This is a genomic window from Streptomyces iranensis (genome assembly GCF_017874715.1).
Lineage (GTDB): Bacteria > Actinomycetota > Actinomycetes > Streptomycetales > Streptomycetaceae > Streptomyces > Streptomyces iranensis.
In genome coordinates this window covers 115344-171417 of the sequence record NZ_JAGGLR010000023.1, presented here as the reverse complement: position 1 = coordinate 171417, position 56074 = coordinate 115344, and the positions used below count along the sequence as shown (strand labels likewise).

Here is a 56074-nt window from a genome sequence, read left to right as displayed (position 1 = left end):
TGCCGATGCGCCTGCTGGCCTCGCCGAGGATTGCCAGACGCTCTCGCGCCCGTCGGCTGTCGGTGGCGTCCACGCTCACGACGCACACGCCCAGCGCGCGACCCTGCGCGTCGTCGAGGCGGAAGTAGGACGCGGTCAATATGCGGTTGCTTCGCCCATTCGCCGGCAGGAAGGCCTGGTAGTCCACGTTGATCGCCGGGTCGCCGCTCTCCAGCACCTGGTGCATCAGTGCCTCCAGCGTTTCGGCCTCCGTCCCGGGCGCCGCCTCCGTCAGCCTGCGGCCCAGCCGCTTGGGGACGGGGATGCCGTCCTTGGAGCCCTGGGTGTCGTTCACCCGGATGCAGCGCAGGTGCGTGTCCCGTATGACGACACCGATGGGCAGGCGGCTCGGCAGCGGCAGCGTGGCGAGGAGCGGCTCTGCCACTGTGGCCTCGGCCGGCCACGCGGGAAGCAATGCCTTGTCGGTCGCACAGACCACCCACCACTCCAGGCCGTCCTGCCCGGACAGCGGTGACACGCACAGGCGCACGTCGATGATGTGGCCGTCGCGGTGGCGCACCTGCGCGAGGTCGGACCAGCGGCCACGGAGAGTGCGCTTTTGTGTGGCTTGCGAAGCCTTTGCCCGGTCGTCAGCGGCTACCAACAGGGCACCGGCGGACCGCCCCACCACCTCCACAGCCGAGTAGCCCACGAGCCGCTGAGCGCCTTGCGACCATCCGACCACCGTCCCCCGCGCGTCGAGGAGAGCTATTGCTGGGCAGACTGTTTCGATGGCCGTCCGAACCTCGGAGACTGCTGTCTTTGCGGAACTGCCCATTGCTCTTCCCTTCTGTGTTTCCCCCGGCGATGCGGTCCCCCCCAACTGCTCGGCTGTCTGGTGGATGGATAGGTCCAGGGCAGGAGTGATCGAGCTGCCAGGCACGGCAGGCCACAGCTCATTCACACCCGCCTTCCCCCCGATGGTGGCTGCGCCCATGAGCCACAGGGAGACCACTCACGGTGCGGTGTCCAGGCCGATCAAGCTCTGAGGCCTCGGGGGGCGAGCTTCGCCCAGTCCGGACAGCGCGTGTACTCGGGGAGACGCCGCGGGTTTCCGTGTGCTTCGTTTGTGCTCATGTCTGCAACGCTACGTACCCAGCGGCACCGGCGTATGGTCCATTTCTATGACAAATCCCCAGACCAATTCTGCCGACCAAGCAAGCTCGTGATCTACGGAGCTGGGACACTGACCCGCTCCCGAATATGGCGCTCCGAGCATGCGACGTGGCGCTCCATTGGCAGGGCCGGCCACACCCTGGTCGGGGCGGATCCGATACCGGGCTGATGAAGGTCGTCGCCGACGGAGTGCGCGCGTCGAGAGGGCGGCCGACGAAATGACGTTCGCCAGGCATCTCGCTGAAACGGGCACGGTTGCTCGCCGTGTCCGACGCAGTAGTGGTGATGCCCGGCGGCGTGGGCATGCTGGACGAAGTGACCGAGGTCCTGGAGCTGAGGAAGCACGGCCTGTACGACGAGCCCGTGGCATTCGAGCGGATGCTCAGGGCGGCACAAGCGAAGGCTGATGCGGCCGGAGACATTCGAGCTCGGAACCCCTTCTAGGGCAGCACCCTGCACAGTGCGTCCAGTGCGCCTGCCCACGCGCTGTCCGAGGGCGCCGCGTAGTTGACCACCAGGGCGTCCCGTTCGGGCAACCGCCATCCGCAGTCCGCCACTTCGTAGCGGAACTGCGCCAACCCCCTGATCGCCAGGCCTAGCCGGGCCGCGTCCTGGACCACCGAGCTCTCGGTTCCACGGGGGAGATCGAGGACCGTCTGCAGTCCTGCGGCCATCCCGGTCACACGAATGCCGGGAGCCCTCTGGCGCAGGACCTCGACCAGCTGATCGCGGCGACGCCGGTAACGCAGCCGCATCGAGCGCACATGACGGTCGTACGCACCCGAGGCGATGAATTCCGCCAGCGTCAGCTGCTCCAGGGCGCTCGTCATGTAGTCGCCGTGCCCTTTGGCCGCCACGATCTCCGGGATGAGTTCCTCCGGCAGCACCATCCATCCGAGCCGTACCCCGGGCGCCAGGGACTTGCTCACGGAACCGAAGTACACCACCCGTTCCGGATCGAGGCCCTGCAGGGCCCCCACCGGCTGACGGTCGTAGCGGAACTCCCCGTCATAGTCGTCCTCCAGGATCAGGCCGTCCGTGGCACGTGCCCACTCGACGGCCGCCGTGCGCCGGTCCGGGCGGAGCGCTACCCCCGTGGGGTACTGGTGCGCCGGGGTCATCAGCACCGCCCCCACCTCGCGCAGTTGCGTGAGGTCCTCGATGCGTGCGCCATGGTCATCGACGTAAAGGGGTGGGGTGTGCAGACCGGCGTTCGCCAGCAGGTCGCGATACAGGTCGAGTCCGTAGGCCTCGACGGCCACCCCTCGCACCCGCCGCACCCTGAGCGCCTGCGCCATCAGCGCCAGGCCGTGGTGGAAACCGGAACAGATGACGATCTGCTCCGGCTCGGCATACACCCCGCGGGCTCGGGCGAGGTAGTCGGCGAGTGCGGTGCGCAGCTCCACCCGGCCGCGGGCGTCGCCGTAGCCGAAGGCCTCGTGCGGCGCGGCGGTCAAAGCCCGGCGAGCCGCGGTGAGCCACTGCGTGCGCGGAAAGGTCGCGAGGTCCGGCGCACCGGTCAGCAGGCCATACCGGGAACGGGGCTCGTCCGGCCTCGTGCGAGGAGCGCCGGGCGCGGGCCTGTGCGGCTCGACCCGGGTGGCCACCCGGGTCCCGGAGCCCTGCTGGGCGGTGAGCCAGCCCTCAGCGACCAGTTCGGCGTAGGCCTCGACCACGGTGTGACGTGAGACGCCGAGATCCGCGCCGAGCGAGCGGGAGGCCGGCAGCCGACTGCCGGGCGCCAGACGCCCTGTCCGTACGGCCTCCCTCAAGGCGTCAGTGAGCCCTGCGCGCAGCCCGGGTCCGCGCAGCTCCAGATGCAGGTCGGTACCGAACGCGGGGGGCGGACCGGCCGCGGAATTGGTCCGGGAACCTGTCATGTAAATGAACCATACTCCCATACCATCGACTGGCTGGTGGTCCCATTGGGCCACGCTGCGAGCCACCGCAGTCTCGTCGCGGTGGCGACCGCACCGCGAGCGTGTTCGCCGTAAGCACGGACTGGGTATGTCGTCCCGGCACGTTGGTGGCGGGCGACGCGCCGTGAGGGGTGCTTGAACGGGGCCAACGTAACGCCCCTCTGCCCCCACTGGCAGGCTGCGTCCTCGACGCACAACTCGACCTGCTCGGTGAGGCCCTCACCTGCGGCAATCTTGCGGCCGGAGGACGTCAGACCGATGTTCCAGACGGCTCACATCCGCAGCCTCCGGGCACCGCTTGGGTGTGTCTATATACCAGAGCACGTCGTGGGGGCCAGGGCGGCACCGGGCCCGAAAACGACGAGCTTTTCGCCGCTGATGGGCATGACGAAGGTCAGGCGCGGCGGCCGTAGGTGCGCGGATCCACGGGCTGCTCGGACTGGGGAAGCCCGCCGACCACGAGACGGTAGGAGTCGATCACGAGCTCCTTCACCAGCTTCTCGTCGATGGTGCCCCCGCCTTCCACCGTGATCCAGTGCCTCTTGTTCATGTGATAGCCGGGGGTAACGTCTGCGCACTGCTCACGCAGGGCTGCGGCGTCGTCTGGATCGGCTTTCAGGATCACGACGGGGCGCCCCGGCATGTCGGTCATGAGCATGAAGACCTTGCTGCGCGCCTTGTAGAGGCGCCAGTCGGGGCCGAAACGATGCTCCAGATCGGTGCCGGGCAGCCCCACAGCGCAGTTGCCCGCGATCTTCTGCAGCTCCTGTCCGTCCAAGGTGATCAACTCCTCTATCGATCGCTTCATCTCGTACACCGTGAGGACGACCCGCCCGCCGGTCGGACTGTGGCCGTGACTGCCTAAGGGTGTATGCGGATGACCGTCTTCCCGTTGCGTCGCGTGGTGGGGTTAAGGGCACCAACGGCATCATCGAGGCTCGCGACGTCATCGATGTTTGTCCGCAGCCGTCCGTCCCGCACCCGCTGCACGATCTCCCCCAGTTCGGCACGATCGGCCTCGACGACGAAGTCGACCGCCAGGCCGTCAGCGGGCCGCGCCTCGACCGGGCCGACGACGGACACCAGCGTTCCTCCGGCCTTGATCAGGGCAGCGGAGCGCTTCTGAACGTCGCCGCCGATGACATCGAAGACCAGATCGACGGCGCCGACGTCTTTGAGCGCGTCGTTCTCGAGGTCGACGAACTCATGCGCGCCGAAGTCGAGTGCCTTCTCACGGTCGGCGGCGCGTCCGGTGCCGATGACGTAGGCGCCGGCCTCACGTGCGAGCTGGGTCACCATCGTCCCGACTGCCCCGGCCGCGCCATGGGCGAGGACGGTCTGGCCGGTCTGAAGGCGGCCGTGCTGGAACAGTCCTTGCCACGCGGTCAGACCTGAGATTGGCAGGGACGCGCCTACGGTGAAGTCGACGTCGCCGGGCAGCGGCGCGAGGTTGCGTGCTTCGATCGCCACGTACTCCGCCAGGGTGCCGTCGCGGTGCCAGTCGGCGAGGCCGAATACCCGCTGCCCGACCGACAGCCCCGTCGTGCCGTAGCCGAGGGCGGTGACCACTCCGGCCAGCTCGTGGCCGAGGATCGACGGTGTCTTGTCACGGCCGGCGCGATCGGTCCAGGTCGATGGCCACTCGGTTTCAGTCGGGACGAAGCCCGCCGCATGAATCTGAACGATGACGTCGTTGATCGCCGCGGGCGGCTCAGGCCGCTCGGTCAGCGTCATCCCGGCCGCTCCCGCGGCCTGGTCGGATACCACAATGGCTTTCATTGGGATTGCCCTCTTCCTCATATGTGTTGTGGGTTCTGGTTTCCGGGTGGGTGTTTAGACGAAGGTGAACAGCTGGTCGGCGTCGAAGCGCGAGATCGGGCTGGTGTACTGCTTCTTGGGGTCGGGGTAGCCGAGGGCCAGCAGCAGCGTCGTGCTGTGTCCTGTCTCGCGGATCTTGAACGCCTTGTCGACGCTGGTCGGGTCGAACCCCTCCAGCGGCGTGGCCTCGACGCCGAGCTCAGCGGCGGCCATCATGGTCAGGCCCACCGCCAGATAGGTCTGCTTCTCCATCCAGTGGTTCAGGTCCTTATAGCCATAGTTGCGCAGATTGAGGAAGTCTCGGGTCATTGATTCCCACAGCTCCTGCTTTGACGGGTCAGGGAACCGGCCGTCGGCCCTCTCCTTCATGAACACCGCCTCGAGGTGGCTGTCAGGCACATCTGCCCGGGTGGTGAGGATGATGGTGTGCGACGCGTTCAGGATCTTCTCGCCGTTGTCCTGGAATCGTTCGCCCAGGTTGGCCGCCAACCGCGCCTTGCCTTCGTCTGTGGCAAGGACGTAGAAGTGGTTGGGCTGTACGTTCACCGACGAGGGCGTCGAGCGCAGGAACCTCAGCAGTTGCTGAAGTGTTTCCTCCGGAATGGTCTTGCTGGGGTCGAAATACCTGGTGAGGTGCTTGTTCATGAGCTTGTCGAGTGTCATGTCAATCTGCCTTCTTCCTGTGATCGGTAGGTTCGGAGCGACGGTTCGCCAGGAGTGGGCCGGCTCCTGCCGCGGGCCAGCAGTTCGCTCACGCGCCCGAAGCTGATTCCTGTCGTTGCGGAGGCGAGGTCACCCGCGACGAGAGCCTTGGCGGCCTGTTCGACTGCCCCCATCGCGTGGGTGTAGAGCGCCGGACCCACGCTGATGCGCTTGACCCCGGCCTTCTGTAGTTCAGCGACGGTCAGCACCTTGTCCGCCGGCGAGATGAGGACGTTGACCGGCGTCGGCGCGACGGCGGTGACGATCGCGGTCAGGGCATCGAGGTCGGGTGGGTAAGGGGCGTAGAGCACATCCGCGCCGACCTCGGCGAAGGCCGTCAGACGCCGGACGGTGTCGTCGAGATCGGGCCGCCCCTGGATGAAGTTGTCGGTGCGGCCGGTGACGACGATGCGTCCCCTGGACGCGTTGACGGCACTACGCATGCGGTTGACCGCGTCGTCGAAGTCGCGGATCGGTTGACCGGGATTGCCCGAGGTGTCTTCGATCCCGATACCGGCCAGTCCAGCCGCCACGGCGGCTTCCACGGTCGCGGCGACGTCTTCAGGCGTGTCGCCGTAGCCGTCCTCGAAGTCTCCGTTAACGGGCAGCCCGGTGAGCTGACCGAACAGCCGCGCATGCTCGAGGTGCTCGCCATGGGTGACTTCGTGACGCCCGTCGGACCGGCCGAGCGTGGCAGCGAGCGCCGCTGACGATGTCGCGATCGCCTCGAAGCCGGCATCGGCCAGCATCAGCGCCGAGAGGCCGTCCCATGCGTTCGGCATGACGAGGCCACCGTCGCGGGTGTGCAGTGCCATGAACCTCTCATAGATTTCGGAGCCCGGCATACCCAACCTTTCCCGAGTGATCGCCTGCGACAGTGACGGATCGAGCGGCTGGGTACGCCGCCTCGACGTGGACGCCGACGCTCATCCCGGCGTACCGACCGGGCTGACGGCGGGGATGTCGATGTCCGTCTGGTTGACGTTGTTGATGAAGTTGGTCAGCAGGACCTGCGCCGCCACCGTGACGATCGCCAGGATCTGCGGGTCGGCGTACCCAGCACCTCGCACAGCCGCCAGGTCGGCGTCGCTCACCTGACCGCGGCTCTCCACCACCCGCTGAGCGAAACGAGCGACCGCGGCGCGCTTGGGATCGGTCGAGCTCCCGGTCCGGGCCAAGTCGATGTCATCGCTCGACATGCCACCGAGTTCGGACGATACGTACGTGTGCATCGACAGGCAGTAATCGCAACCGTTGGCCTGCGACACGGCGAGCGCGATGGTGTGCCGCGTCTTCGCGTCCAGAACCCGGCTCAAGGTGCCCTGCAGAGTCATGACGACGTCGAGGACGGCCGGGTTCGACGCGAGGGTCGCGAACATGTTCGGGACGAAGCCGAACTGCGCGCCGACCTTGTCGAGGATGACCTCCGCCCCGTCGGGGACGTCGTCAGGAGAGGGAACGTTCAGTCGTGACATGGCGAATCAGCCTCCGGTGAGTGGTCGTCGTCAGCCCGGGTTTGGGCTTGAGATGTTTTTGGGCTTGTCAGCCCACTTTCTGAGTGAACACCTCTCGCGACTGGGCTGTCAAGCCCAATCCAGGTATCGTCTGAAGCATGAAACCCACCACAGGAGCTCGGGAGCCCCACAAGCTCACCGACAAGGGACAGGCAACGCGGGCCCGCATCCTGGAGCACGCCGCGGAGCTCATCTACACCAAGGGGGTCCACGCGACGAACAACGAACAGCTCCGCCGCGCCGCAGGCGTCAGCGGATCGCAGCTCAACCACTACTTCCCGACCAAGGAGAGTCTCGTCCTGGCCGTGATCGCCTGGCAGGCCGAGCGCGTCCTCACGCTCCACCGTGGCGAGCGATTCGCCTGCTTCGACAACCTCGACGCGTTTCGGGCGTGGGCGGATTTCTACGTCGGCTACGAGCGTGCCTACCAGGAAGGCTGCAGCCTCGGCTCCCTGGCGAGCGAGATCATCAAGACGGACCTTGACGTTCACGACGAGCTCGCGAGTGCGTTCGACCAGTGGAGGGCCATCTTCCGCGATGGAATCGAGCGCATGCAGCAACTCAGCCGCATCAGCGCTGAGGCAGATCCCACGCAGCTGGCCAATCTGCTCCTCGCTGCCTTCCAGGGCGGCATGCTCCTCGCCCAGGTCGCGCGGAACATCGCTCCACTGAAAGATGCGTTGCAGACAGCCATCGACTACGTGCAGACCTTCGCGACGTCTCCCGACGCCGACGTACTCCAAGCTCGGTAGCGGCTTCCACGTGTACGGGTCAGCGGAGCTCGGCACCATGCGACGCCGCAGAGCACTCCGCCGGCAAACGATCGCGCCCCAAAGCGAATGCGGCCGCCGTCGGCGGTGTGGATCTGCCGGAAGCTGATACCCGACGGGTCGGGGCGCCGGCTGAGGAACTGGTACGTGAACTCGAGCGCCCCACCGCTCGGACCGGCGACGGGTTCGACACCTTCGACCTCACCGTGGACCTCGTCGTCGCCCCCGACCTGACCAGCTGGCAGTGGAAAGACGAAGACGAGTACGCGCACGTACGGCGGCTCGGTATCGTCACCGATACCGGGCACCAGGCCGTGGACTCCGCCCGCGACCAGGCCTTCGCGATGATCGAGGAACACTCCGGCCCGTTCGCCGACGCCGCCGCGTGGTCGGCCTGGCGGTGGAACCCGGCCTGGCCCGCCCCGCATCTTCCGCGCCCCACGACGGCTCCGCAGAGGGTTGCACCGACAGACGGCTGAACCGTTGGCTGGAGGATTGCCTCCAGCGGAGGGCCGAAGATGTGACCGGAGGTGGGAGCCCCCTCTGTTCCGTGGTGAGCGGAGCGCTGCCGCTTGGCCCAGTCTGGATCGGGGAAGCTCTGGTTGTCCGGTGACCGGGATGGCAGGATCGACGCCTTTGAAAGCGGAGGCGCTGATGCGGCTCTATCAGGAAGAGGCCGACTTCTGCCGCCAGTTCGTCATCTCCGTGGCACTCCGCCTCACGGAGATCAACGCACGGGCCCACCTTCAGCAGAAAATAGGGGAAGAGACCGGGCCCCGGGCGCACGTCAGGGCCGGCCCTGGGGTTCCCTGGACAAGCCCGCGTTGTCGGTGGGGGCTGGAACGCTGGAGGGATGAACGGCGATGAGCAGCTGCTGCGTGGTCGGGTCTACGGCTGTGACCACGACGACCCCGACCCGGGCCCGCTCCCGCACCAGACCTACGCCGTGCTCATAAGCGGGCCGCTGGATGGGTTGCTGCTGGACATCACCGGTTGGCGGCCCGAGGAAGTCGACGGTGGCGCGGCCCTGTCCACCGAGCTCGGTCGGTTTCCCGGCGGGCGGTCGCGTACGACCCGCGCCCCGGTGAACCTCGTGCACCGGGCCCGGGTGCGAGCTGCCGTTATGATGATCCCGGAGCCGGGCTGTAGCAGTGATCGGCCCGGCGAGCCCCGCGGGATGTGCCGGGGCCGGGTGCGGGCCCCGTGACGCGGGACTTGCCAGGTGGCGGGGATGCCATGGCCGCAGGCGAAGTGGGTGCCGATGGAGAGAGCCTGCGTGCCCCCTTACCGGTTGAGGGCCTGCTCGACCTTGTCGGTTACGCGCTCGGCCTGGATGTCGCGGCCCTTCTCATTGGGGTGCGCGTACCAGGGGAGCCGCTGGTCGTCGCCGATCTGGATCCGGGAGTTCTCCAGCAGGCCGCCGATGCCGCGGTTGACGCCGTCGCACGCCGTGTTGCTCCCGGTGTGGGCGTAGAGGTCGACGAAGTCGGCGCCGGCGTCCGCGACGGCCTTCTTCATCGTGTCGTCCAGGCGCTTCTGGATCTGGTCCAGGAACGGCAGGGCGTCCTGCGGGATGTCGGCGAGTGGCAGCTCCGGCTGACCGGGTGCCGGGGTCAGGCACTTGTTCGTGTCTTCGGGAACGAGCCTGGGGTAGCCGACCAGGACGGGCTTCGCGTCGGGGGAAAAGTACTGGATGCGTTCGAGCATCTCCTCCAGATCCCATCCGACCCGCTCGAACTGATCGTCCAGCCATTGCTTCCCGTCCCCGGACGCGAAGAACTCGCGGCACTTGGCGGCCGGCTCGTCCCCGTCCACCGGCTGTCCCGGCAGCAGGGCGTGCTCCGGGCTCCGGAGCTTGGCGGAGCACTGCTTGAGGATGCGGGTGAAGCCCAGCGTGTTGCCGCCCATGCTGCCCACGGCCAGCTGGGTGTCGGCCTTGAGCGCGTCCTGCTGCGGCGGGACTTTCAAGCCGGTGCCGGGCAGCAGCTCCTGCTCGTTCCAGAAGTGATGGATGAGTGCGCCTCCGCAGGAGACGTCCGACTGGACGTCGAGCGTGATGCCCTTGTCCGCCAGGCGCCGGGTGGCGACGGTGGGATAGTTCTCCTTCGCCTGGAAGCACAGGGTTCTGTCGCCGTCCTGGTTCCAGGGAGCGATGCCGTAGTTGGCGGTGTACGAGTCGCCGAAGAAGACAGTCGGTACGGGGTCGGCGGGTGCCGCGTCGGCGCTTCCCGCCGGGCCGGCGAGCGCCAGGCAGCTGCCCAACGCCACGGCCGCGGCGGCCAGCCGCCGTACCACCGGAGTGTTCGTCGTCCTACACATGGCCGAAGACATGGCTGTGCCCTTTCGTCGAGGCCCACAAGACGAGGCGAGCGAGCCGGAACGCTACGTATGTGGCCTCGGGATTCGATCGAACCGTGATCGGCGCTGAGATTGGTCTTGGTCGCATAGCGCACGGCCGGCCATGGCATGCGACAAGCCCGCTACCGGAGCCAGTCCAAGACCCATGTCCAGCACGTTCTCACCGCCGTCGCCGTCAACATCGAGCGCGTCAACGCAGAGCTCACGCATCCCACGGCCAACCGCATGGCGCACTGCGGGGAAATCCTGATTCCCAAGATCCCCGACAGCGTCACGCACTGAGCAAGGCCAGCCGCCAGCTCGGCCGCCGCGTCGGATCCCTCGCGGCGCAGCAGCTCGACCACAGCCCGCGCTTCGCTGGTCGTGAGCCGGCCCGCCGCTCGCCCGGCGCTTCGATCAGCGCCCATAGGCGCGCCTCGTCCATGCACTGACCAATCGGCCCCGGGCGTCCGGGGTCACGGGCGGGTGGGATCTGTCCGAACTCGCCCGTACGCCCCTCCGCGCCCGGTACCGTCCGGCCGTGCGCTACGTCTACCGACGAGAGCGTTGTCGTAGATGCGCTGGTTGGCGAAGGCGATGAGGCGTTCGTCGCGGCTGCGGTAGTGCCATCTGAGATGTGAACGTGGGGCAGGCGGCCGCAGAGCATGTCCAGCAGGGATTCGAAGGCCTCGGACGCTGCTTCGTCGTCGAGGTCATCGTGGGCGTGGTCATCTGCTCCGCTGAGGATGCGGTGGAAGAAGGTGGTAGGCGGTAGCTGGTGGGGGTCTCCGAGGACTATGACCTGTCGGGCGCGGCACGCTCGTCGACTGAACAGGGCCACTTCCCGGATCGCAGGTTCCAACCCCCGCGACCTCCTCACCCGACCGGATAACACCGAACGGCAACTGATCGCCGATGCCCGGGACCGCGGCTGGGATCGCGAGATCGAACGCCACCAGCGGACCGCCGACCGCATCACCAGCCTCCTCGACGACCTCGGCGAACCCCACGATGAGCCCACCGACTGAACGGTCCAGTTGAACAAACCGCTGGCCGAACGACATCGCCCAGGACAGGATGCGGCTATGCGCCATGCCCACGAGGACCCCGAGTCGCTCACCCTGGTCCGCCGCTATGTCACGCCCGACCGGCGCTACCTCAAACTCGGCGGCAGCATCCTGCGCATGACCGGGAGCGAACGCACCAAGTTCACAAGGAAGCTCGGCGAGGCCGCCGGCGACATCACACCCCGTGAGCTGGTCACCCTGCTCGGAGGCGGATGGCGAGAGCGCCAGACCGCAGCCTGGCTCATCGCCGTTGCCCACAGAGCCGAGTTCCGTGAACGCCTCGGCGAACTCCTGCTCGCCAGCGAAGTCTGCTACGCGGGCCAGGCCTACTGCGTCACCCTCGCCACCTTCGGCACTCCTGCCGACGCAGACCTGTTGGTCGCTTACCTCGACCGCTACCTGCCACGCCCCGACCTCTACTACGACCAGACAGCCGCCATCGGCGCACTCCTGCACCTCGACGCCAAGCTCGGCGCCGATCAAGCAGCCCGGTTCCTAGCCCCAGACGGCCTCTGGCACCAGTGGATCGACGGACCGCCCCGCAAGGAGCACCACGACACCCCGGACAGCTACCGCGAGATCATCAGCCTGTTCTGTGTCTTCGCTGATGAGAGCGCCAGGCACTGCACGGCAAGCAAGCGATGATGCCGTCCTCGGCTGGGTGACACCTGGTTGAAGGAACCCACCACCGCAGAACTCAAAGTTGTCCTCGTGGCCGGACCTCACCGACAGCCGACGAGCCGGATGCGGAGGCCGCACTGCGCCTGGCACGCGACTCGCGTACGCGGCCCTCCTCGCCGATCCGGGCGGACCCGCGGGGGCGGGCGCGGGACGGACGGCCGTGGTGGCCGCAGGACCCGAGCCATTCGGTACCCGAGCTGGTGACCGAGGTGGCCCAAGAGCATGGCATCGGTGAGGACGCGGCCACGCTGTATCTGATGCTGCTCGCCATGCCCGATCCGACGGACCGGATGACGGCTCGCCGGACAGGGTGGAAGTCGGCCCGGTACAAACCGGCTCGTGACGAACTGGCTGCGGGCGAGCTGCCGTTCGAGGCCACCCGGACCCGGGCGGGGCGTTCGCTGTTCCTGCCCGGCGGCTGGGCCAGGGCCAAGACGCCGGGGTTTGACGCCGTGTCCTTCCGCCGGCAGCTGGGAGGACCTGCTGCGGGCCGCCGCCGGGACGGCGGACGCCGGGTACTCGGACAACGAGAGCCTGGTCATCGACCCGTCCACCGGCATCCCCTCGCTCGAGCAGCATCGCTCGGAGGGACAGCACCCGTCAGCGAAGCGGCTGGACCAGGGGATCAAGGCGAGGATGCCGAAGCGCACGCTGATCGGGATCTGCGCGCGGACCGCGTACTGGGCTCAACGAGGCCATCGCCGATCTGGTCAACGCGCACGCGCACCTGGACATCTCGCAGGCGTGGGGCGACGGGACCGCCGTGGCCGCTGACGGCACCCACATGGACACCTACTTCGACAACCGCCTCGCCGAGACGTCCGTTCGGTACGGGAAGCCGGGAGGCATCGCCTACCGCCACATCTCGGATACCTGCATCACGCTGTTCACGCGCTTCATCCCGTGCGGAGTGTGGGAGGCCGTCTACGTCATCGAGGGCCTGCTCAAGAACTCCTCCGAGGTCGAGCCCACCACCGTGCACGCCGACACCCAGGGTCAGACGCTGCCTGTCTTCACCTTGGCGCACCTCCTGGGCTTCGACCTGATGCCCAGGATCAGGAACTGGAAGGACCTTGCCTTCTACCGGCCCAGCAGGACCACCGAGTACGTGCACATCGACGCCCTGGTTCGGCGAGGCTGGTTAGAACTCAATCGACCGCGACCTGATCGAGTCCCAAGTCCGGCACCTGACGCGGGTGGCCATCTCCGTGCGCGAGGGCGCCATCTCCTCGGCGACGCTGCTCAAGCGGCTGCGGTCCGGGTCGCACAAGAACGCCACGTACGTCGCCTTCCGCGAGGTCGGCCGCGTCATCCGCACCGTCCAACTCCTGCGGTATCTGACGGACGCACCGCTGCCTCGGCGGGTGACCGTGGCGATCAACAAGGTCGAGTCGTTCGGCCGCCGCTCAGAGCGCAGAAGCTGCAGGCCAGAGACGGACCGTATTTCCGAGCGGGACAGGTCCATCCGCGTCTCCTTACGCCGACCTGAACTCAGTTCGAGTATAGTGCATTCGGAGGTTGACCCGGACAACTGCCCTTCGGGTGCTGCCATCGGATATGAACTAAACTCGGTGTAGCTGCGGGTTGACTGCCCGAAGGTTCATGTGGCAACCTTTGCATGATCGCAAAGGGGTAAAGCTGTGTGCGACCCTGACGCCTCTGAGTAGAGAATTACTGCCGGATTCCAGCCACTCATCGACCATGTCATCCAGGATTTCCTGGGCTCTCTGTCGATTCCGAACACTAGTGAATTGTCATCGATTGGTTCTGTTCGATGACGAAGGCGAAGGCGGATGTATCATCCGTCACCATCGCCTCGCTCGTGACGCGAGACGGAAGGTCAGATGTGTCGGCATGGTCGCAATGTGCGGCATACACGGAACACATGGGATCCGCTATCCGGAATGGTGCTCCCGCCGGATCTGAGACATGAGCGGCCGCCGAGTTCGCCAGCCAGTGCTGCTCGGCCTGCCCCGGCTCAGGAGAGATAAGAAGGCCATCACAGACGGCGGGATCATCGACGTGCCCGACTGTCGGTACGGAATCAGCCGGCGCGAACCCGCTGGCACCCGAATTTACTGAACGTGATCATGGAGGTCGAGATTTCATGACAGAAGCATGGCCGGTTCCGGCCGGGCGGTTGACCCTCGCCGAAATTCGTGAACACCCCGCGTTGGGGCCGCTGGACCGGATTCCTGACCGATATCGAGGACCACGTCAGGTAACCGGCGACGGGTGGGTGAACTTCGCCGGTCGGCTGGAGCGTGGCGAGGAAATCGCTCTTGTGCGCAGTCTCACCGCTGTCAACAGCCGTGTCCTGGACGTAGGCGGCGGGAGTGGGGAACTGGCCAGAGCTGTCGCGGAGCAGATCGGGCAGTGCACGGCGGTCGAGCCGCACCGTCAACTGGTCGAGTCTATGCATGAGGACGGCTCCGGATCAGTCAGCGTCTTCCCTGGCAGCGCCGAACTGCTTCCCTTCTCGAGCGGTTCGTTCGACGCCGTGTACTGCGCGTGGGTGTTGCCCTATGTGAGCGACATCAGGGAAGCCACCGAGGAAATGATCCGGGTCTGTGATCCGGACAACCCTGAGGCGAAGATCGTGCTTATCTCCGGCGGTTCGGGCAATGAACTGCTGGGCCTCCTCAATGAGATCTGCGTGCCGGTCGCCGAGGAACCCTACGATCACCATGGCTATCTGCTGCTGACTGCTGCCCAAGTACTCGAAGAGCATGGATTCTCGGACTTCTCGCTGTACCGTGCCGAGTCATCGATCCGGTTCGACGAAAGGGAACCGGATGAGCGGGCGGCGACAGCGGCAGCCGTGCTGACCGACTTCTGGTACGAACAGCATCCGAAGGCAGCGGATATACGAGCTGCTCTGGAGCCGGCCCTGTCCCGCCATTTCAGTTGCCGACCGCACGCGATCGGCGACCAGGCAGCGATTCTGGTCGCCCGACCGGCCTGACCCGGATCGGCATCGGCTCGTCCGTGGCAACCGTGGATGGACAAGAATGCCTCCGCGGGGGGTCGGTGCCTCGTGATCACCAGGAATCGAATGATGCAGGCGAGGATCGGACACCGCGGATTTGTGGGTCGGACCCGTATTACTTGCGGAAATGCTGATCCCAGCTCAGGACAGTGCTCGTAGGGGATTCGCCCTTTGGGTGGTGACCGGTGACCGGTGGCCGGTGAGCCGGGAGTCGGACGGACATCACTGCTGGCAATGGCCTGCCGCACCGCACGGGCCGATGCCACGGTGAGCTGCCTCCGGAGTGGTACTACGCCGATGTCCTGCTGGCCCCGGGCCAGGCTGCGGATCGCCGACGGCGACTTCGTCGGCGGTGGCGCCGAGCTCACCAGAGTCATCCGACGCGCCCGGTCGGCAGGTATGGACTGGCCGGGGTCGATCTGCTGGCAGATCGAAGGGGCCGTGCTCCTCGGTCAGACCGGGCAACATGACGAGGCGCTGCAACAGGCCCGCCAACAACTATGGTTCGCGGAGCAGACCGGCTCGTCTCGCGCGCGAGCCCGAGCACTGCGCGTGCTGGGTAGCCTCTGCGGCGGGCCGGAGGCGGAGGACATGTTTACCTCGGCGGTGGATCTGCTGGAAGGGACCGGCAACGACCTCGACATGGCGCGGGTCACCGGCGAGTTGGGCACGGTACTGGCCCGGCTGGGAAGATCTCAGGAGGCCGACGCCGTCCTGACCCGCTCGGTCCGGCTGGCGGCCGACTGCGGTGCGCGTGCGCTCGGGCCCCGGGTGCGGTTGCAACTGGTCGCCTTGGACCAGCACACCCCGCAGGACGTCTCCGTCCGGGGAACCCTGTCGCTAACGCCCCGCGAGCGGTGGCTACTCATCGACGCCCCCCTGGGGCAGGCCAACAACATCATCACGAACAGCCGACACATCACCCGCCGCACGGTCGAACTCCACCTTTCGAGCGCCTATCGGAATCTCGGTATCCCCGGGCGAGGCGAATTCGGCAAGGTCCGGGGCAGCCGGGTGCGTTGGGAACTTCTGATCGACGGAGCGACCTAAAGCGTGTTGCAGAAGGCCGTGAACTGGGCATCTGCTGTGTATGGCTGGGGTGTTGAGGGCCGAACGTGTATAGGTGGAGACGTTCACCGGGTTACGGCTGGATCAGTTCGGGCGACTCCTCAAAGCGGTCCGCGAACGTCGTCGTGAGGGCTGCGGATGGGGCCGTCCGGCCCGGTGCCGGGGCACCACCGCGGACGCGAAGGCCTGGCGGGAGTCCGGTCTGGCCGAGCACTGCGAGGGGGTGACGGTGCCTACATCCGTTCGGGCAGGCCCGGCATCATCGGCAGCACCGGCTGGGACCGGTCCAGCGCCTGGACCCTGGGACTTTTCATCCATCGAGAGGACCACCGCGCCCTCGTCCTAGACCTTCTCCACGAACAACGGGTTCGTGGACGGCTTGAAGGTGTCCGTCAGGTGCGGCGTGAGCGGGAACTTCCGCCAGATTCGGCCGACGGTGGACTTCGACAGGCCGCTGTGTTCGGCCATCGACTTCCGCGACCAGAGCGTGGCGTTCTTGGGGGATCTCCTCCAGTGTGCGGACCGTGTCGGCGGCCACCCGAAACCTGAGCCGACGTCGCCCGACGCGACCACCGTTGCAACACCGCCCTCTCCTCATCGGAGAGCAGCAACGGTTCGAGCTTCGGGCCCAGCCGAGGAACCGAAGCACCAGCAGCAGAATGGAGGAACCGTTCTCGGACGACGATGGCGTCACACAGCTGCACGACACCACTGCCACGGTCCCTGCCCGGTCCGGCGACGGCCGCCCGTCGACGCCCAACTACCGGACCCCTCCGATAGCGGTGGCGCAACTCCCCGACGGCGCCGGGACCGGGGGCGTAGGACGAGGTGACCTGGCGCCAGGGCTCGCGTGGACTGATGACCTCCCGCTTCCACCGACATCCTCCAGGACCCGCTGGACCCCTGGACCGCTGGACCTGACCGGAGCGGACACCGAACAGCATGATCTGCAACAACCTCACGGGGCCCTACCAGCGCTCACGGCCGTATCGGCGCATGGCGGCAAATACTTCGGTGGTGCACCGTGATGTGCCGGAGCCCTCGGCGAAAGACTCTGTAAACCTCACGCGAACCGAGCCGATACCTCGGTGGCGACCCAGTCGAATGTGGAGGTGCCCGTGGAGACACGGGACGAGAACAGTCGGGACCCCTTTACCGCAGTCGTAGTGCTGTCCGGCGGAGTGGACTCCACCACACTGCTCGCACATTACGCCGCGCTGCGGTTCCAGCTGGTGGCCGTGACCGTGGACTACGGACAGCGGCACCGTAAGGAGATCGATTCGGCCCGTCGGATCGCGCAGCGCTACGAGGCGGAACACCATGTGGTGGACCTCTCGGGGTTCGGATCCCTGCTCGGCGGCGTGACGCTCACCGACCACCGGGCCGACGTGCCCGACGGGCACTTCGCCGATGAGTCCATGCGAGCCACGGTCGTCCCCAACCGCAACGCCGTACTGGCCAACATCGCGGTCTCCGTGGCCGTGGCCCGCAGGGCGGACACGGTGGCGCTGGGTATTCACTCCGGCGATCATTTCGTCTATCCGGACTGCCGCCCTGCCTTCATCGACACCCTGCGTGACCTGGTGACGGTGGCCAACGAGGGATTCGCCCCACCACGTGTGGAGGCCCCCTTCATGACGTGGTCCAAGGCCGACATCGTGCGGCATGGTTCCCGGCTCGGCGCACCACTGGAGCTGAGCTGGTCCTGCTACAAGGGCGCCGACATCCACTGCGGAACGTGCGGGACCTGTTACGAACGGCGCGAGGCATTCCGGGAGGCGGTCCTCGTCGATCCCACCGAGTATCTCGACAGCGTCACGCGGTTCGCCGCGCCGTGACCGAACCGCCCGCGACGCGGCGCTCGGGGTAACTCGAGCGCCGCGTCGCGGGCGGTTGCGGTCATGCCTCGTGCATGCGCGGTGTGACCGGCGGCAGGCGGATCACGGTGCCATCATGCGCAGGAACTCACCGGCCACCGCGGCCGGTGAGTACGGGACGGTCCGCAGCGGGGCCTCACGCGCCGCCGCGTGGTACGCCTCGGCGTCATCGAGCAGGTCCGTCGTAGCCTGCCAGAGCGCGTCCATGTGCTCAGCCACCTCCGCGATGCGCACCGACGGACCGGTCAACGCCGGTACGCCATCGGTGTCGTGGCCGCCGCCCAGGCTGACCGTCCGTCCACCGGCGCCGATGAGCGCGGGCAGATGGCCCAAACCGAACCCGACGACAGGGGTGCCCACCGACAGCGCCTCTGCCGCCACATTGCCAAAGCTCTCCGGGCCGGTGGACGGCACGACGGCGACGGCCGCCCCGGCGAAGAAGGCCTGCACCTCGTCCCAGGCGAGGGGCGGGAGGATCTCGACATCCGGGAGTTTGTCGGCGAGTTCTCGGCACTCCTTCAGGACTTGGTCCTGCAAACCGGGCCACAGCTCGAATCCAGCCCTGGCCAGCACGATCTGGACGGTCCGGCCCGGATGCTCCGGCAAGGCCCGCAGCAGGTCGGCTACACCCTTCTGGGGATCGGCTCGGGCCACGACACGGACCGGCGCCGTGCGCCGGAGCCGTTCGCGGACATCCGGTCCCGGCGGATCGCACTGGCAGAGCAGCGCGTTGGGCAGTGCGTGCCAACGGCTTGAGTCGAGACCGGCCCGAGCAGCCTCGTCGATCATGAAGGGGCTCACGGTGACAACCGCGTCCGGCTCGTGCGCGAGGCTCTCCCGCATCGCCTCGTCGGCTCGCGGGAAGTGCACCATCAGAGCCGTCCGGGTACCTGGCGGCGCGGGGTTGAGGAAGCCCAGGCCCGACACCGCGTCTCCCCAGCACGCGATGTCGATCTCGTGCTCGCGCAGAAGGCGCCGCACTTCCTCCCCGATGCCGGTTGCATCGGCTAATATGCCCGGTATCTCCTCATAGGGGATCGTGTGCGGGAAGGCCAGCGAGGTGAGCGGCAACAGGTCCGGGTCATGGTCCCGGCCCCGCGAGCCCGCGGTGATGATCACAGCGCGGTGCCCGAGTTCACGCAACCCCGCGGCAAGGGAGGCCAGCGCGCGCTCGATCCCGGCCGGCTCATCCGGACGGTAGGTCAGCATGACGAGTGCGATGTTCATCGGTTGCTCCAGACGAACGGGGGGTAGGGCCGCAGCCGGGGGCGGGTGACGGTGCGGCGGCTGTACGACGTCGACTCAGTGCCGGGGAAAGGTAATGGCCACCAGTTCCTCGCGGGCGGGCCCGTAGCTCTGAAATATCCCCTTGAACACCGAGCAGGTCATCAGCGCGGGGGTGCGAACGCCCCGCATGCTCATGCACAGATGCTCGCCCCGGCCGATCACGCCAACGTCCTCGGAACCGGTGGCCTCCGTGATCTCGTCGGCGATGTTCTGTACGAGCCGCTCCTGCACTTGCAGGCGATGAGCATGCCGATGCGAGATCCGCGCGAACTTGGAGAGGCCGAGCACCTGCCCCCGCGGCCTGTAGGCGACGGTCAGATTGCAGGAGAACGGGAGCAGATGATGCTCGCACAGCGACCACACATTGATGTCGGACACCATGACGATCTGCCCCTCGGTGTACAGGGGGAAGTGCGTTCCCACCTCGCCGGGGTCGTACGAGGTGAACTCCCGCCACCACCGGGCGAACCTGGCCGGTGTCTCCTTCAGACCGCTGCGATCGGGGTCCTCCCCGATCTCGGCGAGCAACTGCCGCGCCAGGTCCTCCAACGGGTCCCCCTTCGCCTCGCGCGTCTGGAACTGCTCGTTGTCGATGACGGTCATACGCCCCTCCGGTCACCCCATGCGGCGATGTGCAGCCGGGTCGTCAGATTCCAGCCCCGAGCGATCACCTCATCGCTGATGGCCCTGAGATTTCGGTCCAGATCCCGCTGGTTGCGAGCCTCCGGCATGATCCAGACCGGAATAGGGCCGATCCGTTGGACGAGGCGGTCGACCTCGTCCAGATCGGCCGACGAGCAGCAGACGAACTTGAACGCCGTGCCGGGCATTTCCGCGAGCGCCGTGAGTGCTGCTGGAACGATTCTTCTCGATTCCGGATCACCGGAGTGGCTCAGTTTCGGTGAAACATTGCACACGGCCAACTCCGCGATCTCCGGAACGGGAACGACGGTGCCGTTCGTCTCGATCTCGATCCGGCAGCCGGACTCGCGCAACGAGCGCAGCAGCGGCATCAGTCGGCTCTGCTGACTGAGCGGTTCTCCACCGGACACCACTATCAACGGGACCTCGTAACCGCGCAGTTGCCGCAGCACATCGGTCCAGGACATCGCGTGGAGTTCCTCACGTGGGCTGTACGGCACCCCGGTGTCGCTGAGACCGGTCCAATCCCACGTGTACGGGGTGTCGCACCATCTGCATGAGAGGTTGCAGCCGCCCAGGCGGAGGAAAGCACAGCGTTGCCCGATGGACCGCCCTTCTCCCTGAACGGTTCAAGTCGGGCCGAAGATCTCGTTTACGACGAGCTTCGACTCACTCATGGCACCACCTCCTTCCGGGCCGACGGCGGCACCCTCGATCACTTCCGGTACTCCGCCCACGTCTTCGGGGTTTCCGAGACCCGGACCGCGTGTAATTCGGGATAACGGGAGATCCCGCGTTCGAAGATCCATCGGGAGATGTTCTCCGCCGACGGGTGGGTGTCGACGACGTCGTTGAGATGCCGATGGTCTAGCTCGCTGTCCAACCACTGCGAGAATTCGGCCAGGTCACCGTAGTCGCGAACAAATCCAACGCCGTCCAGGCCGTTGCTTCCGGCGGCGAGCTCGAGCGCCACCACGTAATTGTGCCCATGCAGACGAGCGCATGGATGGCTGGCGTCAAGCCCGTCGAGCCGATGGCTCGCCGAGAAGTGAAAGTCCTTGCTGATGCAAAAGTACATGCATGTGACCTCCTCGATCTCATCGTTGCAACCATGGATGCGTCGCACATCACGGTCGTCACCGAGACGTGCCCGGGGTTCGTCCGAAGTACCGCGCCGCCAGCGCCTGCCGTGGTCGGCGTTCCAGGCGGCTTCGTTTGGATCAGGGTGCGGACCGCACGGGACGGGCCCACCGCGGCCTCGGCCTACAAGCACCCGACGACGACCTGAGCGTCATCCCCCCCACCCGCTGCCACGGTCAGGCGCCGCCAGATAATTGGCGGACTGGTCAACGAGCGCCACACCACGTCACCCCGGCGCCCTGGCCAGGGCAGTCGTGCGGTGACGTTGTCGCCCGTTGTTCCTTGAAGGGTGATGTGTACGTGTGCCCCTGGGGCGTGTTTGGCGGCGTTGGTCAGCCTTCCTGGACGGGCGGTGTCGGACGGTGTTCCCGTCACGGTGGTGGTGAGCGTGACGTCCACTCCGGCCTGCATGGCGACCAGGGAGATCTGGTGCGCGAGTACGTCGTGCATCTCGCGGGCGATCCGGTTTCGTTCCAGGGCCCGTGCCTGCGCCGCTCGTGCGGTCTGTTCCCGTTCCGCGCTCTCCGCCCGGTCCCGCAAGGTCCGTACTTCGATGCGGCGCGCCCCGATGGCCATGCCTATGGCCACCGCGATGCCCGCGGTCAGTGCCGGGAAGGCGAGCTGGCACCACATCAAGCCGGGCGTGCTCCGGACCGGGTAGAACCCGTCGGTGAACTGTGACGCGGTCACCAGGGCCAGACCGACGACCCCGCTCTCCACCGGACGGCGACGCGTGGAGAGCGAGACCAGCGCCAGAAACGCGGCGTCGGTAGCGAGTGCCGAAGCGGTCGAGGCGATCGTGACCGTCATGGCGATGGCGAGCGGGAACCGCCGCCGCCACAGAAGCGCCGTCAGGCAGCCGAGAGCCACCAGCGGATCACCGATGAAGAACCACGAGCCCGTTTCGCCCGTATGCTGCCGCAGCATCACACCGGCGGAGAGCCAGAGCGGTATGCCTACCGTCGTGGCCTCCACCAGCCTTCATGTCTGCTGCCAACACCCGAGCCGTGGCGCGACGTCCGTGTTCACCTGGCCAGTATCGCGACTACGTGCGGCCGGTGAGTCGGACCGCGGGATGATGCGCCCTCGACCAAGGTCGCATCACCGCCCCGTCTTTCGTCGAAGGTGATGCGAGCCGCCGGGCTGATGTGTCTGCAGGGCCGCCCGAACAGACTCGTGTCCGTGCCGAGACGACCGAACACCGGACGGAGAAACGCGATGCGCAAGGGTGGCTATGTGGCCCTTGAGGCGGAAGGGGTGGTGATCACAGTCCTGGTCACCCAAGCGATGATCCGCGCTTTGCTCAACCCGGGCTCCGAGCCGCTGTGGGGCGCCCTCGACGGGGTCGCCGGCGGCCTCACCGGCCAGCTGATCCTCCTCGGATTCATCGCGCTCGTCGCCATGGTGTCCGGTGGCTGGGCACGCACCCGCAAGGAACCGACCACCGAGCAGGCCGGTAATTCCGGGGGAATCCACGACCGCGGAACGACCTGACGCCCATGCGGACGACAGACCCGCACCTACGGCATGTGCGCCGACGCGTCCCGGCTGCCGCGGGCCCGCCCGTTCCGGCGCCCCCGTGTGCCCCCGTGCGCCCCTCAGGAGAACATCAGATGCGTAGAAAAACCCTGTCCCTCACCCTCGCCGCGACCACGGTGGCGGCGACCGCGGTGGCGCTGACCGTGATTCCGGAAGTGTCGGTGGCGACGCCGGACACGGCGGCGACGACGCCGGACACCGTGCGGTGGGGCCCGTGCTCGGAGAAGGCCGACTCGTCCCCTAAGGCCGCCTCGTCCCGTCTCGGGTCTCGACACTCGAAGTCCCGCTGGACTACCGAGATCCCGACGGCCGTCAGATAGAAATCGCGATCTCCCGGCCGGCGAACAAGAAGCTGCCGCAGAAGGTGCTGGGCTCCTACGACGTGATCGGCTTCGACCCGCGCGGCGCGCACACCGGGGCCGATGTCGCGCGGGCGGCGGGGAACGCGCGGACCATCGCCGGGCAGTGCGCCCACCTCGCGGACGGCGTGGATGCCGCCGCACACCACCACCGTGAACACCGCGCGCGACATGGACCGGATCCGGACGGCGCTGGGCGCGCCGAAGCCGACCAGTACGTAGACGACGGCCGCGATCACCGCCTTGTGGTCGATGTTGGTCACCCCGCCGCACTGCGGTCGCACTCGCGCCGACGGCAGCGAAGGGCTGGCGATCTCCCACAGCTCCTCCGGTACGATCCATCCCCACCGCCGGCTCCCCATGACCCAGCCAACTGATCATGTAGGACACGGCGTAGGTCATCACGCTTCATCATCGTGGCTCGACACCGCGACGACCGACCGATGCCACGTCACCACCAGAGGCCGGAAGTTGATGACGCACGGCGGACCGGAGTCCGCGCAGTGGGGTTACGTCCACCATCGCGGGGACCCAGCACCCGCGTCCTTCGTCTCCGTGGCCGGGAGGCTGGAGTGATTGTTCGGAAACGCCTGGAGCACTGGAGCAAGGGAGGAGTGGTCGGTTGGATCGCCGCTATGGAAAAGCGCGACACAGCCGCATGATCTGGTTTGTGTAGATGAGAGCGCGCGGTCTTCCCCCTCCATTCTCTGACCAGCAATGTCCCATCGTAAATTTAGATCCGCTCGTGGAGGCCTCGTGACCACGTCTGAGACGCCGCTTTCCGCCCTCGATTCCCTGGACAAGACCGAGATTCGGTGGCTTTTCGGTCCGGAGGACCGGATGCCGGCGGATTACCGCGGGCCCCATCGCCTGAGCCATCGCGGCTGGTTGAATTTCGCGGAGCGTCTGGAACGAGGCGAGGAGATCTCCGCCATTCTGGCCGCCCTGTCCGGTAGTCGGCAGGTGCTGGACGGTCTTTCCCGGCTGGCGGTGTGGCGGACCGAAGCCGCCCTGCATTTCCCGGAATCTGTGCTGGAGGAACGGGTCGTGGCAGCCGCAGGGGTTCTCGTCGATTTCTGGTATGAGGGCCATGCGCGCGCCGCGGACATGAAAGAGGCCCCGCGGCCGGTGCTGTACCGCCATTTCGACCAGCGGCCGCACGCCATCGGTGATCAGGGCGTCGTACTCATCGCCCGTCCGGCGGTGCGCTCGTGACCCAGCGCAGGAGCTTCGTAGGCCGCTGGGACGCGCGGCGTGCGCTGGCCAAGGCCGGCCAGGACAGTATGTCCGAGGGCCTGGTCCGGTACGTGGTGTCCGGCGAGGCGGGTATCGGCCGTACGGCGCTACTCGATCAGTTTGTCCATGACGTCGAGCTCCAGGGGGGTCTGGGCATTCGGTTGGCGTGGGGTCGGGCCGATCACGATGACGCCACGAAGGTGGCCGGCGACCTGGCGAAGGCTCTGGCCGCGCGGCTCCCGGGCGAGGGCGCGCACCGCGATGCGCTGCTGCGTGCCGGGGCAACCACCGATATTGGGTGGGAAAGTGCGCTGGTCGGGGCGGTCCGATCGGCGATCGACGCGCTTACCGACGAAGCGCTTGTGGTGCTGACGGTGGACGACGTACATCGCGCTTCCTCGGCCTCGCTGGAATTCCTCCAGCGTGTGACCCAGGTGTGCGCCGACCGGCCGGTTGTACTGGTTCTGGCGGTCCGGCTGGGCGAGCCGGCTCGGGCCCCGTTGGAACTGGCCCGGCTGCTGCTCGGTGGACGGGAAAGCGTCCTGTCCGGTCTGACCGAACAGCAGGCCACCACCATGCTGAGCGACCGGCTCGGGCGCCGCCTCGACAGCGCTCTGGCCACCGCCTGCCACCGTGTCACCGTGGGCAATCCATTCCTGCTCGATGCGCTGAGCACGTGGCTGATGGCGGCGGACGCGCTCCGGGAACCGGCGGCGGTGCACGAGGCCGTGCTCCCCGGCATCGTCGAGTACCTGCTGGGGCCGGCACTCTGCGCCGACCTGCACGCCATGCGGCTGGCCGAGACGATCGCGGTGGCGGGACGCTTCGGCAGTGTGGACACCGCCATGGCCGCGCACCTGTCCGGGCTGGGGTTGATCGACGCCCTCAAGGCACTTGACCTGCTGGTGCGGATGCGTCTGGTGGCCGACAGCGACGCTGTGGAACTGCGTCATCCAGTGCTGCGAGTCGCGCTGACCGGCGGTATGACGCTGATGGCCCGGAACGCGGTTCATCTGACCACGGCTGCCTACCTGCACGAACACGGTGCCCCGGCCGACATGGTCGCGGCCCACCTGAGTGCTTCGACCGTACCGCAGGAGGGCGCCTGGCCCGCCGGTGTGATGTTGCGGGCGGCGGATATCGCCCGGCGCAAGGGTCACCATGACACCGCGCGTCGATACCTCAAGCTCGTGGTGGACAGCGCGTCCGGGCACGAGCAGAGCGAGGCCATGCTCGAACTCGTCGGCCTGCGGGGCGAATCCGATGCGGTGTCCGGGCTCGAAGCAGTGGTGGGGATGCTGCCGAGGGCGCGTGATGAGTTCGTGCTGCGTCGGCTGGTCAGCCACATCGGACGAACCCTGGCCGATTCGGTCGAGGAGAACCAGCCGATTCTGGACGCGACCGGGGCGGCCCTGGCCGGAACCTCGCTGCGCGGCTGGGACCGGGCCTACCAGACACTGAGCCGGGTGGCCGACGAGCCGCCATCGGCGGCCGCGAAGATCACCAGCATGTTGGCCCAACGTCCGCAGGCTCATGGAGGTGCGTTAACGACGGCCGCGACCGGCCTGGCCGCCTTGTACCGCCATGTGGTCAACGACGACCCGCGGGCGGCCCTGCGGTTTGCCCGAGCCGCGCTGGAGCGCGAGATCGACGAACTCGACACCCAGCCGCTGGCGCTGTTCGCGGCCCTCACCGTGCTGGTGGACAGCGGCTACCCGGCCGAGGCCGCGACCCATCTGCGCAGACTCGACGATGAAGCCTACGGGCCCCGCTACGCGCGGCGACCGGATGTGCTGTTCGTACGGGCCCAGATCGCGTTCGCGGAAGGGAATCTCACCGCGACCGAGAGCGAGCTGAACAGCGCCCTGGCCGCCCTGCCGCCAACCTCGGGCCGGCCCGGTCCACTGCGCACGCGGATGGTCGGGCTGCTGGCCCTGGTCCTGCTCGGTGAGGGCCGTACCGTTGACGCCGAGGCGCTGTTGCGGCGGTATGACGGTCCGGAACGCCGGCCGGACTCGTGGTGGGCCGGGAACCTGATACTCGCGTCTGCCTTCCTGCGCGCCGGGGACGGTGATCTCCACCGGGCCGCGGTGGACCTGACGGAGTTGTGGGAGCGCGCCACCGAGATGGGGTTGGGACTGGCGGGCTCCGCTCCCTGGCGGATCTACGGTGTCGGGCTGTTGGCCCAGGTCGGCCATACCGGGTGGGCGCGGCAGGTCGCCGACTCCCAGGTCCGGTTCGCCGAGGACACCGGGTCCCCGCTGGAGCAGGGCCGTGGTCTGCGCGCGCTGGCCCAGGCCGCCACCGACGGCACGAAGGAGGAGTTGCTCAGGGAGGCCGTAGCCGTGCTGGAGCCGACCCGGGGTCAGCTCGATCTGGCCTACGCTGCCGGCGATCTGGGCCGCGTGCTGGCCCAACAGAAGCGTCGGGACGAGGCGGTCACCGAGCTGGCCAGGGCGGCGCGGTTGGCCGACCAGTGCGGGGCGACCGCGCTGAGCGTCCGTATCCGCCAGCAGGTCCTGGCGTTGCACGAGCATCCCTCACTGCGCGGGGTCCTGTCGCTCACCGCACGGGAGCGGGAGATCCTGATCGACGCGGTCCGCGGCATGACGAACCGCAAGATTTCGGAGTTCCGGGAGATCACCGTCCGCACCGTCGAACTTCACCTGTCCAGCGTCTATCGCAAGCTGGGTATCTCCGGGCGGGATGACTTTCCCGAGGCGTTCCGCAACCGTGCGCTGTGGACACTGATCACCGACGGTCAGCCCGGTGTCCGGCGGTCGAAGTCGGTGGGTTCCCGCGCCGAAGCCGGAACTTCGGCCGTCGGCAGGGAACCTCTCGGTCACGGCCGTGATCCGCGGCCGAGCCGGCGCAGTGATACTCGACTCACCGAACTTTCCGATCCCAGGCAATCGGAGGACAGCAATGCCGGAGGATCCTTCCCTGTCTGATCCCTTCACTGCCGTCGTGGTGCTTTCCGGCGGGATGGACTCGACCACGCTGATGGCGCACTACGCCGCACTGCGGTTCCGGCTCATCGCGGTCACCGTCGACTACGGGCAATGGCATCACCGGGAGATCGACTCCGCGCGGGTCGTCGCGGCCCACTTCGGTGCCGACCATCGAGTCGTGGACCTGAGGACTCGGCGCGCTGCTGTCCGGTTCCGCGCTCACCGACGACACCGTCGAGGTACCGAGCGGACACAATCCGACTTCTTCCGGCGGATTCACCCCGAGCCCATCGTCAACTGTCCATTGTCATCTGCTCCTCAGAGACGGCGAACCGCTTTCGCGACGCCGACACCCTCAGCACAACATGGTGCTGACCGACACAGCTGAACCGATTAATCCTATACGATTTCTTGGGATTGGTGGCCGTAATGAATTTTCCAGAGATCGCAGTCATCATTCTGGCGCATAATCGACAGGCGCATCTCGATATGGTTCTTGCGCGGTTGTACGAGCAGGACGTTCCCTTGAAGACCTTCCGGGTCATTCTCGTCGACAACGGTAGCTCGCCCTCACTGGAGCCGATGGCCAAGTCCTACAGCTCCAAACTGCCACTCACGTATGTGCGATTGGCAGACGATCTTTCCAGGGCGGCGGCTCGAAACCGAGGACTCGCAGAAGTCGTCGAACCCAACGTTCTGTTTCTGGACGGCGATACGCTGGCCGACTTCGATCTGATCAGGCAGCATCTGGAGACGCTCGAAGACAGTCAGGTCGTGGTAAGCATTGGCGCCCGCAGAGACCCGAGGCGGAGGTCACTGTTCGATCAGGCGCCGATTGAGCACGGTGATTACAAGTCGTTTGCGGCACTACAGGTGGAGGCGTCGGAAGATGCACGCGTTTCCAGTGTCACGCTGCCGGCAATTCAAGCAAATTTTGATAAAATCGGCTATCGCTTCTTCTTCACATCCAATGTCGCGATGCGGACCGATGCCGCTACTGTGGTCGGCGGCTTCAATGAAGAGCTCACCGGGTGGGGGCTGGAAGATCTCGAATTCGGTTTTCGCGTGCAGGAGCACCTCCGAGATGGCGAGGTGATGCGGTGGTCACCACGGGCCGGATCAATGCATGTCCCTCACCTGCGGGACTTCGGGCGCAATCTAGGTGAAATCAGGTCCAACCAGACTCTCCTGTTGAATACTTACAAATCATTCCATTGGGAAGGCCATTGGAATGCGCCGCCGAGCGTGGAGTGTCTCCGCATCCTTATACTTGAGCGGATTGCCGAAAGACTCCAAGGGCGCACTTTGGTGAGAAGTCAGGATCTCATGGAGGTCGAGAGGTGGGTTGAACGGGACCGATCCAGGAATTCGTGGCTGCTCAGCACCGGGCACATAGAGGGTTGGGATACCGCGCCAACGGGCTACCGCTCCGTCCTCAGCGACTGGCGCGATCCAGTCGTGCCGAGCTTCTGTGGGACAGAGCTTCCTTCGGGTGACTCTTCGGTGGCCAATGTCATTAACCTTGACATCTGGCGTGTGCTGCCATGGCTCCATGTCTCCGAGCTCCTGTCCGAGGCGCTCCGTGTCGGCGAGGCCGCCTGTTTCGTGGCCACGGCTCAGCATGACGCGGAATTTGCGGACTTGGAGGCCGACAAATCGCCGGGTGTTCAGAACTCGTGCTTCGTTCGGGATGCGGAGTGGCTTGCCGACGGGATCGGCGAGCTCGGCTACACCCAGGAAACCCTACGCACACCGTCGGCGATCGCTGTTCGAGTGACAAAGGCACGGTCACTTTGATCACTGATGGACTTCCCGCGAGCTCGGTCCTTCGCTGAGCTGGTACAAGAGCGAGACGTAAACAAGGAATCCCGCGGTCCTATTCCGGGAACTAGCCGGATCAAGTTCGAATTGCATCCAACGTCGCGAGGTCTTCGTTCTGAACCCGGCACCGTTGATGCCGAGCAATTGGGAGTACCTGGGCCGACGTTCGGTGGACTCGCGCCGACGGGGCTTTAACCGCCCCTGCGCTTTGGCCCTGCCAGCCCACCCTCTACGATGGCAACCGCAGCCGCCGCACGAACCATGTACGTCACAACGTGTTCGTGGTGGAGCGGGCCGCTTTATCACCAGCAGGTGGTCACTCACTTCCCTGACCAGCAAAGGTCACCTGATCGCGGCTGCCGTACTAGCTGAGTGGGAGAAATATCTAATGGGTCAGAAGAGATCGTTCATGGCCTGGTCGGTCTTACGAGAGAGGACGTTTCGTCGGTTTTTCATCGGGGAGACCACCTCCTTACTCGGTGATGGCATGACCGCAGTCGCTCTGTCTTTCGCGGTGCTGGACCTGAACGGGTCGGCCGGCGACTTAGGGTTCGTCATGGCTTCAGGAGCCATCCCCATGGTCGCGACCCTGCTCATCGGTGGAGTGCTGGCGGACCGGTTCTCGCGTCGCCGAATCATGGTGACAGCCGATCTCGTCCGTCTGGCGTGTCAGGGCATCGTGGCAGCATTGCTCCTCAGCGGCCACGCCCACATATGGCAACTCGCCGCTTTTCAGGCGGTGCAGGGTGTGGCGAGTGCCGCCTTCGGCCCGGCCTGCGCCGGGCTCGTTCCTTCACTGGTATCCGGCGAACATCTGCAACGTGCCAACGCATTGCGTGGAATGGCGTTGTCGAGTGGCAATATCGCAGGTCCGGTGTTGGCAGGCCTCATCGTCTCCTTCGCCGGACCGGGGTGGGCGATCGCCGCTGATGCGGCGACCTTCGGCGTCAGTGCATTCATGCTCTCTCGGATACCCATCGCGACACAACTGCGTACTGCCGGAGGATCGTTCACGCATGACCTCCTCGAGGGTTGGAGCGAATTCCGCAGTAGAACCTGGTTGTGGATGAGCGTCGCCACCTCCTCGCTCAGTAACCTCCTGCTCGCTGCGGTGTTGGTGCTCGGACCGTTCCTCGCGGAGGAGCATTTGGGCGGTCCGGCAGCCTGGGCCTCGATGAGCGCCTTTCTTGGCGTAGGGCTGATCGTCGGCGGGATGATCGCCATGCACCTCCGCTCCGAAAGACAGCTCCGCACGGGAATCGCGGCTCTGGTGATGGGCACGTTACCGACGTTCGGCCTGGCGCTTGAGCTTTCACTTTTCGTGATGTGTTCTCTCGAGTTCATCGCCGGTGTCGGTCTTGCCGTCTTCGGTGCCATGTGGGCCACGACGATGCAAAGGAACATCCCCGAGGACAAACTGTCCCGGGTGAGCGCGTACGCCAACTTCGGGCTGTTGGCCGGTCAGCCCTTCGGACATGCGCTGGTCGGTCCCATGGTCGCTGCGATGGGCGTGTACTCGACCTTGTGGGTGGCCGCGGCTATTCAACTTCTGTCCGCGCTGGTCGCGCTCAGCACGCCGGCCATCTGGAGACTGCGGACGACTGGAGAGGTAGCCGAGTCGGAAGCCGATGCCAAGGTACTCACCGCCGTCTGAGCCGGGAGTTCCGTTGCCGTGGCGCAGACGGGCCGGCGCTTGAAGCACGCCCTCACCATCCCGCGGCGCTGGGCGCGGCGGGTGGCCGCTACGGCGCCCCATCGAACTGTCGCTGGACCGGTCTCGGTGGGAACGACACCATCGGAGCGGTCACCGTCGTCCTCGCCTGAACGTGCGGGGGCTGCCTCGCCCTGACGCGCTACAGGGCAGGGCAGCGACAACGCGGTTTCCCGAACGCGTACTTCGGCATGCGACGCCGAGAGTTTCGGACCCGACCGTGATGTGCCGTAGCGCTGCCGTGACCAGACTGAAGGAACGGTCCCGGTGTCCCCACCTTCCCGCCCGACGGGGGGTACGCCACGGCCACCGCCGCGAACGACGAGGACTGGGTCCTGCTCGTCGCGGTGTCACCAACGACAGCATCGAAGTCCTCGCGGACAACGACCAAGGAGGGCTGCGCCATTATCATTACGGACGAAATGAAAGCTTTCTTCCTGACAAACGGATACCTGACCATCCCGAACGTTCTCAGTCCTGCCCAGGTCGCCCGAGGCCGTCGTGCCATCGCAGAGATGGCGGAGAGTGAAGGATTTACTCTGCAGAAGGGCGATGTCGAGGCCCTGAGGGAAGGCCGCGGTGGGTACTACATTTGGCATCAGCTGTTCAGGAAGGAGCCGCCCACTCTGCTTGATCTCTACACGGAAGCGGGTATCGGAGAGCTCGCCGACCAACTGCTCCGGGCGGATGTTCCGAGTACTCAACCACGTGTCGCACAGGTGGTCCTGACCATACCGCCGTACACGAGTTCCGGTCCGCAGGAGGTTCCGCATTTTGACGGGCCCATGCTCATTCCGGGTACCTGGGAACCCAGTTCGTTCTCCCTGCTCGCGGGCATATGGCTAACACCTCACGAGGTTCCCGGTAACGGGAACCTGCGGGTTTGGCCGGGAACGCACCTCCGATTCGGGGAATACCTGTCAGAGCGCGGCGCCGACGCCATTGGGGACACTGATGAGATGCACGACGGACCGTATCCGAAGATCGAAATGGGCGACCGGGTGACAGTTACCGGAACCGCTGGGTCCGTATATTTCGCGCATTACCTGCTCGCTCACTCGGCCGGCGACTTCACAGGATCGGGAGGAAGCCGTCGGGAGACCGTGTACTACCGGTTGAACGCGACAGATCACCACGTCAATTGGCGCCAGTCCGTAACTGACCCCTTGTTTGAATTCGATCAGGTATGACGTCACCGAGCCTGGAGATGTTCATGGCCGTTCTCGGTCTGATCGAACGGTCCGAGGTGCGGGTAGCGTCATGATGCGGCCGTGTGTCCGCGTCGACGGCATGGTCGATGCCATCGGCCGCGCTCTGAGCGTCGTCCCGTGATCCCAGCAGACTGAAGTCTCTCCCAACCTCGAGCTGAGGTTGGGAAAGACCGGTCGCCGGGCATCGACCCGCTGGTCATGCCGTCGTAGGCGCACAGCCGCCGCGCGGCTATAGCTCGGCGATGCGCCAGACCCCGATCGACTTGTCGGAGTACCGGTGTTCGACCTCCGCACCGTTCTCCGTGATCACATCGACTTCGGTGCACTGCTCGTTGATCAGTCGAAAAGGCTTGGGCAGGAGAAAGGGAGCGAGTTGGAAGTTGAGCGGTCGCCATGCCCCGGTCTCGATGTCTGCGCCATTCTCAGGGTGATCGGGGAAGGTGGTCATCGCGAGGTACGTCGAACCGCTTCCCTTGATGTTGGCCAGCGCGCGGTGGACGTCCTCGTAACCGAAGTGCACGAGGCAGTCGCGAGAGAAAACGAGGTCCACCTGCGGCAGTCGATCCCGGGTGAGGTCAATGCCCTGAAACTCGCGGTTCGAGCGGGCAAAGCGCTCCCGGTTCCGGTCGATCACCGCGGGGACGATGTCAGCGCCGATGTAGGTATCGACACCGAGGTCAACCCTGGACATCCAGAATAGGTCCCCACAGGGAACATCGAGAAAGCTGCGGACTTCGAGATCGGCCACCAAGGTCGGCAGTTCGGCGCGCAGCGCGGCGGTCTGCGTCAAATTCGACCCGGTACCCGAACGGGAATCGATCTCCTCCCCGACGGTAACCCTGTCGCTCAGCGCCAGCATCCTACTCTCATAAATGTGCGCAAAAGTCTCCCGCATCGACCAGCGCGGTGCATCGTCGGTTACCGACGAAATCACGGAATCGCACATTTCCTTGCAACCTTTCGCCAGGAGAAGCTCACCACGGAAACGGGCAGAATCCAGCATCGCGTTGTGCGGTTTCCCCTGTCAACACCGAACTCCGCCGCGATTTTGCTTCGGTGCCTCGACCGCCGTCTCTCGGTGCCGGGCCGTGATGTCCACCGGAGCGAATTCCTCCATCATGGCCTGAGGAGGGGACGTGATGACTTATCGAACCAGCAAGGAATGTGATTTCTCGGCCGGCCGGCGGCTGAACGGGCTGCTGGCGGACCATCCGAGTGCCCGCGCCCACAGGCACGATTACGTCGTGCCATGCCGTCGTGCAGTCGGAGCTCGTCGTGAACGACATCGCCGGCCACCAGCCGCAGCAGCGCCAAGCCACCGGCCCGCAGGCTTGTGGCAGTAGGGAGCCGGGATGAACATCGCCTTCGTCCTCCTGACCCGTGGTTGTGATGAGCCCGCCGGAGTCGAGCGAGCCATCGCCGTACTTGCCGATGGCCTGCGCGAGATCGGTCATCGGGCCGTGCTCATCGCGGGTGGGCCGCCCGGCGTCGAGGAGGAGCGTGACCTGGTTCTGCTCGCATCGCTGCGCTTCGACGAGCTGCCCCGGCTGTTCGAGGATCCGCAGCCAGTGTGCAGGGAGGTGCGGGAGATCCTCATCGCCCATGACATCGATGTGGTCTGCTGGGCCGATGCCGTGGCGGGGCTCGGCTTTCTCAGCCCGGCGGCGCCCGGCGTCCGTACCGCGCTGATGGTGCGTAACCTCCGGATGGACGACCATATGCGACACAGTCTGGCGCAGCGGCCCGACGCCGTCCTCGCGGTCAGCCCCTTCCTGATCGACGAGGCAGCCCAGGCAGGAATGGACACGACAGGCTGGCACGCCCTGCCCGACGCCCTGCCGACTACCGGCCGGGCCCCGGGCCGGGAGGAACGCGAGCGCCTGCGCCGTATCGGACCGGTGCGAATCCTGACCAGGGCCGACCCGGCCAAGGGCAGCATGGAACTGCTCGACGCGCTTCCCGAGAGTTTCGGACGCCCGGTGCAGCTCGTTCTCGCGGAGACCGGCCTCGAACCGCCCCCCGAGGTGCAGGCGGATGTGGTCAAGGCGGTCCGCTCGCGTGCGGCCGCCTGTCCGAACGTCGAAGTACTTCATGGTCTTCCCTGGCCGGAAGTACAGCCCTTCCTCGCCGAGGCCGCGGTGACGTTGGCGCCGTCGACCAGGCCGGAGACGTTCAATGACGGCGTGGCGGCATCGTTGTCCGTGGGCACCCCCGTCGTGGGCTATGACTTCGGCCACCTTCCGCTGCTGGTCGGGGGAGCAGGGCGGCTGGTGCCCCTCGACGCGCTCAGGCCGGGGGGCCGTCAGCCCCTGCTGACAGGCAGGGCGTTGGAGGCGGTCGACTTCACCAGCAGCGGAGCGCGCCTGTGGCGGACCGCCACCGAACTGCTGGACAACGCCGTCGCCTACCACGCGGCGGCGGCCCAAGCCCTCCACCAAGTCGCCGACCATTCGCCCACCGCGGTCGCCGAGCGCTTCCTGCGTATCACCAACGGCTCCGTGACTACGGATGGGTGGTAGCGATGCCACCACGCGGAGTACGGGTATCCGTCATCATCCCCACCTACAACCGCGCGGAGCTGCTGCGCGCCAGCCTGACCGCCCTCGCCGCACAGCACCCGCCGGACGAAGGCGGCTTCGAAGTCATCATCGCCGACGACGGCTCGGCCGACGAAACCCGCTCGGTCGTGCAAGACTTCCGAAGTCGACTCACCCTCCACTACCAGTTCCAGGAGGATCGGGGCTTCCGGGCCGCCGCCGCTCGCAACGCGGGTGCACGATTGGCGTCGGGGCAGGTGCTTGTCTTCCTGGACTCCGGCATCCGGCCCGGCCCCCGCTTCGTCCGCGCCCACCTCGCCGCGCACGCCGCCCACGCCGCCGCACCGACCGGGCAGACCCTGGCCGTGGTCGGCTACACGTACGGCTATCGTCCAGACGCCGATCAACTGCCGGGATTCGGAGCCGGCGAGCCGTCTCCGACCCCCGAGGAGACCGTCCGCCGCTACGGTCATCTGCCGGGCTTCCAGGACGTCCGCCACCTGGCATTCGAGCGATTCGACTTCGACCTGGGCGCCACCTTGGTCCCGTGGCAGTGGTTCTGGTCCCTCAACTGCTCCATGCAGGCGGCGAACTTCTGGGCGGTCGGTGGTTTCGACGAGGACTTCCGCAGCTGGGGCGGTGAGGACACGGACCTCGGCTATCGACTTCACCGCAGCGGCACGGCCTTCACCGTCAGCAAGGACGCGTGGGCGCTCGACACCCCGCATGAGAGATCTGTCGGGGACGATCTGACCAGTGGTGCCGACAACGTCCTCATGATGGCCCGGAAGCATCCGGAGCCGGTGACCGAGTTGCTTTGGGCGTGGTTCGCCAAGCCGAGCGGTCACTTCGAGATCAGCCACGACTGGAACCTGGAGGACGAGTACCTTCTCGTTCTGCGCGCCGCCGAGGAGGCGCGCGGAAGGGATGCCGCACCGGAACTGGCGGCGCTCCGATCCCTCCCCGCGGGCACCCGTGTCGCGGTGTTCGGGTGTGGTTCCTCCGTCCCCGAAGGACTGCCCAGGGCGGAGCTGTTCGACTTCGACGAGACCGTCGCGGGTTCCCGCCATCCGGGCGGAGTGGTGCGCCACGGACTGGGCATCCGCACTCCGCTCGCGGACCAGTCCGTGGACCACGTCCTCATCACCTCTCGGCTCTCCGGCGTCTGGGACCGCTGGGGAGCCTGGATCCTCGGGGAGGCCCATCGCATCGGTCGGCAGGTCCACGCCCCACCGGCCAACGGCTGAAGGAAGGCAGTAGTCGTCTACCGCCGAGCCAGGGACTCCACGGCAGCGCACCAGGCGGCCAGGTCGGCCGTCGGGTCCAGTTCCGCCGACCGGGCCCTGGCCCGCTCGGCCGCCTGCTGGTACTCCGCCTCGGTGTCGAGTTTCCGCAGCACCGCTTCGTAGCCGGCGAGGTCGTTGCGGTCCACGAAGATCCCGCCTTCGCCGAGGGCTTCGCACAGCCCCGGCGTGGGGTGTGCCACCACCGGCAGGCCGGAGGCGAAGGCCTCCACCGCGGTGAGCCCCCACGACTCGTAGGAACTGGGCATGAGCAGCACCCGAGTGCGGGCGTAGACCTTTTCCCGCATGTCCTCGCCACGGACGTGTTCGAGGATCTCCACGTTCGGCAGCTCGGGCAGGATCTGCCACCCGTAGGCGCCGGCCACGGCCAGGAACTTGGTGTCCGGCATGCGCCGGGCCAGCTGCTCCAGTATGTGGCCGCCCTTGTCCGGGTTGCAGTTGACCAGGGTGATCCGGTCGCCGGGCACGGTCACCGCGTACTCGGCCGCGAACACCGGCGGACGCACCACCAGTTCGGAGCCCGGCCGGACCGACGCGGGGTATTCGGCGAAGAACAGTTCCGCCTCCACCCGCATCCACTCCGAGTTGTAGACGGCCAGCGCGGTGCCGCCGACGGCGATCTCCCGGAACGTTGACCGGTGCGTGTTGTGGCACACCACCACCAGTGGTGTGCCGTAGCTGCGGGCCAGCGAGGCCGTGGCCGGCACGCACTCGAAGTGCGAGAGCACTACGTCGGCCCGGCGGAGCGCGGATGGGAAGTCCAGCCGTGCCTGTGACGGCACGACCCGGATGCCCCGGTACTCGTACACCTCCGTGGCGTCGCTGTGGCGCGACAGCCACACGCTGACGTCGTGACCGCGCTCGACCAGGGGCCGCAGCATGTTGACGAGCATCTGCTCGCCGCCCGCGTTGTACTCCGGCGGAAACGCGTGGACCCGCACGACGATCTCGAGCGGTGCAGCCGTCGCACCCATCAGGACACCTCCGGGGCGCCGGCCATCGTGGCGTGCAGGAACTCCCGAGCTACCGCGGCCGGCGGGTGGGCGGCGGCCTGCTGAGGTCCCTGTTGTGAGGCGGCGTGGTATGCCGCGCGGTCGTCGAGCACCTGGTCCTGTATGCCCCGCGCCCACTCGAACCGGGCCGACGCGAGCACGTTCTCCACAGGGCGGGCCGGCTCGTGGCCGGGATGTGCGCGCAGCAGTTCCGCGACACCCTTCTGCGGATCGGTCCGAGCAACGACCCGCAACAGGGTCGGCATCTCGTCGACCGGCATTGGTCGGGGCAGCGGCACGGAGTTCAGGCGCACCAGATCAGGATGGTCGTTCCGGCAGGGTGGGCCGGCAGCGACGATCAGGGTGCGGTGGCCCCGTTCACGCAGACCGTTCGCGAATGAGTCCACGGCCCGTTCGATGTCGGCGGGTTCGTCCGGGGAATGGGTGAGCAGGACGAAGGCGATGGTCAGAGGGGTGTCCGGGGTCGTCATCGCTGCCTCGACCGGCTGGGGAAGACGGTGGCGATGAGCTCCTGGCGGGCCGGTCCGTCATCGTCGAAGACCCCGTTGAACACCGAGGAGGTCATCAGGGCCGGGGTGCGGATGCCGCGCATGCTCATGCACAGGTGCTCGCCCCGCGCGATGACCGCCACGTCGGGCGACCCGCTGACCGCGGAGACCTCCGCGGCGATGTCCTGCACCAGCCGCTCCTGGATCTGGAGCCGGTGGGCGTGCCGGTGGGCGATCCGAGCGAACTTCGACAGGCCCAACACGTCGCCGTTGGGCCGATAGGCGATGGTGACGGTGCACGAGAACGGCAGTAGGTGGTGCTCGCACAACGACCACAGGTGGACGTCTGAAACGGCGACGGTCTGCCCCTGCTGGGTCACCAGCGGAAAGAGTGTGTTGACCTCACCCGCGTCGTACTCGGAGAACTCCCGCCACCAGCGGGCGAACCGGGCCGGGGTCTGTTTCAGACCGTCCCGGTCGGGGTCCTCGCCGATCTCGATGAGCAGTCGGCGGGCTATGTCCTCCAGCGGGTCGCTGCTCTCGGCCACGAGGTCCGGTTGTCCCACGCTAATTGTCACGCCTACTTCCCTCTTCTGTCGCCCCACACGGCGACGTGCAGTCTGGTAGTGAGGTTCCATCCCCGGGCGATCACCGCGTCGCCGAGCGCGGCCGGCCGCAGGCTCAGCTCGTCCGGCGTCTGCCCCTCGGACATGACCCACACCGGCGCGGTGCCGTGGCGCTCGACGACGTCCGCCACCTCGGCAAGATCTTCTGGACTCCGGCAGACGAACTCGAAGGCCGTCCCCGGCACCGCGGCGAGCGCGGTCAGGGCCCGTGGGGCGAGCCGGCGTGCCGCCGGGTCACCCGAGTGCGCCGGCTTCGGCGAGACGTTGAACCGCACGTCGAGTGGCCGGTGGCAGTGAGTGCGCGCGACAGCGGCAGCAGGCGGTCCTGCCGACTGAGCGGCTCGCCGCCGGAGACGACGACCTGCGGCACCGCGTATCCGCTGAGCTCCTCAAGTGGACCGGCGTCGGCGACACCGGGGTAGAAGGGCCTTCTGCGGGACGGCGTCGCGGCACCACCTCCTCCGCCCCTCGCACCGGCCGTGCGAACCCGTGTCACGGTCGGTACTCCGCCCAGGACTTGGCGGTCTCGCTGACGCGCACCGCACTGAGTTCCGGGAAGTGCTGCTGCCACTGCTCGTACATCCACCGCGCCAGGTTCTCGGCCGAGGGATTGCGATCGACAAGCAGATCGTTGAGGTGCCGGTGGTCGACCTTGTCGTCCAGCCATTGGCGGAACGGGGCGAGGTCGCCGTAGTCCCGGACGAAGCCGACTCCGTCCAGGCCGTCCGCCGGGGCCGACAGCTCCAGTTCGATGACGTAGTTGTGGCCGTGCAGGCGCCCGCACTGGTGCTCCGGGGGCAAGCCGTCGAGCCGGTGGCTGGCTGAGAAGTGGAATTCCTTGCTGATCCGATACACCATGTCCGACCTCCTGGGGCCATCGTGTCGACTTGGAGACACCCGCACATCACGGCACGCACCGAAGGTGACCTAATCGCACGCCGAAGGTTGTCGGTCCGACTACCGGTAGGTCGTGGACAACCGTCGAGCCAGGCGGACGAGCCGCCCCTCGCGTAACGGGGATGACCTACCGCACCGCGCTGACCTGCGCAATGTCTGCCGCCGTGCTGGTCACGAGTGCAGACACGTATCCGATTCGACGACGCGAGTTCCGATGGGATCGCCGTTGACAGGGCGTTACTGTTGCTGAGGTAGCGCCGGATGCCTAGGAGGGGCCATGCACTTCGGTTTCGTCGCGTCAGCGGCGTTCGGCCACGTCAACCCGACCTTGCCCCTGGTGGAAGAACTGGTGGCGCGCGGCCATCGGGTCAGCTATGCCACCGGCCCGGAACAGTTGCCCGCGGTCGTCCGCGCCGGTGCGATCCCGCTGGAGATGGACTGGCAGGTGGAGTTAGGTTCCTTTGCGGGCACGGTCTTCACTACGGATGGCGTGGTGGGGATGATCAACACGTCCATCCTCGAGGCGATCGCCCATTTCCCGTCGCTGCTCGACTCGCTCGACAAGGCGGGGGTGGAGGCCCTCTGCATCGACACGATCGAGCCGGCCGGTCGATGCGTCGCGCATAAGCTCGGACTGCCCGAGGTGCTCACCGTGCCGCACATCGCGGTCAACGAGCACTTCACATTGAAGGAGTTCATGTTCCCGAGGGACTTCGATCCGACCGACCCGAAGATGGGCGAGATCGGCCGGATCACCGAGGTCTTTCTGACCGAACACGACTTGCCGGCCGAATTGCTCCTACCGGGAGCCAAGGCCGCCCCACTCAACCTGGTGTTCGTGCCGCGCTGGTTTCAGCCGCGCGGGGACACCTTCGACGACACCTTCGCGTTTCTTGGTCCCGCGCTGCCCAGACAGGCCGCGGCGCAGCACTGGCAGCCGCCCGCCGACGGCTCCCCGGTACTGCTGGTCTCGGCCGGCACCGTATACAACAACCAGCCGGAACTGCTGGCCAATTGCGTCAAGGCCTTCGCCGACAGCCCCTGGCATGTGGTGATGGCCACCGGCCGTACGCCGGACCTCGGTCGGGTCCCGGCCAACTTCGAGCTGCATAAGCGGGTTCCGCAGTTGGCGGTGCTTCGGCACGCCAAGGCGTTCATCTCCCACTCCGGGATGAATTCCACCATGGAGGCGTTCTACCACGGGGTGCCACTCGTATCGGTGCCGCAAATCCCAGAGCAGCGGCTCAACGGCCGGCGGACCGCCGAACTGGGCCTGGGCCGGGTATTGGAGACCGGGGCGATCACCGCCGAAATGCTCCGCACAACCGTGGACGAGCTGGCCGGGGATCCCGAGGTAGCCGCGAACCTGCGTCGGCGCCAGCAGGATGTACGCACCGGGGACCCGGCCAAGAGGGGTGCCGACGTGCTGGAGGAGCACCTAAGGCTGATTATGTGACAGCGATGCAGTAGAACGACGACGCCCAGTGCGTGCCTGCCGCGGCCCTGCCGCTGGTTTCTGGACCACGCGGGGTGGATCACCGGCACGGACCGCGTGCTGTTGATGGATACTTGAGGCAGTGGCGCTGCGTTTGCCGGAAATCTCATCCGCCCAGGCACGACCTCAATCCCTGCATCAGCAAGGACGGAGTCGAACAGGGTGGGGAACTTCCCGTTTCGGTCCCGGATCAGGAATCGCGTTCGGCAGCCTGCGTCCTCAAGGTCCATGACCAGGTTTTTAGCCACTTACCTTACCCATGAGGTGGTGGGGCAGCGGATCGTCCTTCCGGTCGACGGTGGCGTTGTAGTCCGTGACCTTGTTCCAGTAGTGCTTGGAGGCGGTCCGGGCGTCGTCCGCGCCCTTGACGATGCTGGCTCCGTCCAGCTGCTGCCGCGGTGCCCGCTCCCGAGTCTCCGGCTGCGGCAGATCTACCCGAGCGGGCGAGCAGGGCAAGCCATGGGAAGGTCTGGCAGGCGACGGCACCCACAGGGTGAGGCAGTCGGCGCGCCTGCCAATTGCCGGTACCGACTCATTGCGTTCTCTGTTTGCGGCTTCCGGCTCGGCTCTTCGCGATGTTTCGGATCTTCTTTGTGCTGCCTGACTCGGCGACCAGGGAGAGTACCGCCGGCGATGTCGAATGCTCGGCGAGGAAGCGCTGCATCCAGTCCGTGACCCCCGCCAACTCGGCCGGTGTCGGCGTATGACCGTCCTCGATGGACAGGTAGAACAGCCAGTCGTGGATACGGCGGCGGATGAACTCGCGGTTCCCTTCCGTCTTAAGCTGGTCGATCTCTGGCAGTAGTTCGGCCGACCACTGCCGGAACTCGGCAGGACCGGTCACCTTCCTCGCGATCCTGTCCACGAGGGCGACCACCGCCCCCTTGGACACCATCTCGATGGGGTCGCGCAGGATCGTGGACACAATCGTGCGGTCTCGGTCGCGGCTCCGCGAGGAGGCGGTCACCGAGACGACGCCTTGGTACGCGGAGGATCGCACGTGCTCGTCCGCGACGGCATCGTCGACGTCCACGTCGACGATGCCGGCCCCCGCTAGCAACCCGGCCACATCGGAATGCAATGTCATCGCTTCATCCCTTGCCGCAAGCTGATCCGGTGGCGCAGGGCGAGGATCTCGGCGTCCTTGACCCGGTCGGTCATCGGCAGCAGTCGAAGCATCGCGAACGCGTTCGACACACCCAAGTAAGCCAGACGCAGCAGCACGATCGATCACCATGACGCGCGGACCGCCGACTTGAGCCTCAACATCTCAGCGATCGCACTATCGAGACCGGCACTCGCCCGTCAGTTCTGCACTGGAAGGGAGGTTCGGTACAGAGTGTTCCCAGGTGTTACCACGTATATGGACTTGCCGATGACGACAGGTGCGGGGGCATGGCGCTGAGAGTCCGCGTCCATGGTCCCTCGGTGCGGCGCACCTGTGGAAAGGTGGCGGCCGGTCAAGGCGTCAAGTGAGTGGAGCCGTCCCTGCGCGTCGCTGAGAAGAAGCTTCCCACCTTTCACGGCCACTTCGCTGATGCCGCGGGCGCCGCTGTCCTTGCGCCAGGCGACGCGGTCGCGGCGGCAGTCGATGGCGGTGATCGTCCCGTCGGTCGAGGGGGCGTAGACGAAGTCGTCCGAGGCCGTCATTGGCATGTTCGTTACAGAGTTGAGCGGGGTGCGCCTCCAGAAGTCCATCGCGGTGCCATTGCCGCCCGGAGCGGAGCGGTAGACCGCTTCGTAGCCGCTGCCGCTGGTCCCTCCGGCGAGGTAGAAGGTGTCGATGCCGTTTCCGATAGGGCTCAGTGGAGGCCGGGGCACATCCTTGCCTTCCGCGAAAGAGGACATGAGATGGGTGCTGAGGCTGGAGTTGGTCGCCTCCATGTGCCAATCTCCGGAGTTGCGCTCGTTGACGGTTACGAGCACTTCCTTCCCGTTGCTGGCGACCTCCCCGATCTCCCCGGCATCAACCTTCCAGCGGGCGAGGGTGCGTGGACTCCGAGCGTTGACCAGACGCAGCTCCCCTGTGCCGCTTCGTACGATAACTCCGCTGTCAGTGACGACCAGCGGCCCGCCAGGGTCGGGGACCGCGTACGTGCGCTTGACGCGCCCGGTGGCAGGATCCAGGGCAACTATGCCGTCGCTCTGACTGGACTCGGATTTGCGGGCCTGCGCGTACACGGCGCCGTCGGACTCAACGGCCCCGACGAGACCCGACTCGGCGAAAGTCTGATCACCGAATCGCCACCGCACCCTGCCGTTCGCGGAGTCCACCTTGAGGATGTTTTCTCCCATCATGCATAGCAGGTCCTTGTCTGCGGCAGCCGTACAGCGGAATTCGTTCTCCAGAGCGTTGGCCACACCGATCTGAGCGAGGTCGGTTTCCCATGCTGCGGCGGAATTCTTAGCATCCTTCTTGGCTTTGGAGTCCGCAGGGGGACGCTCCCATAGGGAATCGCGCCACACACCGATGCCGGCGCCGACCGCAGCGATGGCCACGACAGTGGCAGCGGAGATGATCAGGCGGCGCCTTGTACGTCTCGGCTGCCTGGAGCCATCAAGTGACCCATGGTCGGATGAGGGCGTTCCATTCCGTAAAGCGCCGGAATGACCCTCTCGCTGTAACGGAGATGAGGTGAAGGGGGCGGCATCTGCCATCGGTGGTGCCGGTAGGTGACGGATGACGGCGACAGCGGCCGCCGCGGCGTGGGCGGCTGCGCGTGGCTGGTGTTCGGCATCGGCGTCCGCGTACTTGTTGCCGTCGGCCTTGTCGCTGATGCCGCGTATGGTCAGAGCTGCGATGTGGCCGAGCTGGGCGGCATGTGCCATGCCCGCGCTCTCCATCTCGATCGCTGCGGCGTCGTTGTAGTGTGCGTGCAGTTGTCGGCGCAGCTCGGAGGTGGAGGAGTTGAGTACGATGTCCCCGGCTGCGATGGGCTTGAAGTGCACGTGTGGTCCCGGCTGCACTTCAGTATTTCCCGGGGTCGGCTCTGGCTGCCACGACGCGGCGCGCAGGGCGTGACGGGCGGTCTGCACCAGCGCGTGGGAGCCGGCCCAGCCCTCGGGGCGGGCCATGAACCCTTCAGGAGTGTCCTTGCCTCCGTGGAAGGCGTGCACCCGGGTGGCGACCACGACATCGCCGAGCTCCACGTCGTCTTTGAGTGCTCCCGCGACCCCGACGAACAGCAGCACGGCGGGGGAGAAGAGCTGGCGGGCCTGCTCGGTGACGACGGCGGCCGGGCGATTGCCCTCCCCGACCTCTGCCAGTGCTACCCGCCAGGGCGTCCCGACCAGCGTGCCCACTTCGAAGACCGTTCCGGTCTGATGACGGACCAACTCGCATCCACTCAGGTACTGCTGCACCGACTGAAATTCCAGACCCAGTGCCGTCAGGATCACCACAGTGCTGCTCAACCGCATCCCCAGTTATCCAGGTACTTACAACGTCCGGCACTGTATCGCCGTCGCCCGGCAGGAGCTGTCCGGGTGGACTTGACGCGTACGCTTCAAAGCTGCTCCACTGGTGCCAACCTGGGCATTGACCCCGCGGTCGGGCATGATCCGGCATTGTGCTCGTACAGCTGACCCACCTACTCGCCACACGAATCTTCGCGTGACTCGCTCAGCTATGCCGACCTACCGCGGCCAAGGGTCATCCTGCGCCACGGGGTCACCGTGCCGCGCCGACAGGTGCCCACCCCGAAGCCCAACTGGCCGGACCGGGCGCTGCGCGCCGCACTCGCCCGGCTCCTGCCCCAAACCCTCCGCGACAACCGACTCGCCTCGCCACGCACTCTGCTCGCCTGGCACCAGCGCCTGCTGAAGAAGAAGTGGACCCAGCCACCTCCCTCAGGCCGCCCACCGATATCCGAAGAAGTCCGTGACCTGGTCATCCGGCTTAGCACCGAGAACCCACAGTGGGGCTTCCCCGCGTACACGACGAGCTACGCCGCCTCGGCCACATCATCAGCACGCTCACCGTCCGCCGTATCCTGTGCGACGCCGGCCTCAACTCAGGGCAACACCGACAGACGGCGCGCAGAGAGTGGACCGTCCACATCCTCGGTGTCACCGCACACCCCAACGGCGCTTGGAACACCCAGCAAGCCCAACAGCTGTTCTGGCAGTTCGGCGACCGCACTACGAGCTTCACCCACCTCATCCGTGACCGGGACCGAAGTTCACAGCGGCTTTCGACGGCGTGTTCGCCAGCGAGGGCATAAACGTGGCCAAGATCCCGCCCCGGAGCCCCAACTGCAATTCGCAACGACTACGCCCGTCACTGCAACAGCCATCGGCCACACAAAGGCCGAAACCCGCTCGCACCCTTGGACGACCCGAACGTCATACCGCTACCGACGACCCGGATCGAACGCAGACAGGCTGTCACAGGCCTCATCAACGAATACCACTGCGCAAGCTGACTACCCAACGAAACCCCAGCTCACGACCGGCGGCCGTTTTGAAGCGCTACGGGACCAGACTGCGACACCGGCCGCTGAGTGGATGTCCATGACCAAGAGCGCACACCCGGCCTGACCAACACGCAGGCCCACGGCAATGGCACAGCCGCCGTCCTGGCTCCGCCGCAAAGCCCCTGGCCGAACGCATTCGCTGAACGATGGATACACACAGTCCGGGCCGAGTGCACCGACCGAATCCTCATCACCGCGAACGGCATTCGCGTGCTGTCGTCAACCAGTAGCCGAGCACGACAACGCGGGGCAGGCCCACCGCAGCCTCGGCCTACGTGCCCCTGACGACAACCCGAAGGTCATTCCTCTTCCCGCTGCCACGGTCAGGCGGGCTCCAGTCTGGACCCGTCGACCGCCGATGGCGGTCGGCGCGCGGATGGGGCTCGACGCGACCGTTCCCGCCGGGGCCGCCTCTGGCGAGTACACGCGGCTCCGTGTGCCGGGCGAGGCGGAACTGGACCCTCGGCCCTCGCCGCGCCCGCCCCCGGCCTCTGGCAGGAGAAGATCCGGTGACCCGGCGCCTGGTCGTCGAAGTCAGCGGCGCCACTGGTGCCATCTACGCCGAACGATTGTTGCGGCTGCTGGCTCCCGTGCCGGTGGAGACCCACCTCGTCGTCAGCCGTTCGGCGCGCATGACGCTTCGATGCGAATCGGACTCGCCTGCACGGGACTTGGAGTCACTCGCCGACATCAGCTACCGGCCGAACGACGTGGGCGCGGCCATCGCCAGTGGCTCGTTTGAGACGACGGGCATGCTCGTCATCCCCTGCTCGGTCAAGATGATGTCGGAGATCGCTTGCGGGATCACCCCACCCTGCTGCCCCGGGCCGCCGACATGACGCTGAAGGAGCGCCGCCGCCTGGTGCTGATGGTCAGGGAGACCCCGCTGCACCGCAATCACCTGCGGGCCATGGCGGAACTGGCCGAACTCGGTGCCGTGATCGCTCCGCCGGTTCCCGCCTTCTACAGCCGGCCCACCTCGATCGCCGAGCCGGTGGACCACAGCGTCGGCCGGGTTCTCGATCACTTCGGCCTGGAGTCGGGCGCCGTGCGCCGGTGGCACCAGGAGCCATCGTCAACGGCCCCCGGTACCGAGGCACTGTGACCACGCCTGTGGGTTTTCCTCGCCGAGGGCGAACTCTGCGGGTGCCAATGTCCTTATCGCCGGACGGCGGTTGACCCGGGGCTTTGTGATTGCCTGAGTGCAGGCTGCTCGCCTGCGGCTTCATGTACGTGGAGAGCGGGCGCCATCAGAACGGGTAGCGGCGGGGCTGGTGCTGTACCGAAATCCAGTGCCGCCGGGTCAGCTCGTCGATGAGGGCGTCACCGCCGAAGCGGCCGAGACCTGAGTTCTTTTCTCCGCCGAATGGCATGTTGGCGAGATCAACGACAGGCATGTCGTTGATGTGCGTCATTCCCGCCTCGATACGATGAGCGAAGGCGAGACCCCGCTCGGCATCGCTGGTGAATACAGCGCTGGACAGCCCGTATTCGGTATCGTTTGCCACCCGCAGGGCCTCCTCGTCGTCGCTCACGGATATGATCGGCACGATCGGCCCGAAGATCTCGTCCCTGCCGATGGCCATGTCTTCCGTGACTGACGTAAAGACGTGAGGCGGGAGCACCTGCCCAGTGGTCCTACCACCCAGTGCCTGATGCGCGCCTTCGGCACGGGCGGCCTCGATGATTTTCACCAGCCCGGCGAAATGTCGTTGGCTGACGATCGGGCCGATCACCGTGTCAGGGTCGTTCGGGTCGCCGGTCTTCAGAGCGCCGACGCGGTCGACGTAGCGTTCCACGAACTCGTCCTGAATCGAACTGTGCACGATGATGCGGTTGGTCGTGATGCACAGTTGGCCCTGGTGAATGAACTTGCCCGCCACCGCGGCACGGACGGCCAGATCGATGTCCGCGTCGTCGAGGATGACGAACGGGTTGTTGCCGCCGAGTTCGAGCATGACCGACTTGATGCGGGGACCGGTGGCCGCGCAGTGTGCTACGTGGCGTCCGACCGGAGTGGAGCCCGTGAAGGAGACGACGCTGGGCACTGGGTGGAGGAGGAAGGGGTCGCCGATGACGCGCGAGGGTCCCGCGAGGACACTGATGACCCCAGGAGGCAGCCCCGCCTCTTCGAAGATCTTTGCCAGCAGAAGCCCGCCGGTGATCGGCGTTTCCTCGGCGGGCTTCACGACCACCGCGTTGCCGAGGGCGAGAGCAGGGGCGAGGGTCCGGGAGGTCAGGTGCAGAGGGAAGTTCCACGGCGTGATGAGACCGACAACTCCGATCGGCTTGCGGTAGAGACGGTTCTCCTTGCCCTCGATGTCGCCGGGGATGATGCGTCCTTCGGCCCGATGGGGCAAAGTGGCGGCGTCGAGGAGCATCGCCAGCACCGCGTCCACTTCCATCGTGGCTTTCAGTCGGGTGCTTCCGGCTTCTCGGACGAGCCAGGAAACGGTCTCTTCCCTGCGCGCCTCCAGAATCTCGGCGGCGCGGCGTATGATCCGCGCCCGTTCGCCGGGGAGTACCCTCCGCCAGGACCTCTGGGCGCGATCAGCCTCGCGAAAAGCCTCGTCGACATCGTCCGCGCCGGCTGAGACCAACTGGGCCAGTACCTGCCCGTTGTAGGGATCGCGAACGGTGAGCGGCGAGGCGGATCCGCCGTGCCGCCACCGGCCTGCCAGGTAGAGCTGATCGAAGTCGTAAGGGGCGTCGATGGGGGAGAGCACGGATCTGGCCTTTCTCAACGGATGATCGTGTGACCTGCGACGGGGTGAGGGAGATATGGCTCTTCAAGGGCATCCATTTCCTTCTGAGTGAGGTCCAGGCCGAGTGCCGCGATCGCGTCATCGAGGTGACTCGCCTTGGTGACGCCGATGAGAGGGGCGGTGACCGGTGGCTTCTGCGTCACCCACGCCAACGCCACTTGAGCCGGGGGAACCGCACGGGACTCGGCGATTTCGGCGACTCGCTCGACGATGGCCCGGTCACCTGAGTCGGTGTCGTACAAGGCACTGCCGAAGGCGTCGTTCTCGGAACGCGGCGTGGTGTCGCCCCAGGGACGGGTGAGCCTGCCACGGGCGAGGGGGCTCCAGGGAAGAACGCCGATGCCCTGATCGGCGCAGAACGCCAACATTTCGCGCTCTTCCTCGCGATACAGCAGGTTGTAATGGCTCTGCATCGAGACGAACCGCGTCCAGCCATTTGCTTCGGCCAGGTGCTGGGCCTTGGCGAACTGCCACGTGAACATGGAACTGGCGCCGATGTAGCGGACCTTGCCCGCCTTCACGACGTCGTGCAGGGCTTCCATGGTCTCTTCGACGGGGACTTCCGGGTCCCACCGGTGGATCTGGTAGAGATCGATGAAGTCGGTACCCAGGCGGCGCAGACTGGCGTCGAGTTCAGCGAAGATCGCCTTGCGCGACAGGCCGCCACCGTTGGGGCCCGGTCGCATCCGGCCGTGCACCTTGGTCGCGATGACCACCTCGTCACGAGAGGCGAAGTCGGCCAGGGCACGGCCCACGATCTCCTCACTGGAGCCGTTGGAGTAGACGTTCGCGGTGTCGAAGAAGTTGATTCCGTGGTCCAGCGCCTGGCGGATGAGCAGTCGGCTCTCGTCTTCCGGCAGGCTCCACCGGTGGCCTCCTTGGTCTGGTTCGCCGAAGCTCATACAGCCCAGCGCGAGTGCTGAGACCTTTAGGCCGGAATTGCCCAGCCTGGTGTACCTCATGTATTTCTCCAAAGGTGTGGCGGCCCGGGAGGGCCGGGACACCATCCGTACGGCCGGCGAACCTTCCGCGGTGCGCCGGGAAGCCATCGGGGGTGTCAGACAGTGGGCAACGGCCGGCGTGCGGTCTCCTTGAGGGTGAGGGCTGTTCCGAGCGAGATCGCGGCGGCGGTCATCAGCATCCAGGCGGGTGCCAGCTTGTTGGAGGTCTCCTCGATCAGCCAGGTAGCGATGTAGGGCGCGCTGCCGCCCGTGATGATCGAGGCGGCGTTGTAGCCGAGGCTGAACCCGCTGGCACGCACCTTGGCGGGGAACAACTCGGTGTACGCGGCGAGGATGACACCCATATAGGCGGCCTCGGCCTGACCGAGCACGATCTGTGCCACCACTGCCCAGGTGACCGATCCCTGCCCCATCAGCAGGAACAACGGGTAGCTCAGCACCAGGTTGGCGGCGGAGACACCGATCAGGATCGGGCGGCGGCCCCAGCGGTCACAGGCCGTGCCCCACAAGGGAATGGCGATGGTGGCCAGTGCCAGGGTGAGCACGCTCGTCCAGACCGCCGCATCCGGGGACATGATCTTCTGTGCGGTGAAGTAGGTCGTCATGTAGCTGAACACGATGTAGTACGCGGCGAACGACACGAGCGACAGGCCGCAGACCGTCAGCACACCGCGGGTATGGGACCGCAGTGCGGCCAGGGCCGGCACCTTGGCGACCCGTCCGGCCTCCTCGAGGTTGGCGAAGTCCTTCGACTCCTCCACCCGACGCCGCACGACCAGCGCGAGAATGCCAAGGGGCAGGGAGAGCAGAAACGGGATGCGCCAGCCCCACGCGGAGAGCTGCTCAGGGGTGAGGCCCCACCGCACTATCGCGACGACCAGAGCACCGAGCAAGGTGCCGGCCAGCGTTCCGATCTGCGTGGTGCTGGTATGGAAGCCACGGGTTCTGTCCGGCGCCGCCTCGGCGACGAACGCCGCCGCACTCCCGAGTTCACCGCCGGCGGAGATGCCCTGCACACAGCGCAGGATCAGCAGCATCACCGGTGCCGCGACCCCGATGGCCGCGAAGCTCGGCAGGACCCCCATGGCCGTGCTGGCGAAGGCCATGCCGAGGACGGCGGTTGCCAGCGCCGGCCGGCGGCCGTACCGGTCCGCCACGTGTCCCAGGAGTACTCCACCGATCGGGCGCAGAGCGAACGCGGCTCCGAACACGGCCAGGGTGTAGAGGAGCGCCGCTGCGGGATCGGACTGTGGAAAGAACACATCGGCGATGGTCAGGGCCAAGAAGCCGTACACACTGAAGTCGTAGTACTCGATGGCGGTGCCGACTCCGCCCGCCAGTGTTACCTGCCGCATGGCCTTCTGGCGTGTGGAGGGCACATCGGTGCTGGACGCGGTGACGTCGGGTTGCTGTACGGGTGGCATGGGGACTCCTCAAGGAGCTGGAGGAATGGTGCGACGAACCCAGGACCCCATGGGCTGTGTGCCGAAGGGTGGGGACGGGGGCGCCCGAGGGGCGGGCCGGAAGGGGGCCGACAGGGGGGCTGGGCCGACGCCGTCCGCGCGACTGACGGCAGCGCGCGAGGCTGCCCGCTGTAATTATGTTTCGTTCCTGGAACGTAATATATGAGAGCTTTGATGGCCTGGCAAGAGCAGGCGGAACAAGGGACGCTGGTCACTTCGCGGGGCCTCGCCGTGTGTGCGGCGCTTCTCAGCGGTCGCGCCAGGAGGCGGCGCGCTTTTCGACAAAGGCCCGGCCGCCCTCGGCCGCGTCCTCGCTGCCGAACACCGTGTCCATCTCGGCGTCGTTCCGCTCCCAGACCGCGGGTTCCCAGTCCGATCCGGTGGCTGCACCGTGGTGGACGAGCCGTTTGGCCGCACGTACTGCCAGCGGCGCGTTCGCGGCCACGATACGGGCGAGTTCCAGCGCCGACTCCAGCACGCGACCGGCGGGCGCGACACGGTTGACGAGCCCCAAGGACTCGGCCCTCCGGGCGTTGATGGGCTCACCTGTCAGGACGGCCTCCAGGGCGACCTTCAGCGGAATCTGACGGGGAAGCCGGATGACCCCGCCGGCAGCGGCGAACAACCCCCGCTTGACCTCGGGCAGGCCCAGTGCTGCGGTCTCGTCGATCACCGCCAGGTCGCAGGCCAGGACGATCTCGGTGCCTCCGCCGAGCGCGAAACCGTTGACCGCGGCGATCAGCGGCTTGTCGACGAAATGGCGGACCATCCCCGCGAAGCCCCATTCGGGATGGCCGGCCGCGTCGATGGAACGGCCTGTGGCGAGTTCCTTGAGGTCGGCCCCGGCACAGAAGGCACGGCCCGCACCGGTTATCACCCCCACTCGGACGACGGGATCGTGCCGGATGGTCTCCAAGGCGGTGCCGAGGGCCTCCGACAGCGCCGCGTCGACCGCGTTCAACGCGTGGGGCCGGTTGAGCGTCACCACGGCGATGTCGCCCAGCCGTTCCAATGTGGCCGCCGGGCCGGGGGTGTCGGTGATGTGTCGCTCCGGCATGGGTGCGTTCCCTCGTGGTTGTGTTCCGTCCCGCATCGTGTCTCCGCTCATCAGCGCGGAGCCATGCGGAGGGCACCGTCCAGGCGGACCGTCTCGCCGTTGATCATCGGGTTTTCGACGATGTGGGCGACCAGCGCCGCGTACTCCTCCGGTCGGCCCAGCCTCCTGGGGTGCGGAACCTGTGCGCTCAAGGAATCCTTGACGGCTTCGGGCAGTGCGCTGAGCAGCGGTGTCTCGAACAGCCCCGGCGCGATGGTCACGACCCGTACGAGGCGGTCGGCCAGATCTCGGGCGATGGGCAGGGTCATCCCCACTACACCGCCTTTCGACGCCGAGTACGCGCTCTGTCCGACCTGGCCCTCGAACGCCGCGACGGACGCGGTGTTGACGATGACACCGCGTTCCTCGCCCACCGGTTCCTGGGCGGCCATCCGCTCGGCGGCGAGACGAATGGTGTTGAAGCTGCCGATCAGATTGACCTCGACCACCCGTCGGAAGGCGGCAAGCGGGAACGGGCCGTTCTTGCCGAGGGTCCGCATCGGCTTGTCGATACCGGCGCAGTTCACGACCACACGCAGTGGCCCCAGCCCGGCGGCGGTGTCCAGCACCGCGCGTATCTGCTCCTCGGCGGTGACATCCGCGGCGACGAACTGTGCCCGGCCGCCGAGCTCTTCGGCGACCGAGGCCCCCTGAGAGGAAGGCAGGTCCACGATCACCACCCGGCCGCCCGCGGACAGCAGACGGCGCGCGGTGGCCAGTCCCAGTCCGGAGGCTCCTCCGGTGATGAGTGACACGCTGTTGGAGATGTCCATGATGGTGGCTTCCTCGCTCATTGGAGTCGTTCGATAACGGTGGCGTTGGCCATGCCACCGAACTCGCACATGGTCTGGAGACCGAAGCGGCCGCCGGTGGCTTCGAGGTGGCCGAGCAAGGTGGTGAGCAGCCGGGTGCCAGAGCCGCCCAGCGGGTGTCCGAGGGCGATGGCCCCACCGCGCGGATTGAGGCGCTCGGGATCGGCGTCGAACTCCCGCAGCCACGCCAGCGGAACCGATGCGAATGCCTCGTTCACCTCGTAGGCGTCGATGGCGTCCACGGTCAGTCCGGACCGCTTCATCACCTTGTGGGTGGCGGGGATGACGCCGGTGAGCATCAGCAGCGGGTCGCTGCCGGTCACCGCGAAGGAGTGGAAGCGGGCGCGGGGGCGTAGCCCCAGCTCCGTGGCGCGCCGTTCGCTCATGATGAGTACGGCGGAGGCCCCGTCCGTCAGGGGCGAGGAGTTTCCGGCGGTGATGCGCCACCCGATCTCGGGGAAGCGCCGCCCGGTCTGCTCATCGACGAACGCCGGCCCGAGCGTGGCGAGTCTCTCCGTGGTGGTGGCCGGGCGGATGGTCTCGTCCACCGTGTGTTGCCCGCCGACGCGTTCCGCGTCGGTGACGTGCACTGGGACGATCTCCGCGGTGAAGTCCCCCGCCTCGCTCGCCCGTGCCGCCCTGTGGTGAGAGCGGGCGGCGAACGCGTCCAGCGTTTCGCGGTCGATCTTCCAGCGAGCAGCGATGAGCTCGGCACTGATGCCCTGTTGGACAAGGCCGTCAGGGTAGCGATCGGCCAGCGGCGCGAACGGATTCGCGCCGTTGCCGCCGCTGCCTATGGGCACGCGGCTCATCGACTCCACACCGCAGGCGATCACCATGTCGTAGGCGCCGGCCAGCACGCCCTGGGCCGCGAAGTGCACCGCTTGCTGGCTGGAGCCGCACTGGCGGTCCACCGTGGTGGCGGGCACCGACGCCGGGAACCCGGCCGCCAACAGGGCGGTGCGGCCGATGTTGTACGACTGCTCCCCGATCTGCGAGACACAGCCCGCGACCACGTCGTCTATCTCCGCCGGGTCCACGTCATTGCGCTGCACCAGTGCCTTCACCACGCCGGCCAGAAGCGACGCGGGGTGGCTGCCGGAAAGAGCTCCGCCGGGTTTTCCCCGCCCGGACGCGGTACGCACCGCGTCGACGATCACTGCCTGGTTCATGCTCGTGCTCCTGGGGTGGGTGGGAGGATGATGACCGGGCGGCCCGTGGCGTCGAGATCCTTCGCGACGGCCGCGCGCACGGGGTCGGGCACCGGGACCGGGCGCCGGGAACCGCGGCCCACGTAGACGTGGACGAACCGACCGATGGCGATGGCCGTGTCGTCCGGTGCGCCAGGGGCGTCACCGCCGGTGCGGAAGACCGCGAGCCGGTAGGTGACGCTGCTGCGGCCCAGCCGGTCACAGGCCAGCCCGACCAGCAGGTGTTCGGGGTAGGCGGCCTGCCGTAGATAGCGGCAGCCGCTCTCGGCCACCACACCGATGGCTTCGCCTTCGTGTGCGACGCGGCCGGCCCGGTGGTGGAGCCAGCTGTTGACCGCGGTGTCGAAGTACTCGTAGTACACGGCGTTGTTGATGTGCCCGTACGCGTCGTTGTCGCGCCATCGTGTCGGGCACGGCACCAGCACGGGGAAGGCGTCCCGGGCGACCACTTCGTCCCGGTCCGCGCGCCTCATCGCGCCTCCCCGGGCTCGGCGCCTGGATGGAGCAACTGCCGCACGGCACGGCCCGCGGCCAGCTCCTCGAACGCGGTGTTGATCTCCTTCAGGGGCAGGACGCCACTGACCAGCCGCTCCACGGGCAGCTTGCCCTCGCGCCACATGCCGATCAGCAGCGGGATGTCGCGCTGGGCCACCGATGAGCCCATGTACGAACCGGCAAGGGTCTTCGCCTCTCCGGCGAAGGCCAACGCCGGCAGGGCGACCTTCGTGTCGGGGGCGGGCAGGCCGACGGAGACCGCCGTCCCGCCCCGGCGGGTCAACGCGAAAGCGTGCTCCATCACGGCACTGACACCGGCCGCCTCGAACACCCAGCGGCTGCCGCCCCCGGTGAGCTCCCGCAGAAGGCCCTCCGCCTCGCCGGGCTCGCAGGCGTGGGTCGCCCCGAGCGCGACAGCCAACGCGCGTTTGTCGGCCACCGGGTCCACCGCGACGATGGGCCACGCGCCGCACGAGACGGCCCCGAGCACCGCCGCCTGCCCCACTCCCCCCAGCCCGATAACGGCGAGGCTCTCACCGGAGGACACCCCGGCCGTGTTGCGCACCGCGCCGAAGCCGGTGAGCATGGCGCAGCCGAGGACGGCGGCCACGTCGAAGGGGACATCCTTGTCGACAACGACGGCCGAGGAGCGATCGACGACCGCGTACTCGGCGAAGCCGGACACTCCGAGGTGATGCTTGATCTCCGTCCCGGATGCGTCGTGCAACCGCCCGCCGCCGCGGAGGAGCCGCCCCGCGGCGTTGGCGGCCCCTCCCGCCTCGCACAGCGCGGGGCGGCCCTCCTCGCAGTAACCGCAGGCCCCGCAGCTGGGAACGAAGGCCAGCACGACGTGGTCTCCGACGGTCACATCCGAGACCCCGGGTCCGACATCGGCAACGACCCCCGCCGCCTCATGCCCCAGTGCCATCGGCAGGGGACGCACCCGGTGGCCGGTGACGACCGACAGATCGGAGTGGCAGACACCTGCGGCGCGTATGTTCACCAGCAGCTCACCGGCACCCGGTGCGTCGAGCTGGAGCTGCTCGATGCCCAGGGGACGCGTTGTCGTGTACGGCCGCTTGGATCCGGTGGCCCGCAGTACGGCGGCTGTGGTCCTCATGCCTTCCTCCCGGCGTTCCCGGTCAGCCGGCGGGCCCGAGCGTGCTGGAGAGCTTGGGCGTGCTCATGGCTGCTCTGCAGTACCGCGACGGACTGGGCCGACAGGCTCAGCCCCGTGCTGAACGAGGCCTCCGCACAGTCATTCACCAGCCGCTTCATGGAGGTCACGGCGTTCGGGGGCATCTCCTGAAGACGCCGTGCCAACGCGAGGGTCCGCTCGCGCAGCGAGGCGTCGGGCACGGTGAGCGTGACGAGTCCGATCCGCTCGGCCTCGTCGGCGCTCACGCCCCGTGCGGTCAGCAGCAGCTCCAGGGCACGGCCGCGCCCGACGATTCGGGGCAGCAACCAGGCACCGCCGTCCCCCGCCGACAGCCCGACCCTGATGTAGCCCTCCCGCAGTACGGCGGACCGGGCCGCCACTCTCAGGTCGCAGGCCAGGGCGATGTCCAGCCCGGCACCGACCGCGGGGCCGTTGATCATGGCAATGGTCGGTTTGGGGCAGTCCATCAGGGCGCGTGCCACGGTGTGGATGTGCTCGGTGAGATAGCGCAGATGTCCCGTGGCATCGGTGTCGCCACCCATCGCGGAGACGTCACCACCGGCGCAGAACGCGTCTCCCTCGCCGGTGAGGATGACCGCCCGTACCGCGTCGTCCTGGCCCGCACGGATCAGTTCGGCGGTCAGAGTGTCGAGAAGGTGCTGGTCGAACGCGTTCTTCTTGCCGGGGTTGCGCATCTCCAGGATGGTGACGCCCCCTTCGCGCTGAATGCCGACATCCGTGATCTCAGGCACGGCCGTCTCCTTGTAGGTTGGTTCCATGACACGTGCACGAGCGGCCGGCGGCTCGCGGCGCCGTCCTGGCCGTCCCCGGCTGGACGCGGATGAACAGATCCTGTCCGCGGCGCTGGCGCTGCTCGCCGAGGAAGGGTTCCAGCGACTCACCATCGCGGCCGTCGCCGATCGTGCCGGTGTTTCCAAGCCGGCCATCTACCGGCGCTGGTCGGGCAAGGCCGAAGTCGTCGCCGCCGCCATCGCCAACAGCCACCGTGACCGGCCGGACCCGGTGGGCGATCTGCGGCAGGATCTGGCCGCGGAGCTTCATGACGTACGGATCACGTATGAGCGGACCGTTCCCATAGCCATGGTGGGCACGCTGCTGGCGGAGGAGCGGCACCACCCCGAGCTGATCGCGGCCTGGCGGCGCTGGGTCGTCGAGCCGCGCAGGGAGCGCATCGCCGCGATCATCACCCGCGCGGTGGACGACGGTGAATTGTCGCCGGAAACCGACGCCCCTCTCATGGCCTCGATGCTGATCGGCGCGTTCTACGGCGGCTACACCCAGAATCTGGCAATGGACGACGGGTGGGAGTGGCGTGTGGTCACCACATTGCTGGACGGAGCGAGGCCTCATGCGTCCACCCCGTCACCGGAAGCGGTGGACGGCGTCTCCTCGGCATGAACGACGCCGCCCCGGATCAGCGCCTCGATACGGGCCTGGGGGACGCCGAGGTCGGCCAGGGTC

The 56074-nt window shown here is 67.0% G+C and carries 55 protein-coding genes and 8 pseudogenes (2 of these 63 only partly in view); 29 read left to right on the top strand and 34 right to left on the bottom strand.

The annotated features are described in order from the left end of the window. On the bottom strand, positions 1-817 hold the start of the coding sequence (locus tag J2Z30_RS35875; protein WP_052701660.1) for a SpoIIE family protein phosphatase. Its footprint begins 1673 nt before the window's first position; 817 of the gene's 2490 nt are visible here — the first part of the coding sequence; the start codon lies at positions 815-817; its stop codon lies off the left edge, out of view. A gap of 456 nt (positions 818-1273) precedes the next feature. On the opposite strand from J2Z30_RS35875, the pseudogene J2Z30_RS51880 reads away from it, so the two are divergent. Next, positions 1274-1521: pseudogene (locus tag J2Z30_RS51880) on the top strand (LOG family protein); the annotation flags it as partial. Between the two features lie 74 nt (positions 1522-1595). Here the strand turns inward: J2Z30_RS51880 and pdxR are convergent. The 6 genes from pdxR to J2Z30_RS35840 form a co-directional block, all read right to left on the bottom strand. Then, complete coding sequence (gene pdxR / locus J2Z30_RS35865; RefSeq protein WP_044577971.1) at positions 1596-3035, bottom strand: MocR-like pyridoxine biosynthesis transcription factor PdxR; 1440 nt, start codon at positions 3033-3035, stop codon at positions 1596-1598. A gap of 433 nt (positions 3036-3468) precedes the next feature. After that, positions 3469-3882: an MmcQ/YjbR family DNA-binding protein gene (locus J2Z30_RS35860; protein ID WP_372453367.1), complete on the bottom strand. Its 414-nt coding sequence runs from the start codon at positions 3880-3882 to the stop codon at positions 3469-3471. A 53-nt stretch (positions 3883-3935) separates the two neighbouring features. Further along, complete coding sequence (locus J2Z30_RS35855) at positions 3936-4853, bottom strand: NADP-dependent oxidoreductase (RefSeq protein WP_044577973.1); 918 nt, start codon at positions 4851-4853, stop codon at positions 3936-3938. Between the two features lie 54 nt (positions 4854-4907). Next, on the bottom strand, positions 4908-5555 hold the full coding sequence (locus tag J2Z30_RS35850) for a nitroreductase family protein (protein ID WP_044577975.1): 648 nt from the start codon (positions 5553-5555) through the stop codon (positions 4908-4910). Continuing rightward, positions 5552-6409, bottom strand: a complete 858-nt coding sequence (locus J2Z30_RS35845) for an isocitrate lyase/PEP mutase family protein (protein WP_245388817.1) — start codon at positions 6407-6409, stop codon at positions 5552-5554. The genes J2Z30_RS35850 and J2Z30_RS35845 overlap by 4 nt, the downstream gene beginning before the upstream one ends. 111 nt (positions 6410-6520) lie before the next feature. Further along, a complete protein-coding gene (locus J2Z30_RS35840) occupies positions 6521-7069 on the bottom strand; it encodes a carboxymuconolactone decarboxylase family protein (RefSeq protein WP_044577978.1) in 549 nt (182 codons plus the stop codon). Between the two features lie 137 nt (positions 7070-7206). On the opposite strand from J2Z30_RS35840, the gene J2Z30_RS35835 reads away from it, so the two are divergent. The 3 genes and pseudogenes from J2Z30_RS35835 to J2Z30_RS35825 all read left to right on the top strand — a co-directional run bounded on the left by J2Z30_RS35835 (position 7207) and on the right by J2Z30_RS35825 (position 9027). Further along, on the top strand, positions 7207-7860 hold the full coding sequence (locus tag J2Z30_RS35835) for a TetR/AcrR family transcriptional regulator (protein ID WP_044577980.1): 654 nt from the start codon (positions 7207-7209) through the stop codon (positions 7858-7860). 107 nt (positions 7861-7967) lie between these two features. After that, positions 7968-8357: a DUF402 domain-containing protein gene (locus tag J2Z30_RS35830; RefSeq protein WP_052701662.1), complete on the top strand. Its 390-nt coding sequence runs from the start codon at positions 7968-7970 to the stop codon at positions 8355-8357. Between the two features lie 374 nt (positions 8358-8731). Then, positions 8732-9027 (top strand): annotated as a pseudogene (locus J2Z30_RS35825) (hypothetical protein). 135 nt (positions 9028-9162) lie between these two features. On the opposite strand, the gene J2Z30_RS35820 reads toward J2Z30_RS35825, so the two are convergent. Continuing rightward, entirely contained in the window at positions 9163-10197 is a 1035-nt protein-coding gene (locus tag J2Z30_RS35820; protein WP_078957003.1) for an SGNH/GDSL hydrolase family protein, read from the bottom strand. A 147-nt stretch (positions 10198-10344) separates the two neighbouring features. Here J2Z30_RS35820 and J2Z30_RS50140 point away from each other — a divergent pair, with 147 nt between their 5' ends. From J2Z30_RS50140 to J2Z30_RS51865, 9 genes and pseudogenes are all read left to right on the top strand, one after another. Then, entirely contained in the window at positions 10345-10518 is a 174-nt protein-coding gene (locus tag J2Z30_RS50140; protein ID WP_245388816.1) for a transposase, read from the top strand. Positions 10519-10880: 362 nt separating this feature from the next. Beyond that, the gene (locus J2Z30_RS35810) at positions 10881-11243 is read left to right on the top strand and encodes a hypothetical protein (protein ID WP_209468981.1); all 363 of its coding nucleotides are present in this window, start codon (positions 10881-10883) and stop codon (positions 11241-11243) included. A 57-nt stretch (positions 11244-11300) separates the two neighbouring features. After that, the gene (locus J2Z30_RS35805) at positions 11301-11927 is read left to right on the top strand and encodes a DUF6000 family protein (protein WP_044577988.1); all 627 of its coding nucleotides are present in this window, start codon (positions 11301-11303) and stop codon (positions 11925-11927) included. Between the two features lie 101 nt (positions 11928-12028). Then, positions 12029-12403 (top strand): annotated as a pseudogene (locus J2Z30_RS50135) (hypothetical protein); the annotation flags it as partial. A gap of 254 nt (positions 12404-12657) precedes the next feature. Then, positions 12658-13086 (top strand): annotated as a pseudogene (locus J2Z30_RS51875) (Tn3 family transposase); the annotation flags it as partial. Positions 13087-13159: 73 nt separating this feature from the next. Then, positions 13160-13540, top strand: a complete 381-nt coding sequence (locus tag J2Z30_RS51870) for a Tn3 family transposase (protein WP_372453365.1) — start codon at positions 13160-13162, stop codon at positions 13538-13540. Between the two features lie 530 nt (positions 13541-14070). Next, positions 14071-14928 (top strand): class I SAM-dependent methyltransferase, encoded by an 858-nt coding sequence (locus J2Z30_RS35790; protein WP_044577992.1) that lies wholly within the window; start codon positions 14071-14073, stop codon positions 14926-14928. 321 nt (positions 14929-15249) lie between these two features. Next, a complete protein-coding gene (locus J2Z30_RS35785; RefSeq protein ID WP_044577996.1) occupies positions 15250-16002 on the top strand; it encodes a helix-turn-helix domain-containing protein in 753 nt (250 codons plus the stop codon). 73 nt (positions 16003-16075) lie between these two features. Continuing rightward, positions 16076-16171: pseudogene (locus J2Z30_RS51865) on the top strand (IS5/IS1182 family transposase); the annotation flags it as partial. An 88-nt stretch (positions 16172-16259) separates the two neighbouring features. On the opposite strand, the pseudogene J2Z30_RS35780 reads toward J2Z30_RS51865, so the two are convergent. Then, positions 16260-16530, bottom strand: a pseudogene (locus tag J2Z30_RS35780) (IS630 family transposase); the annotation flags it as partial. 608 nt (positions 16531-17138) lie between these two features. On the opposite strand from J2Z30_RS35780, the gene queC reads away from it, so the two are divergent. After that, on the top strand, positions 17139-17858 hold the full coding sequence (queC, locus tag J2Z30_RS35775; RefSeq protein ID WP_044582165.1) for a 7-cyano-7-deazaguanine synthase QueC: 720 nt from the start codon (positions 17139-17141) through the stop codon (positions 17856-17858). A 102-nt stretch (positions 17859-17960) separates the two neighbouring features. Here the strand turns inward: queC and J2Z30_RS35770 are convergent, their stop codons facing one another. The 5 genes and pseudogenes from J2Z30_RS35770 to J2Z30_RS35750 all read right to left on the bottom strand — a co-directional run bounded on the left by J2Z30_RS35770 (position 17961) and on the right by J2Z30_RS35750 (position 21941). After that, positions 17961-19124, bottom strand: a complete 1164-nt coding sequence (locus tag J2Z30_RS35770; RefSeq protein ID WP_044577999.1) for a glycosyltransferase family 4 protein — start codon at positions 19122-19124, stop codon at positions 17961-17963. Between the two features lie 75 nt (positions 19125-19199). After that, positions 19200-19787, bottom strand: coding sequence for a GTP cyclohydrolase I (gene folE / locus J2Z30_RS35765; protein WP_044578001.1), 588 nt, complete (start codon positions 19785-19787; stop codon positions 19200-19202). After that, positions 19784-20437 (bottom strand): annotated as a pseudogene (locus J2Z30_RS35760) (7-carboxy-7-deazaguanine synthase QueE); the annotation flags it as partial. The gene folE (J2Z30_RS35765) and the pseudogene J2Z30_RS35760, both read right to left, overlap by 4 nt. Positions 20438-20541: 104 nt before the next feature. After that, complete coding sequence (locus J2Z30_RS35755) at positions 20542-20904, bottom strand: 6-pyruvoyl trahydropterin synthase family protein (RefSeq protein WP_044578004.1); 363 nt, start codon at positions 20902-20904, stop codon at positions 20542-20544. A gap of 185 nt (positions 20905-21089) precedes the next feature. After that, positions 21090-21941: a histidine kinase gene (locus tag J2Z30_RS35750; RefSeq protein WP_443732396.1), complete on the bottom strand. Its 852-nt coding sequence runs from the start codon at positions 21939-21941 to the stop codon at positions 21090-21092. A gap of 207 nt (positions 21942-22148) precedes the next feature. Between J2Z30_RS35750 and J2Z30_RS35745 the strand changes: the two genes are divergently transcribed. The 8 genes and pseudogenes from J2Z30_RS35745 to J2Z30_RS35710 all read left to right on the top strand — a co-directional run bounded on the left by J2Z30_RS35745 (position 22149) and on the right by J2Z30_RS35710 (position 31773). Continuing rightward, complete coding sequence (locus J2Z30_RS35745) at positions 22149-22460, top strand: hypothetical protein (RefSeq protein WP_209468980.1); 312 nt, start codon at positions 22149-22151, stop codon at positions 22458-22460. Positions 22461-22579: 119 nt separating this feature from the next. Continuing rightward, positions 22580-23071 (top strand): annotated as a pseudogene (locus tag J2Z30_RS50125) (alpha/beta hydrolase); the annotation flags it as partial. A gap of 549 nt (positions 23072-23620) precedes the next feature. Then, complete coding sequence (locus tag J2Z30_RS35735) at positions 23621-24079, top strand: hypothetical protein (protein ID WP_044578009.1); 459 nt, start codon at positions 23621-23623, stop codon at positions 24077-24079. Beyond that, entirely contained in the window at positions 24076-27051 is a 2976-nt protein-coding gene (locus J2Z30_RS51465; protein ID WP_052701664.1) for a helix-turn-helix transcriptional regulator, read from the top strand. The genes J2Z30_RS35735 and J2Z30_RS51465 overlap by 4 nt, the downstream gene beginning before the upstream one ends. Next, a complete protein-coding gene (locus tag J2Z30_RS50120) occupies positions 27026-27439 on the top strand; it encodes a 7-cyano-7-deazaguanine synthase (RefSeq protein ID WP_308280208.1) in 414 nt (137 codons plus the stop codon). The genes J2Z30_RS51465 and J2Z30_RS50120 overlap by 26 nt, the downstream gene beginning before the upstream one ends. A 41-nt stretch (positions 27440-27480) precedes the next feature. After that, complete coding sequence (locus J2Z30_RS35720; protein ID WP_078957006.1) at positions 27481-28848, top strand: glycosyltransferase family 2 protein; 1368 nt, start codon at positions 27481-27483, stop codon at positions 28846-28848. Positions 28849-29005: 157 nt separating this feature from the next. Next, positions 29006-30526: an MFS transporter gene (locus J2Z30_RS35715; RefSeq protein WP_078957007.1), complete on the top strand. Its 1521-nt coding sequence runs from the start codon at positions 29006-29008 to the stop codon at positions 30524-30526. Between the two features lie 479 nt (positions 30527-31005). Beyond that, positions 31006-31773 carry a phytanoyl-CoA dioxygenase family protein gene (locus J2Z30_RS35710; RefSeq protein ID WP_044578016.1) on the top strand — a complete coding sequence of 256 codons (768 nt, stop codon included), beginning with the start codon at positions 31006-31008 and terminating at the stop codon, positions 31771-31773. Between the two features lie 250 nt (positions 31774-32023). Here the strand turns inward: J2Z30_RS35710 and J2Z30_RS35705 are convergent, their stop codons facing one another. Then, a complete protein-coding gene (locus J2Z30_RS35705) occupies positions 32024-32740 on the bottom strand; it encodes a class I SAM-dependent methyltransferase (protein ID WP_044582170.1) in 717 nt (238 codons plus the stop codon). 406 nt (positions 32741-33146) lie between these two features. On the opposite strand from J2Z30_RS35705, the gene J2Z30_RS35700 reads away from it, so the two are divergent. Continuing rightward, a complete protein-coding gene (locus tag J2Z30_RS35700; RefSeq protein WP_044578018.1) occupies positions 33147-34313 on the top strand; it encodes a glycosyltransferase in 1167 nt (388 codons plus the stop codon). A gap of 2 nt (positions 34314-34315) precedes the next feature. Next, complete coding sequence (locus tag J2Z30_RS35695; RefSeq protein WP_044578021.1) at positions 34316-35578, top strand: glycosyltransferase; 1263 nt, start codon at positions 34316-34318, stop codon at positions 35576-35578. Between the two features lie 17 nt (positions 35579-35595). On the opposite strand, the gene J2Z30_RS35690 is transcribed toward J2Z30_RS35695, so the two are convergent. The 5 genes from J2Z30_RS35690 to J2Z30_RS35670 all read right to left on the bottom strand — a co-directional run bounded on the left by J2Z30_RS35690 (position 35596) and on the right by J2Z30_RS35670 (position 38620). After that, positions 35596-36609 carry a glycosyltransferase family 4 protein gene (locus tag J2Z30_RS35690; RefSeq protein WP_044578023.1) on the bottom strand — a complete coding sequence of 338 codons (1014 nt, stop codon included), beginning with the start codon at positions 36607-36609 and terminating at the stop codon, positions 35596-35598. Further along, positions 36609-37118 (bottom strand): hypothetical protein, encoded by a 510-nt coding sequence (locus J2Z30_RS35685; protein WP_044578025.1) that lies wholly within the window; start codon positions 37116-37118, stop codon positions 36609-36611. The genes J2Z30_RS35690 and J2Z30_RS35685 overlap by 1 nt, the downstream gene beginning before the upstream one ends. Next, a complete protein-coding gene (folE, locus tag J2Z30_RS35680; RefSeq protein WP_308280207.1) occupies positions 37115-37714 on the bottom strand; it encodes a GTP cyclohydrolase I in 600 nt (199 codons plus the stop codon). The genes J2Z30_RS35685 and folE (J2Z30_RS35680) overlap by 4 nt, the downstream gene beginning before the upstream one ends. A gap of 2 nt (positions 37715-37716) precedes the next feature. After that, complete coding sequence (locus tag J2Z30_RS35675) at positions 37717-38037, bottom strand: hypothetical protein (protein ID WP_052701667.1); 321 nt, start codon at positions 38035-38037, stop codon at positions 37717-37719. Between the two features lie 217 nt (positions 38038-38254). Further along, positions 38255-38620, bottom strand: coding sequence for a 6-pyruvoyl trahydropterin synthase family protein (locus J2Z30_RS35670; protein ID WP_209468979.1), 366 nt, complete (start codon positions 38618-38620; stop codon positions 38255-38257). 316 nt (positions 38621-38936) lie between these two features. On the opposite strand from J2Z30_RS35670, the gene J2Z30_RS35665 reads away from it, so the two are divergent. Beyond that, on the top strand, positions 38937-40115 hold the full coding sequence (locus J2Z30_RS35665; protein ID WP_044578028.1) for a macrolide family glycosyltransferase: 1179 nt from the start codon (positions 38937-38939) through the stop codon (positions 40113-40115). A 279-nt stretch (positions 40116-40394) separates the two neighbouring features. On the opposite strand, the gene J2Z30_RS35660 is transcribed toward J2Z30_RS35665, so the two are convergent. The 4 genes from J2Z30_RS35660 to J2Z30_RS35645 form a co-directional block, all read right to left on the bottom strand. Then, positions 40395-40610: a hypothetical protein gene (locus J2Z30_RS35660; protein ID WP_044578031.1), complete on the bottom strand. Its 216-nt coding sequence runs from the start codon at positions 40608-40610 to the stop codon at positions 40395-40397. A 76-nt stretch (positions 40611-40686) separates the two neighbouring features. Continuing rightward, entirely contained in the window at positions 40687-41241 is a 555-nt protein-coding gene (locus J2Z30_RS35655; protein ID WP_044578034.1) for a hypothetical protein, read from the bottom strand. Continuing rightward, positions 41238-41378, bottom strand: a complete 141-nt coding sequence (locus J2Z30_RS35650; protein WP_209468988.1) for a hypothetical protein — start codon at positions 41376-41378, stop codon at positions 41238-41240. The genes J2Z30_RS35655 and J2Z30_RS35650 overlap by 4 nt, the downstream gene beginning before the upstream one ends. 81 nt (positions 41379-41459) lie before the next feature. Continuing rightward, the gene (locus J2Z30_RS35645; RefSeq protein ID WP_209468978.1) at positions 41460-43568 is read right to left on the bottom strand and encodes a phosphorylase family protein; all 2109 of its coding nucleotides are present in this window, start codon (positions 43566-43568) and stop codon (positions 41460-41462) included. A gap of 503 nt (positions 43569-44071) precedes the next feature. Between J2Z30_RS35645 and J2Z30_RS51860 the strand changes: the two genes are divergently transcribed. The 3 genes from J2Z30_RS51860 (at position 44072) to J2Z30_RS50105 (ending at position 45734) form a co-directional block, all read left to right on the top strand. Further along, positions 44072-44377, top strand: a complete 306-nt coding sequence (locus J2Z30_RS51860; RefSeq protein ID WP_345664753.1) for a hypothetical protein — start codon at positions 44072-44074, stop codon at positions 44375-44377. A 761-nt stretch (positions 44378-45138) separates the two neighbouring features. Beyond that, on the top strand, positions 45139-45468 hold the full coding sequence (locus J2Z30_RS50110) for a flavoprotein (protein ID WP_308280206.1): 330 nt from the start codon (positions 45139-45141) through the stop codon (positions 45466-45468). After that, positions 45465-45734 carry a flavoprotein gene (locus J2Z30_RS50105; RefSeq protein WP_245388835.1) on the top strand — a complete coding sequence of 90 codons (270 nt, stop codon included), beginning with the start codon at positions 45465-45467 and terminating at the stop codon, positions 45732-45734. Before J2Z30_RS50110 ends, J2Z30_RS50105 begins: the two co-directional genes overlap by 4 nt. 145 nt (positions 45735-45879) lie before the next feature. On the opposite strand, the gene J2Z30_RS35635 is transcribed toward J2Z30_RS50105, so the two are convergent. From J2Z30_RS35635 to J2Z30_RS35595, 9 genes are all read right to left on the bottom strand, one after another. Then, positions 45880-47355 (bottom strand): aldehyde dehydrogenase family protein, encoded by a 1476-nt coding sequence (locus tag J2Z30_RS35635; RefSeq protein ID WP_044578037.1) that lies wholly within the window; start codon positions 47353-47355, stop codon positions 45880-45882. A gap of 14 nt (positions 47356-47369) precedes the next feature. After that, positions 47370-48356, bottom strand: coding sequence for an aldo/keto reductase (locus J2Z30_RS35630; RefSeq protein WP_044578039.1), 987 nt, complete (start codon positions 48354-48356; stop codon positions 47370-47372). 95 nt (positions 48357-48451) lie between these two features. After that, complete coding sequence (locus J2Z30_RS35625; RefSeq protein ID WP_078957009.1) at positions 48452-49780, bottom strand: MFS transporter; 1329 nt, start codon at positions 49778-49780, stop codon at positions 48452-48454. A 286-nt stretch (positions 49781-50066) separates the two neighbouring features. After that, on the bottom strand, positions 50067-50876 hold the full coding sequence (locus J2Z30_RS35620) for a crotonase/enoyl-CoA hydratase family protein (protein WP_044578041.1): 810 nt from the start codon (positions 50874-50876) through the stop codon (positions 50067-50069). A 50-nt stretch (positions 50877-50926) separates the two neighbouring features. Next, positions 50927-51688, bottom strand: coding sequence for a 3-hydroxyacyl-CoA dehydrogenase (locus J2Z30_RS35615; protein WP_044582175.1), 762 nt, complete (start codon positions 51686-51688; stop codon positions 50927-50929). Between the two features lie 17 nt (positions 51689-51705). Further along, complete coding sequence (locus J2Z30_RS35610; protein ID WP_044578043.1) at positions 51706-52899, bottom strand: thiolase family protein; 1194 nt, start codon at positions 52897-52899, stop codon at positions 51706-51708. Further along, complete coding sequence (locus tag J2Z30_RS35605) at positions 52896-53411, bottom strand: acyl-CoA thioesterase (RefSeq protein WP_044578045.1); 516 nt, start codon at positions 53409-53411, stop codon at positions 52896-52898. Before J2Z30_RS35605 ends, J2Z30_RS35610 begins: the two co-directional genes overlap by 4 nt. Next, complete coding sequence (locus tag J2Z30_RS35600) at positions 53408-54553, bottom strand: alcohol dehydrogenase catalytic domain-containing protein (RefSeq protein ID WP_044578048.1); 1146 nt, start codon at positions 54551-54553, stop codon at positions 53408-53410. Before J2Z30_RS35600 ends, J2Z30_RS35605 begins: the two co-directional genes overlap by 4 nt. Beyond that, entirely contained in the window at positions 54550-55344 is a 795-nt protein-coding gene (locus J2Z30_RS35595) for an enoyl-CoA hydratase/isomerase family protein (RefSeq protein ID WP_209468977.1), read from the bottom strand. Before J2Z30_RS35595 ends, J2Z30_RS35600 begins: the two co-directional genes overlap by 4 nt. A gap of 25 nt (positions 55345-55369) precedes the next feature. Between J2Z30_RS35595 and J2Z30_RS35590 the strand changes: the two genes are divergently transcribed. Further along, on the top strand, positions 55370-56011 hold the full coding sequence (locus J2Z30_RS35590; protein WP_052701670.1) for a TetR/AcrR family transcriptional regulator: 642 nt from the start codon (positions 55370-55372) through the stop codon (positions 56009-56011). Here J2Z30_RS35590 and J2Z30_RS35585 read toward each other — a convergent pair. Beyond that, positions 55960-56074, bottom strand: partial view of a CaiB/BaiF CoA transferase family protein gene (locus J2Z30_RS35585; RefSeq protein ID WP_044578050.1) — the 3' portion only. 1136 nt of this gene lie beyond the right edge of the window; 115 of the gene's 1251 nt are visible here — the last part of the coding sequence; its start codon lies off the right edge, out of view; it ends in the stop codon at positions 55960-55962. The two genes, J2Z30_RS35590 and J2Z30_RS35585, sit on opposite strands and share 52 nt — an antisense overlap.

Coding starts and splice junctions, on each gene's coding strand:
- pdxR (WP_044577971.1), bottom strand. CDS start 3,035: ATGACAGGTTCCCGGACCAATTCCGCGGCCGGTCCGCCCCCCGCGTTC.
- J2Z30_RS35860 (WP_372453367.1), bottom strand. CDS start 3,882: ATGAAGCGATCGATAGAGGAGTTGATCACCTTGGACGGACAGGAGCTG.
- J2Z30_RS35855 (WP_044577973.1), bottom strand. CDS start 4,853: ATGAAAGCCATTGTGGTATCCGACCAGGCCGCGGGAGCGGCCGGGATG.
- J2Z30_RS35850 (WP_044577975.1), bottom strand. CDS start 5,555: ATGACACTCGACAAGCTCATGAACAAGCACCTCACCAGGTATTTCGAC.
- J2Z30_RS35845 (WP_245388817.1), bottom strand. CDS start 6,409: ATGGCACTGCACACCCGCGACGGTGGCCTCGTCATGCCGAACGCATGG.
- J2Z30_RS35840 (WP_044577978.1), bottom strand. CDS start 7,069: ATGTCACGACTGAACGTTCCCTCTCCTGACGACGTCCCCGACGGGGCG.
- J2Z30_RS35835 (WP_044577980.1), top strand. CDS start 7,207: ATGAAACCCACCACAGGAGCTCGGGAGCCCCACAAGCTCACCGACAAG.
- J2Z30_RS35820 (WP_078957003.1), bottom strand. CDS start 10,197: ATGTGTAGGACGACGAACACTCCGGTGGTACGGCGGCTGGCCGCCGCG.
- J2Z30_RS50140 (WP_245388816.1), top strand. CDS start 10,345: ATGCGACAAGCCCGCTACCGGAGCCAGTCCAAGACCCATGTCCAGCAC.
- J2Z30_RS35810 (WP_209468981.1), top strand. CDS start 10,881: ATGTCCAGCAGGGATTCGAAGGCCTCGGACGCTGCTTCGTCGTCGAGG.
- J2Z30_RS35805 (WP_044577988.1), top strand. CDS start 11,301: ATGCGCCATGCCCACGAGGACCCCGAGTCGCTCACCCTGGTCCGCCGC.
- J2Z30_RS35790 (WP_044577992.1), top strand. CDS start 14,071: ATGACAGAAGCATGGCCGGTTCCGGCCGGGCGGTTGACCCTCGCCGAA.
- J2Z30_RS35785 (WP_044577996.1), top strand. CDS start 15,250: ATGTCCTGCTGGCCCCGGGCCAGGCTGCGGATCGCCGACGGCGACTTC.
- J2Z30_RS35770 (WP_044577999.1), bottom strand. CDS start 19,124: ATGAACATCGCACTCGTCATGCTGACCTACCGTCCGGATGAGCCGGCC.
- folE (WP_044578001.1), bottom strand. CDS start 19,787: ATGACCGTCATCGACAACGAGCAGTTCCAGACGCGCGAGGCGAAGGGG.
- J2Z30_RS35755 (WP_044578004.1), bottom strand. CDS start 20,904: ATGTACTTTTGCATCAGCAAGGACTTTCACTTCTCGGCGAGCCATCGG.
- J2Z30_RS50120 (WP_308280208.1), top strand. CDS start 27,026: ATGCCGGAGGATCCTTCCCTGTCTGATCCCTTCACTGCCGTCGTGGTG.
- J2Z30_RS35720 (WP_078957006.1), top strand. CDS start 27,481: ATGAATTTTCCAGAGATCGCAGTCATCATTCTGGCGCATAATCGACAG.
- J2Z30_RS35715 (WP_078957007.1), top strand. CDS start 29,006: ATGCCGAGCAATTGGGAGTACCTGGGCCGACGTTCGGTGGACTCGCGC.
- J2Z30_RS35710 (WP_044578016.1), top strand. CDS start 31,006: ATGAAAGCTTTCTTCCTGACAAACGGATACCTGACCATCCCGAACGTT.
- J2Z30_RS35705 (WP_044582170.1), bottom strand. CDS start 32,740: ATGTGCGATTCCGTGATTTCGTCGGTAACCGACGATGCACCGCGCTGG.
- J2Z30_RS35700 (WP_044578018.1), top strand. CDS start 33,147: ATGAACATCGCCTTCGTCCTCCTGACCCGTGGTTGTGATGAGCCCGCC.
- J2Z30_RS35695 (WP_044578021.1), top strand. CDS start 34,316: ATGCCACCACGCGGAGTACGGGTATCCGTCATCATCCCCACCTACAAC.
- J2Z30_RS35690 (WP_044578023.1), bottom strand. CDS start 36,609: ATGGGTGCGACGGCTGCACCGCTCGAGATCGTCGTGCGGGTCCACGCG.
- J2Z30_RS35685 (WP_044578025.1), bottom strand. CDS start 37,118: ATGACGACCCCGGACACCCCTCTGACCATCGCCTTCGTCCTGCTCACC.
- J2Z30_RS35670 (WP_209468979.1), bottom strand. CDS start 38,620: ATGGTGTATCGGATCAGCAAGGAATTCCACTTCTCAGCCAGCCACCGG.
- J2Z30_RS35665 (WP_044578028.1), top strand. CDS start 38,937: ATGCACTTCGGTTTCGTCGCGTCAGCGGCGTTCGGCCACGTCAACCCG.
- J2Z30_RS35655 (WP_044578034.1), bottom strand. CDS start 41,241: ATGACATTGCATTCCGATGTGGCCGGGTTGCTAGCGGGGGCCGGCATC.
- J2Z30_RS50105 (WP_245388835.1), top strand. CDS start 45,465: ATGACGCTGAAGGAGCGCCGCCGCCTGGTGCTGATGGTCAGGGAGACC.
- J2Z30_RS35630 (WP_044578039.1), bottom strand. CDS start 48,356: ATGAGGTACACCAGGCTGGGCAATTCCGGCCTAAAGGTCTCAGCACTC.
- J2Z30_RS35625 (WP_078957009.1), bottom strand. CDS start 49,780: ATGCCACCCGTACAGCAACCCGACGTCACCGCGTCCAGCACCGATGTG.
- J2Z30_RS35620 (WP_044578041.1), bottom strand. CDS start 50,876: ATGCCGGAGCGACACATCACCGACACCCCCGGCCCGGCGGCCACATTG.
- J2Z30_RS35615 (WP_044582175.1), bottom strand. CDS start 51,688: ATGGACATCTCCAACAGCGTGTCACTCATCACCGGAGGAGCCTCCGGA.
- J2Z30_RS35610 (WP_044578043.1), bottom strand. CDS start 52,899: ATGAACCAGGCAGTGATCGTCGACGCGGTGCGTACCGCGTCCGGGCGG.
- J2Z30_RS35605 (WP_044578045.1), bottom strand. CDS start 53,411: ATGAGGCGCGCGGACCGGGACGAAGTGGTCGCCCGGGACGCCTTCCCC.
- J2Z30_RS35600 (WP_044578048.1), bottom strand. CDS start 54,553: ATGAGGACCACAGCCGCCGTACTGCGGGCCACCGGATCCAAGCGGCCG.
- J2Z30_RS35590 (WP_052701670.1), top strand. CDS start 55,370: ATGACACGTGCACGAGCGGCCGGCGGCTCGCGGCGCCGTCCTGGCCGT.